We start from the raw sequence: 56,537 nt of genomic DNA, 5'->3' as shown, positions 1-56,537 counted from the left end.
CGCCCACCATCGTCGCGCGCACCGTCTGAATGCCGGAATGGCTCAGCTGGTCGCCGAGGTCCGTAGCGCCCTTTGCCGTTGCAGTGCCTTCGCCTTGGTCATTGAAGCCGCTCGCGCCGACATCACGACGAGCGACCATCGACCGCCCGGTCTGGAGGTCGCTGCCATCTTGGACCCCACCGGGATCCTGCGAAGCTCTCGTCGCGTCATTTGCCGATCCGGATGTTTCGGGGGTCGGACCCGTCGCACCGAACGCCATGATCGGCGATCGGCGCGCTGCATCCGCCATGATCCTTGCCTGTTCCGCGCGGCGCTGAGCGGGCGTCTGTTGGCCACTTGCGGTCGGACCCTGGTTCGCCACGACACCCGCCGCAGGATTCGCATTGCCGCTCGCGTCGACCGTCGGTGTCGCCGGCGTGATGGGACGACCGAAGATATCGGTTGCGGGAGCGCCAGGTTGGCCGAGCTGATTGGCGAGCGCGGCGCGCTGGACATTTGGATTGGCCATCACCTCGTCAACGCTGCGATCGCTAGCTTTCGCAGGCGCGGCAGCGTTGGTCGCGTTCACCGGTCGATGAAAGGCACCGTACCCGATGGCTATGCCGCTAATTGCGCCGACAAGCCCTATCCCAGCGCTCAGAAGGGCAATATTCCCCCAGCCGCCGCTACGCGCCACCATGGTGTCCGGCTGTTGCGATGCGATCGGCTCGGGGCCGATCGACCCGCCACGATCGATGATGGTCTCGGCCATGCTATTGGTCCTTCACCTTGCGCTCGACGACGTTGGACACGGTGCCGGTCCGGTCACCCCGGACGTTGCGGGGAGGGGCCTCGTTGAAGATGCACAGTACGGCGGTGCCGCGACGGAGCCGCAACTCCCGATACACCGCATGGATCACGACGAAATCCTCGCGCACGTCGTAGGGAACGATGGTTTCGGTACCATCGACGTCGACCGCGAAGATCGACGGAACGTCGGCATGACCCGGATATCGCAGAACAGTGAACTCACCGTTGTCCGATACCTCGCTAGGCTGCAGTGCCACGTCGCCCTGCACCGTATAGTTCAGGTTCCGCTGACCCTCGATCACGGCATGGTCGAGCGCCGCTGTGGTAATACCAGACTCGATCGCCTTGGCGGCCTGCGCCTCTGCGACCTGAGCCTGCAAAGCGGCGACCGCGCGCTCCTCGCGCAGATAACGAAAGCGGACGCCGTACATCGTGCCGGCCGTCCCCAACGAGAGATTGAAGTGATAGGTGCGAGCCACGCCTGCCGCATTGGTGACGACAATCAAATTGGTGGGCCCGGCGCGTTCCCGGGGCTTCAGGAACACGATGTTGGCGACCGGCGCGATCTGCCACGATACCGTATCCCCGAGCGCCGCCTGCGTGATCGTCTCACCGGGTCCAAATCGGATCTCGATGGCATGGCGGAAACTGCCGACGATCGAGACAACCTGATCGGGATCGTAATTGACGTCTCGCAACCGGGTGTCCTTCGACCCCGGGCGAGGGACCTCAGAGGCGGTCGCGGGACGAGGGATCATCGTCGACGCGATGAGCCCGACCGCTGAGAAGGCGACTAGCCGATGCCATATCCTTCCAATCCCTCGCCAGAACCGGCTCGTCGCGCCCGCTTTCGTCACGGTCAGCTTGCTCATCGAAGGCGACAGCCGCTCCTCGACCCTCCGACGCAGCGCCGGAAGGAACGGGACGACGACACGATCCGGGTTCACCCGGGAGTTCGATGGCTCGTTCATGTCACGCCTCCGGATCAGAGCGATAGTTGACGACCTGGAAGCCGAGCGGATTGATGTTGCGATCTTTCTCATGCTCGGGGGCTGTCGTGAATTTGAAGGTCAGGATGGCGTTCCAATTCTGTGCGATGGGAGCGCTCTGTCCGTAGGTAATGATCTTGGAATAGCGGACCTGCGCGACGGTCTGGCTGAGGAAGCTGATCGACCGGATCGAAATCGATACGAAGCCTTTGTCACCATAAATATTGGACGGTGCATTCCTGTTGCTTGACTGGACGCTGTTCAGATAACGCTGTGCTTCGTTCTGATCGCTCATCAGCATGACGGCATAGGCATTTTCGCGTGCTGCATCGTTGAGCCAGCCCTCCCGTAGCCGGACGTATTGCGCGATGAAGTAGCGATTGACCGCCTCATCGTAGGTGCGGGGCTGCGGTCCCTTCAGGGCCGTGACGATCTGGGTTTCACCCGAGGATCGGTCGACGCGGATCACGAACGGATCAACCGTCTTGAGCGGGGTCAGCATCGCGACGGCGGCCACCGCGACAATCGCCAATACCACCGCGACTGCCGCGATGATCCAAGCGAGCTTCTCGCGTCCTGCGGCAGCGCGGAAGCGATCGTATTCCCAGGTCCGTGACGTCTGAAAATACTCGTCCTTCTTCTCGGCCTTCACCGCCGGCATGGCGTCGTCCCCCTGATCAGCATGGAAGGTAGGATCGAGCGACGATCCGGTTTGACAGGCGGGGCTTGGCCGCCGGACCTAGGATCTCGCGGCCCGACGATGAGGAAGGCGTGCCCGAGCCTCGTAGCGTCGGGATCTCGGGGGCAGACGCAGGCTGTTGCGGTGGCGCGGAGCCGGATGGCGGGGCGATCATTGATCGTGCCGCCGCTTGCGATACAGGCACGGGGATCGGCAGCGTCGGAAGAACGCTGCCGTAGGCGTTCGCTGGCCGTCGATGCTTGCCGTCGCAGACCGCCGGCTTCTTGAGTTGCGCGCCGGCACATCCGCTAAGCGCGATCGTGCCGATCGCCACCAGGGCTAAGCCTCTCATACGATCTCCAATGCTGGTGATGCTGGATCCAGCGGCCTGGATCCGATCTGGACGATGCTCATCGCTATGGTCATGCCGCGCGATTGATCGAACCGCCGCTCGCCGCCCGATTGGCTGGAGTGGCAGCCTGGGTCGCGCGCCGGAACATCAGGCGATTGGCCATCATGTTCGCACCCGTCATCAGAAAGCCATGGCCGCTGGACGAGGCGCCGCCGGCGATCCCCGAGGCGATGGCGGGGGACTGAAAAAAGAAGATCGAGCCGACGATATAGATCGCTGAGCAGGAGATCGTCGCCACGACCATGACCCCGGCGCTGAGTGTCAGATACGTATTCTCGGTGGTGACAAAGATGGTACCGTCGCCAATTGAACCCAGGATGCCGTCCATCGCGGCCTCCTGCAGGCCGGTGATGAATTTCGTCATGATCGCCATGATGACCATCAGGAGAACGAAGTTGGTGGTCTGCTTCAACCAGCCATCGAACAGCCACCGCGAGGAGTTGAACAGTAAGCAGGCAAGAGCAAGTGGCGCGAGCGCAACGCAGATCGAAACGGACAGCTTGGCGAAGATGACGATGCAGAAACCAATCGACGCCGACAGAAACGCAAAGACGTATAGGATTGCGATGCAGATATAGGTGACCAATGAACACGTCAGCTGAATGAGCGGCGTCCGGAAGTCAGTCAGGCCGCGCGAAGCCTGCGCCTGGACCTTTGTATTCGCGTCGACCATTCGCTGACCGAGTTTGCCGGTGTCGGCAACATAGGTATCGAACGTCGTGCCCGGATTGGTGACTGGCGTCCCCGACCCTGCCGCGATGATCTGGGCTGGCAGGTCGGTCGCGATGTTGACGACAAAGGTCGTATAGCCGACCGCGCTGGCCGCCGCGAGCGCGAAGCCGACCTTTCCAGCTTGGAACACGAGCTCCCGGAGTGGCGCCTGGATAGCACCCCGCAGGACAGCGAAGCCGAGCAACAGGAAGTAGATCGTGGCCGCAAGTGCAAGCGGCGCCGCGACGAAGCTCACAAGGCCCGAACCGAAGGTCGCGACGGCACCGGCAATGGCACTCTCCACGTACCCATACATGGTCGTGAACAACGTCATGATGTTGGGAGCGGCCATGCTAAACCCGTCCTGATATTGCGAACCGACACCGCACGAGCATCACTTCCTCAGCGTGTTCGCCTTGAAGAAATCCGAATCCTTCTTGCCCGCCTGCATCTGTGCGACGGAGATGGTGGCCTCCTGCGTGGTCGCGCAGAACTCGGCCTTTCGCGCCGGCGAAAGCTGGCTGTATTCGCCAGTGTCACATTTGCCCTGCCACTCGGTCAGCAGCGATCGATCGGCGATAAGTTGCTTGGCGGTGGGAATGGAGACTTGCTGTTGGCACGCGCAGACGGTCAGTAGCCCACATAATGAAATGAACCGACGCATGTTACCTCCGGATCGTGTTGGCCTCGAAGAACGCTGACTCGTTGCGGCCTGCGGATACCAGCGCAGCACTTGCGGCCAGATTTGCCGCACCGGCTTGGGCCATCTGGACCGCCTGCATCTTGAGCATATCGTTCTGGAGCTGCGCCTGTTCGACCGCGATGCGCGCCTGCAGGTCCATGACATCCTTCGGATCGCGGGCGCTCGCCAATTGCTGGCGGAGCTGATCGAGGCCCTGGGTCCGTGCTTGGGTCACGTTCAGGGTGTTTTCGCCGAGTGCCGCGGTCGTCGCTGCGGCCCCCGTGGCGTTTCGCAACGCCAGATCATAGGCTGCGTCCGCGTCGGACGATCCGGTTCCTGAAAGACGGTACCTTGCCTGGATATTCGAGGCGAGGTTGCCGAGCGGCCCCAGCCTCGAAAGGTTGCCGGATAGCAACGTTGCTGCGTCGGTATTGGCGTCGGGGAGGAGGTTGCGCACCTGAGGCAGGTTCAGGGTCGAGGCGATCTCGCTCATGTTGGTGAGCTTCTGCAGCGACTGTAACTGGTTGGCGGCCGTCTGGATCTGCTGCCTTCCTTGGTCGACGATGGTCAGGGTTTGACGGGCGGTCTGCAACGCTTGGAGATACGTCGTCGTGTCGAACACCGGGATGCCCTGCGCCGCGACGGGCGCGGCGAGTCCGATCACCCCGACCGATGCTGCGAGGCCGAGCAAGGTCCGTTTGATCCGCATGTCAGCTTTTCCTCTCGTTAACGTAGAATAGTGGCAGCCAGTCGTTTGGATGGTCGCCGGCGACGGCGATCGCTTCATCCATGGCGATCAGGGTCTCTGCCCGTCCGGACAGGACTTTCAGCTCATCTGGCATGCCGCCGAGGTCGAGCTTGGCAACGATGGAGGTGTGGCCCTGCTTGACGAGAAAGCAGCGGCTCTCCGGCGTCAGATCCTCGCGGATCAGCCGGAACTCCGCTTCCGTCAGTCCCAGCCCGTCGCAATAATCGGAACGCTTCGCATCCGAGTTGGGCAGGAGGATCTTGGTCGCCGTCTGCTCAATGATCGAATGGGCGATCGGAGAGCGCAGCGCGTCCGCGGGTGACTGCGTGCCGAAGACCATGAACGCGTTGCGCTTGCGGAAGGTCTTCAGTCCGTCCTGCGCGAACGATCGAAAGGCTTCGTCCTGCAGCGCTTTCCAAAACTCGTCGATATCGACGACGACCCGCTGTCCATCGAGCAGCTCGTTCACCCGGTGAAACAGGTAGAGCATAGTAGGCGTGCGGATCTCCGGGTTCTCGAGGAATTGCGTCATGTCGAAGCCGACGAACCGTGCCGACAACGATACCTCGTCGACCAGGCCGTCAAAGGCCCAGCCTAGCGATCCGCCTTGGCACCACCGCTCGAGCCTGGCGCCGATCCCCTCGGCGTCCGCGTAGCCGAGCATCTCGCGCAGCGCGCCCATTGAGCGAGCGGATGAGGGAAGCCGCATGACGGCGTCGATGCCGTCATCGATGAGACGGTCTTCGGCAACCGTGAGTGGCCGGTTCTCACGACGAACTAGCACGCGGACGAATTGACGGAGGAAGGCGATATTCTCCGCAGTAGGTGGCAACCCCTTTAGCGGCGCAAAGCCGGTTGGCTCGCCATTGCGCAACGTCAGGTAGGTGCCTCCACAGGCTCGGACAAAAATTTCGGCGCCGCGGTCCTTGTCGAAGAATATCTGCCGTGCGCCGGTCTTTTCGAGCTGCGCCTGAAGGAAGTTCTGCAGCACGGTCTTCCCCGCACCGGTCGGGCCGATAATCAGCGTGTGCCCGATGTCGGCGCGATGAAAGTTGAACCAGAAGGACGACCCGGCGCGCGTCTTAAGCAGCGTGACCGCCTCACCCCAATGGTTGCCCGATCGGCGTCCTGCAGGAAACGTGTAGAAAGGGCTCAACGCAGCAAAATTGCGACTGTTGATCACCGCTGGACGTGCCCGCATTCGAAAATTGCCCGGCAGCTGTGCCCAGAACGCCGCCTCGAGCGCGACATCTTCGCGCGCCATGACCATCCCGGTATCCGCCGCGGCCGAGCGCGCGATCGATAGCCGCTCGAGCAGCCGTTTCGGATCGTCGTCGATTACCGAGATCGACAGGTGATGCTCACCCATGACGAACCTGTTCGCCATGAGTTCGTCCTGGCCGTCCAGAAGCTCGATCGCTTGGCTGACGCCGGCATCATCCGACGACGTCATCTGCTTGTATTTCTTGGAAAAGCGCTCGCTAGCGGCCTGTTTTACCAGCGGGGCGAAGCTCTGCGTCAGCACAAAGGGGAAATCGAGCTTGAGCAGGCTGTTGAACTGCCCTGTTCGCGTGCTCGCGACATACTCGCGGACGCCGAACATCCCGAGATAATGCGACTTGTGCGGCAGCCGGATCTCGGCCGCTTCCCGGCCGAACACCACGCGGGATTGGTACAGCGCCTGTCCCAGACGGCCATCCAGCAGGGGCACGCGGATGCGGTCGCCCGTCAGAATGAAGTGCAGCACCTCCATGGGCTTCGAGAACAGGATGCCGTCATGTTCATAGAGTGACAGTGGCTCGGGGGCGGCGTCCGCCAGCAGCGTTTCAAAGTCGCGGCACTTGTCCGCCATGATCGCCAACGCGCGCGTGTCGAGTTCGTCGGGGCTACTCCGTCGTCCAAAGAAGCGCGCTACCTGGTCGCCGGCCATGCTCGATGGCCGCACGATGACCGCAACATAGAACTCGTTGTGGTAGAGGACCTTCTCCCTCAACGCCTCAGAGTAGCGATCTTGCAGCCGCCGGGCGAAATCCGAATGGAAGTCACCGCCGAGGACCGGATCGGTCGCTGTTCGAACGAGATGCGTCCACAATGCGACACGATCGTCACCGATCGATCGCCAGGTGATGTTGAGCTTGGTGTGCCAGGTGTTGAGGTCGGCGATATCGCTCGTCTCGAAGGGCCGTCCGTCGACGCGATATAGTCGCATCAGCGAGCCGTCTTCGAGGGCTACGACTGTGTCGTCGACGTGCCGGGTGTAGGGGATGAACTTGACGTCGTCCGTCTCGCGCACGGCAACGCGCTTGTGCTGCAGCCGGGTGTCAGTCATTGCCGAACTGCTTGCGTCTAACGGCCTTCCCGAGGCGGACGGGAGAATAGCTCCCGCCACCCCAGAACTTCCGGTTCTTCGACAGGAAAACCGTCTGGAACCAAAGGCCCCACAACCGAAAGGCATTGTAGTCGTAGTGGACGACCATCCGCGCCGGGAAGTAGAGCGCGCCGAACAATGCCAGGGGATAGAACGGGTTATGCATGATCCCCCACAGGACCATGCAGACCATGATGATCGGCATGATCGCCTCGAGCGGCAGTCCCATGAAGACCGACGGCCTGGTCAAGGCGAGGAAGACCTTATCTTCCGCCAATTTGTCGGCTTCAGCCACCCGAGCTCATCCAGCCGACGATCGTCGTCGCCGAGAAGATGATGCCAATGCCGATCAGCACGGTGACGGCGCGTCCCCAGTCCATGCGGCCCGTTAGTTTCGCATAACCGACTGCCATGACCGCGATCACACCGACGACGCCGGCAACCGTAACCATCCAGTCCTTGATGGTGTTGAGCCCGCCTTCGATTGCGGTTCCGCTACTCTGGGCAAGTGCCGGCTGCGCGATCGCGGCGAGAGCAATCATGCCGGCGACGCCGATCAGTTGCCGGGCACGACGATCGGACATCAGCCTGCCCATGTTCGACGTAAACTTCATAGGGGTCTCCATCGCTAGCTCTACCGCTCCATGTCGGATCGGATCTGGATCGGCTCGACCTGTCGAACCGGGGTCGGCTCACGCACTGAAACCTCGAACCCCCGCCGCAGCACGTCCGAAATCATCTGTCGGCTTTCGAGGTTAGCGGTTGCCATGCGGCCCGCATCACCGCCGAAGACCTCGCCGATATGGAGCTCCATCGCGGCCTGTGCCTCGCGCGCGCCGGCGAGCCGTGGATCGGCCGAGACGCGATCGATGGTCCCGTTCAGAAAGATCTCCGCCAGTTCTTCGCTCTCGCGCTGTCTCGCACTCGCGTCGCGGTCCTGACGTTCCCCGACAGTCGGCTCTCGGTCGATCAGCGTTCCGCTGCCGGCGGCCGAATGCTTCGTGCGGGCGGCGTCTTCTAGTTCATCGGCAATGGCGCTGGTGGCGCGCTGTGGCTCGCTTGCCTCTAGATGAGGGGTTTCGCGGTGCATCCCCGATCGCACGCGAGCGATCGCGTCGGCGATTTCGCCATGGCTTTCGTCGACCATGTCCAGTGAGCGCAACCGGTCCGGCCCGTATCCCACCTGCTCGAACGCCGCAGCCAGCGTTGGGCTCTCGAGGGCGCGCTCCAGAGACGTGTTTACTGCCTCGCGATTATGATCGAGGCGCTCCGATCGAACGTCGCGATCGAAAGCATCCATGCCTGGACGCAGGGGCGCATCGAGACTTTTGCGGTCCTCGATATGCCGGCTGACCGTGAGGAGGAGCTTTCGGTCGCCGCTCGATAACGCGTTTCCGTCATCGTCGCGCAGCGCGCCGCGGCCATCCGCCTCCGGCGGAGTCATCGCTGCCTTGGGATGTGTTTCGCCGACAATGTCAATGCGCGGCGGGGCAGCGGCTCCCTGCTGAGCGTCGCGCTCGCGGCGCTCCTTCGATGCGCGTCTGGCCTGCTCCACGCGCTCTTGCTCGTTGAAGCTGGGATCGTAGCCACTGACCCTAAGTCCTTCGCGGGTCGCGGCCTCCCAAACGGCCTGCCGAAACTCCGGCGACCCGTCGACCGCGATGCGATCCCAGCCGCTATGCTGCGCGATTGTCACGAGGGCGGCCACCGTCTCGGCGTCCTCACTTCGCGCAACGATGCGATCGTTCGTGATCTCGATCGAGGGTCCATCGCGATCAGTGGGCCGGAAGAGACCGATCCGCTGCTCGCCATCGGCACCGTCAACGACACGAACGTCGTATCGCCCGGCCAGGGCCGGTGGTAGCTCGAAGCCGGCCGGCTCGGCTGGAACCACAGGCATTCGGTCGTCCCGGACGATGCTGTTGGCGCCGCTCATTTGAACACCGTGACTGTGGTCGGCGAAAGCGGGCCGACGACCCATTGGTCTTGGGCTGTCAGCGTTGGGTGTGCCGCCGAAGCCGCGCGTGTCGCCGCAGCAGTGTCAACTCCTGGCAGGGCTGGAGCGGTTTCAATGGACCCCAGGTTCACCGCGGCTGACCAGACGCGGCCTGCATAGCCGTTGCGTAGACCACGGGTGAGGGACCCGGTGTTGTACATCGAGTACGTCGCAGAGATCGCGTCCAACCCCGAATAATGCCGGGCGGCGGTGTCGTAGCTGCGCTGCAGGATCACCGAGGCAAGACGAAGATTATTGCATGGCTCAAACACGCTCTCGATCGTCACGCCGAGACGGGTGAAATTTGCTGAGTTGATCTGGGCGAGGCCGACGTCGACCGTGTAGCCCGCCGCGATATAGCGGCGTACCAGCGCCGCTCCCTCCGGAACTGTTCTTGCGCGAACACGGGGACCCTTGTTCACGTTTATCTGCAACGGCTCGCCGCCGCTCTCGGCGAGGACGAGCGGCACGATCGCTTCGGTCGCGATCTCGGGAGCGCAGGCTTTCGCCAAGGCGATGATGGCCGGTACGTCGTAGCTCATTGGGACGTCACCGTCTGGTAGCGCGTGTCGAGCTGGTAGCGTGCCGTCGTTCCATCTGACTTAGAGACGGTGAGGCTGTAGCCATGTTTCGTTTGACGCGTCCGGATGCCGACGCCGATGCAGCTGGGGAACACGCCACCGATCGCGAGATGCTGCCAGAGCTTCGTAATTGGTGGCACACAGGCGGGATAGGTCGTCGGCGAGCCCGGTGTCGCGAGACACAGAACGACCTGACAACCCCAGTCGGACGCGCGTGCCGGCTGTGGCACCGCGATCGCCAACACGCCGGCAAGGGGGATCACGACGCCCGCTGCGCTCTGCGAGATCGTCTTGAGAGTCCGTGCCAGCATCATCCACCTCCTTGAAGCGAACGAGGACCGGTCGTCGCGAAGACGTCCCACGCCGCAGGTCTCGGCTCGGCAACCGACCCCTCGGGGACCGCGTCCAGCTGCCTGGTTCCGGCGGGTTGCTGCCCGCTACCGTTCCGCGCGACGTCCAAGAACCAGTCTTCGCCGTCCTCGATGTGCTGCGTCCGGTCTATGGTCTGTCCCGGGCGGGCGAACGCGACGTGCCAGTGATTGGAATGCCCTTGATCGCCTGGGCCAAGGAGCTCGATGATCCGGATGCCGTGCTGGGCCATCAGTGCCCGGATCCGGCAACGATCGATCGTCCCGACGCCGCCAGCCGGCACGAAGTCGACGGCTTGTCCGACTTTGTGCCAGCTGTAGCGGGCCCCATATGTCGCATTCGCCGGTCGGATCGTATCGGTGACGCGGGCGCCGAACGCCTTGCGAAGCAGGCTGACCACATCTGATACGCTTTCGGTACCGGCGAGCGGCGATCCGCGGCCGCCATCGCCGACACGCGCGAGACTGCATGGATCAAACACCGTCGATGGAGTGACCCCGAAGGTCGTAAAATGGCGCCCCGCGATCTGGAGCGGACCCGCGGTGAAGTCGGCCCTGAGGGCGAGAAGGTCGCGTACCGTCGCTTCCGCATCCGCGAGGTTCTGCGGCTCTCGCAGCAAGGTAGCGCCGCTGATCACGGCAACCGGAAAGGACCCCGCCGAGATTGGCTGAGCGGGTCCAACCATGGCTGCGCAGAGCTGGATTGCCTTCGCTGTGAGTGCCGCTGGAAGCATGATGCTCCGTCCATCTGGTGCAGTCCAAATAAACTCTAAAACGAAAATGACGCAAGATGGAAATTCGGCAGAGTCGCTTTAACGGCCTTCCTGGGTGCCGGCGGTTGCGTGGTCAGGCCGGTCTTCGACGCGCACCGTGTTGCTCGGAGCCTATGGTTGACCTACAGAATTCGCGCCCGGCACACGGTGGCGCTGGCGCCGTTCATCGAGAGGAGGGCAGGGGTGGGAAAAGTCGTCGCGTTCCTCGCGGAATGCCAAGGATCGGCGACGATCGACGATCAGAAGGCCGCCATGAACTCCGAGGCGCTCATCGTCGTTGCGGGCCGTCAGAGCTTCAACAAGCTGGGCGATCTGCTCGCACGCAGCGGTCTCCAACTTGAGGCCGGCGACAGGGTCGTGGTTTATGATCTGTCGTGTATCACACTTTCCACCCCGACGTTGATCCGCCTTATCGACCGGATGCTCCGCCGCGGCATCGCGTTCGAGATCGTAGCGGCGGGCGTTGTCATCGAACCCGCACCTGACGACAAGCTTCACGCGCTGATCCGCGCCCTTGATGGGCACCATCGTTATTTGCACGGGTTAAAAACACATCCCGAGACAGCGTCGCGGGGGCGCAAACGGCTTCTCGACCCAGATGATCTGCCTGCGATCAAATCGAGGCTGGAGTCACCGGGGGCGACGGCAACCGATGTCGCCCAGGAGCTACGCGTGTCGCGCTCCACCTTGTTCAACTTTCTCGAACGGTACGATCCCGACCGGGTCAGAAGGAGCAAGAAGATCAGCGACGGGGGTGATGAGGATATTAGAAAGCAGCGTCATCTCGCGTAACGTCACGCAGTCTGACGTCGCGCCCATGATATCCTTGATGCGCTGCACGGAAAGTGTCGCCCGCGCCGCCAGGACTTCAACAGAGAGCCCGGATCGATCTGCCAGCGCCGCGATCCTCAGACCGAAGCGACGTCGCATCGCTTTACCATCGCTCACGCCGACACTCCATACGATAGACCAGATACCGCTTTGTCCGGTTGCTCGAAGCAGTCGATTGCTACCCAATTGGATTTAGGAGGCCAGCGTAAAAGGAACAACGCCGTGTTTGGATGCAAGAAGCGATTAATTCGGAGTGATTAGGTTCCTAGTCGTTGTTCGGACGAAGCAAATCCCACACATCGGTGTCGAGAACTTCGGCAATCTTCGCCATGAGATCGAGCGTCGGATTGGCCTGTGCGCGCTCGACCTGCGAAATGTAGGCGGCCGTGCTGCCGGTCCGCTCGGCGAGTTGGGCTTGCGTCATGTTGTGAGCAAGGCGACGCTGTTTGAGCCTTCCGCCGAAAAGCTCGGCGAGAGGCAGCCTGACGTTATCGGCGATGATTACCTTTGGCATGATGCAGCGCTACCAAGTTTTTCGTGTAAGTCCCACAGTCTGCATCGAGGCGCGGCGCTCAACGCAGGATCACGGCAAGGCTGGGCCACGCCCGCAGGACGCCACGCTTCGTCAATGCTCTTGCGGCGCACGTTGGGTCCAGTGGGCCGCTAGACCGATGTCGTTGTCCAGCCCGTCCGGTAGTCAAAAAAGCTCCGGTCGGGCTAGGCGAGTGCCGCTCTCGTGTTCGACATAGCGCGCTGCGATCCGGAGGCCATGTGAGGCGGCGAACGCATCCAGCGCGGCGCGAGCGCGGTTGGCGTCCTGTTCAGCGATCGATGCGCGGAGATAGGCCCGGACGAACGTACCTCAGTGCTTGATGAACGGTCTTGTTATGTCCAGTCCTTTTTGAACGTCGTTTGACGGAAACGAGACTGAGCGCGCTCCAGTCTTTCAGAGGTATGCCCAAAAGACTGGCTGGGTCGATTTGCTAAGTTTGGCTTCTTAGGGAACGCCGCGAGGGACTACGCCGGACGAAAGCGCCGTGACACGGTGGGGTTAGCCGAACCGGTGTTGAGCGCGTAGTCGCTCCGGCGTGCTTTTCGGCTAAGTGTATGTGCCGACGGAGTGATCGCAAGCTCAAAGCCCGCTGGGTCGATCCAAACAACCTCATTATCCCGCAGTACGGGTACCACGGCATAGTGCCCGCGTTGTCCGTTGGTGCCGGTCAGCACGGCGTCAAACTGCGCAGTCGGCTTGTCCTCGGTGGCCTTCCTGGCGAGTGACCTCTGCCACTCGAGGAAGCGCTGCGGATCGATGAACGCGTCCGGTTCGGGGGCTGGTTCAGCAGATGTCAGCCAGCGATTAAAGTCGGCGCGGCGGTTCGCGCCTTCATCCCGTGTCTTCGCCAAACCCTGAGATAGACAGAAGGCGATGAATGGATCGTGCGTACCCCAGCGTAGGAGTTCCCGTGCCCAAAAGCCGAACCACGGAAGACCGGTCGTAGCCTTCCAATCACTCAAGCTAGGGATGGCTAACGGATCGGCTGCCCCCAGCGACCAAGCCTGCGCAACGACGGCTCCCAACGCCATACCAAGACGGTATTCGAGGTTGTCGGCGACGAAACGCTGCCAAGATCGCAGTTGATCGGGGGCAGGGGGTGTTACATCAGGTTCGTTGAGGCACCACCCAAGGACGTCATTCCAGCGGTCAAGCAGACGCTCATCGGTATCGGTCCGGCGGACGCGGAAACCGTAGCCGCGATCGTCCTTGATGAGATCGCCGATCCGCTCGAACACGTCGATCCGTTCTTCTGGACTAGCGGTCCCGTAGTTTACCGCCTTGCTGATTTCCGCAAGTATCGCGGTCGCTACTCCCTCGAACCGGCGACCAATCACCGGTGTGAAGCCAAATTGGTAGAGGCGAGTGCGTTCGGCACGGTCAGGGTAGAGCTGGGTGACTACGCCGGAACCGCGACGAATAAATGCTTGTTCAAGCCATGCTTCTTGGGCGGTTGCTGTTGCGCTGAACGTGCGCTCCCAAACGCTTTTCAGATGTGCCTCGATCTGCGCGCGCGACATTGCAGCAGTATCGCTTTGCTGAAGTTCCTCCACGGCCGCCAACGCCAAGCCATCAAGCTCATCCATGGCATCCGCAAGTCGGGCACGAGGGTCGGTCGCTCCAGTGCCGGCTGCTGCGCTGACGGTCGTGGGCGCCGTCGCCTCGAGCCAGTTGAGGAAGTCGTCTGGCGATACCTGCAGCAGCCGATGCGCGCGATCCCAGATCAGTTCCAGCAGCATCGCCAGGGGGCTGGGCACACTATCGGCATCACGCTCTTCTATTACAAGCGCATCACGCAGCTGGTCGTATTCCGTACTCAAGGTTGCCAGCTGACGACGCTGTATGGGGCGGCTCGCAGTGGCAGTGGTTGAAATTTGGCGGGGCAGAGCGACCAGGGTCAGTCCTTCAATCCCTCGCGATGCACCAGGTCGCCCAGCGCGTCCGGCAAGATTGCGAAACTCCGCCGTACTAAGCGGAGCGATGATCTGCTCCTCCTCGACTGGATCCCACGATGTGCGCTTCAGTGAGGTCAAAAATATGAGATCGAACGGAAGATTCACACCCTCCGTCAATGTCGCCGTCGCGACCGTTATCGGGCAAATACGCTGATCGATCATCTCCACCATCAACCGACGGAGACGCTGCGGCATCTGACCGTGGCTGGTGGCAATTCCCCGTTCCAACAGGAAAAGCTCGAAGCTATCGGCTCCACAATAGTCCTGACAAGCGGCTCGCGCCTCGTCAAAGCGCTCACCACGGCGGCCCCGGGGCGGCGTAAAATTGACGATCGCCTGCCAAGCTGGCAGCTCAAGCGCTTCTTTGTACCAGCGCATCGTTTGTTCGGGCTCTTGCGCGACCGAGATCAGGATGCGCTGATCCTCCTCTACGAGATGCAGGGCGGTCCACAAAACGCTCAACGTGTTGAAGCGATTGAGGCTGTTGCGCCACTGCGAGCGAAGCTGAGGCATCGGTGCAACGCGGAGGGGAAGATACACCGGGTCTTCCTCGCCCCGGAGGTAAAGCGGGCGGCCGTTCATGAGGTCGAGCAGGATACGACCTGATGCGTTCGTTGCGGTCTCCAGCACCCCGATAACCTGGCGGGTGCTGCGATAGCGGACGCCAACGGCCTGAGCATCCCCGCGGCCTTCGATCCAGCGCGCAACGGGCTGTGCGGCCCCCCCCTGCAACGGCGGTGAGCGCGATGCGTACGACCTCCGGCTGTCGCGCGACGATACGCGAAACCAGCGTCTCGAGCCGGATGGCCCGATTGCTATGCTCCGCGAAGCTTACGCGGGTGGACTCGTCAGCGTCGGGTACGACCTGATGGGCTTCGTCAATAATGAGGAGTTTGATGCGCGCTATGAGGATGGGCCCGAGATAGCGCATCAACGCGTCAGCCTTCTCGACCGTAGCGATAAGCACCACCGGACGGTCGGTCGTCAGCCAGGCATCCGTGATGCCCCAGTCGGCGCCACCATACAGACCCGTAATCAGGCACTCTCGACCAAGCTCCGAGGTCAGTTTCGCCTCGACCTCGTTCGCCAGCGCGCGAGAGGGAACGATATAAAGCGCCAACGGTCCGATCGCTGCGGGCTCCGCACGCAGGAGCAATTCTTTGACGATCGCCATGTTGGCCACCAACGTCTTGCCTGATCCGGTCGGCGTGCAAAGCGCGAAGGAGTCGTCGCGTAGTAGCCGTTCCAGTCCCTGCAGCTGCGATGTCCAAAGGATACCGCGCCCGCGACTGAATTGGTCACGCGCGTAATCGGTGAGCTTGGAAAGCCGCTCTGGCCGGAGCACAGCTAATGCGCGCAGGGGTTTGTAGATGGAGGCGGCAACGAAGCGATCGGCCACATCCCGGATCAGGGAAAGAACGAGCGCTGCATCGTCGCTGAAGGTCCGAGCTGCCATCTCGTCGAGCGCGCGCAACTTGGCCATTGCGCGATCCAGGCGTGGATCGTCACCGCGGCGGAGGCAGTCGGCGATGAGGCCGACAGTGCGAACTAATTCGATGGTGAAGTACCAGGTGACGCGATCGCCATCCTCGCCGGCTTCGTCGGATTCGAGGAGCGCGGTTGCGAGCAACGTTCCCTGGTCAGGCTGGGTGAGATGTGGGTGCTCGCTCCAGAAATTAGCGGCGCGCGCGATGACATCGTCGAAGTCGGCGCGCAGGAAGGCAGCGAGCAGGCTGACCCCATCCTGATCGGACGGCACCTGGGCGAGCAAGCCGGCTGCCATCGCCGGCAAACCGCCAAGTTGGTAGGCACCGGCCGCGAGCAATTCGATTGGTACGATCGTGCGCAGGCCGTCATCTGCCCGCGCCAACCACTCAAGCAGTTCGCCCGTGCGGCGATAGCAGTCGATAGCGCCAGGGCACGTCGGCCCATCCACTGTGCGGAAAATGTGCGCCGCATGAAGAAGACGGCGCGCGTCACTCAGCTGACTCTCAGACTCACGCGCCGACCAATGGATCGTGGGAACCTGCCAGGTCGTCTGCAAGCAACGCACGAAGGCGCGAGCCTGTGGGCGGGATAACGCGTTTTCGATGGCCAGCGAAGTGCGAACTTGCTCTGCGACGGCACGCCGCATCTCTTCGGACATGGCGTCAGGGCTTCCACATAGAGGTATACAGCCCGTCGATCAGCGCCTCACCGCCTTCAAGGATCAACTCGACAACCTGCAAGTCATGCGGGGCGGTGTAGTCTGCCGGCGGCTTCTTCCACGGGATCAGCACATTCAGTTTCTTGCGGGTCGCTGCGGCGTTGCCGGCGATCACAACGAGGTTCGTCCGAGCAAGCGTGGGTACGGTCGCGGTGATCGCGGCGTCCATGGACGCAATGGCGGTCGCATGATTCACGGGATCCCGCAGCTCCAGCAGGCGCTGCAGCTGACGCAAGCCCTTCGGAACGACGCTATCCCGATTCACCTCAAACCAAATGCCACGACCGTTGTGGACATTCTTGCCCGTAGTCGGATCTTTCAGGTTCTTCTCGCCATGGAGGAGGGCGGCGACGGCCGAGTTGGTAAGGGAGGCGCGCCACTTTGCTTCCCCGACGATGACCCGGACCACGTTCCCGGCCGCGTCGAGCCGTACCCCGACGAAGTCGGAACCGAAGCGACCGAATACCTGGCGCTTGCGGGATGGATCGTAGCGAAGGTCCCACAGATAGCTCTCCACATCGGCATGGAAGCGGAAAAGGAAGATCGGGACCGACCACTGATGCTCGCCGACGAGTTCCTCTGCATAGGCCTGGGTTACCAAGCCGGCGACTACTTCGCCAAATAGGCCACGCCGGGCGACGGCCGGCAGGCAGTCTGGATAGCAGGCATGGGCTCCCGCCGCCCCAGCGTCCGGGTGAAGGTCGATGCCGACCTGCTTATGAAAATGTTCGCGCGCGTCGAGATGAGCTGACTCAAAATACGGGCGAAGAGCGTCGATCAGACTCTTGTCGATTGGCTTGATCTGTTCGAGCAGGAGGTGACCGTAGCGATCTTCGATCGTCCCGTTGGCATCGAGCCACGCCTCAAGTGCGGCAGATGGGGGCGGTTCGGTGTGCACCTCACAACCTACCGGATAGTCACGATCTTCACGGCCACGTCGCCTGCTATGTCGCGCCACGCTTTGTCGGCGGTGTACGCCGCGACGCCGAGGCGTTTGGCCAAAGCGAGGCAGAAGCGATCGCCCAGCGACAACCCGGCCGATGAGGTGGCAGCGCGCAGGTTACCGGCATCCCAGGCGAGCGCATCATCCGCCGCGACGACGGTATAGGGCAGGGCCGCCAGCATCGCCCGCACGTCGTCAAGCGGCGCGCCTAGATGAACAAAGTGGCTGATGACCTCCGCCTGATTGATCGCGCACACTGAGGCATCCGCAATCACGCTGCCGACCTTGCTGGCACCGCGCTCGCCTTTCAACAGTGCGAGGATCGCCGAGACATCGAGAACGACATGGGTCATTCGCCGCTGTCCTCGCGCCGTACGGCAAGAAAGTCATCGACCGACGCGCCGGGCTGTTGTGCGTAGCGCTTGGCGATTGCTTGCGCCTTTGCCACCGCCTGCTCCACGGTGCGCAGGATAACTCCGTCCGGCGTTTCTTCGACAAGGACCGCACCGCCATCCTCAAGCCCTAGGCGCTTTCGAATGCCCACCGGCAGGCTCATACGACCATTTGGTGTGATGTTAACTTGTAGCGTCATATGGCAAAGCCCGCGTGTGGTGGCATTAGGAGTTATATATGCCACCATGATAGCGAAGAGGCGAGGGGGTAAACGCAAGCCGCCATCGATCCCGACAGCCACAATAGTTACTAGCGATAAGCCTGATTCCTGCTAGCAAGGTGGCAGGCAAAATTATGGGTCGGAACGGAGCCGAAACAGTGATCATCGACGTGCCGACGCCGGATGAATTTCACGATGCCGGCGTCAATCAGCTCTACCTGGCATGGAAGATCACCATGGACGCGCACGACGCGTGGTCCATCGGAGTTGGTGCCAGTGGGGATGCGGAGGCGACCGACGACTATTGGCGAAGTGTGCAGCCTGCACTGTCGAACGCCTACAGCCTTATCCAGCAAGCGATGGAGCTCGGCCTCAAGGGCCGGATCGCGCGCGTGTCGCCATACCTCCTCCTTGGCGATCCAGCCGACTGGAGCCCGAAGGCGGCGAAGGGGGCAACATCGTTTGGCGAGCTGCCGAGCCTCGAGGCGTCAAAGCTCGTAGCCGTGCACAACAGCGTTGCGGACCCGCCGCTGGACCCGGCGTTCAACACCTTCTGGACCGCGGTTCGCAAAGACCGCAACCGCATCATGCATTCGGCGCCGCGCGTAACCTTCACTGCGGGTGAGGTCACCCGTACCATCCTAATGGCGGCAAACGCGCTTTTTGCGGAGACATCATGGGTTGACCGGTTGTTTGCGATGGAGGGGGAGAGCAAGTTCGCCATCTTCGGCCTGGATGACCACGTCTACAGCGCCGTTGTCGGCCAGGTGGCCTGTGCCATCGAATTCCTCACACCCGCGGAGGCGATCGACCTTTTCGGCTTCAATCCCAGGCAGCATGCCTATCTCTGTCCTGCCTGCTTTGAGGCCACGCCGTACGATTATGCGGTGGATCTCCCAAAGCTAGCCCAGTTTGCCGCCAAGGTGCCCGGCGAGACCGAGCTAAGCTGCGTCGTCTGCCAGACGACGACTGACGTTAGCAGAGACGAGTGTGTGTATCCGGAATGTGTCGGTAACGTCATCGCCATGGAGCGGTGCCTGACCTGCTACCAGCTGCAGGACGAGCATCTGAAGATCGACGGCCCACCAAACGATGGCCAGGGGGATACTGTCTATGGCTACGACTTCATCTTTGGCCGGCCCCGCGAACGATCGGGGCGAACTTTTCTGAAGCACTATCAACGCGAAGACAGCGATGACGGTGCCATCGCCTTTGGGAAGCGAGCGCTGACGACACCTCACCTCGCAAGCTGGACCAGCGTCTCGATCTACGAGCACCAGTCCGGTATCTTTCCCTTTGGTGACAAGGCTCGAGTGCGCCCGCTTGGTCATTGGCTACGTCAGGAGGGCACGCTGTCATGGCACAAGGACGTGACTCTCTATGATCCTGTGCATGACGGTCCAGTATGATCGGCGATGATGCCGCGGAGCGCCGCGCGCTTCTCGCGATCGGGCCGATCGATCTGTCGCCAGCGTCAATCGATCTCGCACCGGATCTTAACCAGAGCGACCGCGCCCGGGTCGACCATTTCCTGGCGCGCGCATCGGCGGATGCGACCTTGCGTGCCTATCGGTCCGACTGGCGACTGTTCACGACCTGGTGCGACACACGCGGCTACGCCTCACTCCCGGCTTCACCCATTGTCACGGCTGCGTTCCTAAGCGAGCTTGCCAGAGACGGTAGCACCCATTCGAATGGGCGACCGTTATCCAAGTCGTCCATCGGTCGGCGGCTGGCCGCGATCGTCTTTGCCCACCGCGCCGCTGAGCTCGAACCGCCAACCGTACAAGCCGGCGCGGCCGCGCTGGATCGCGTGATGCGGGGTATCCGTAACGCCAAACGCAGCGATCGCCCGGCGAAGAAGCGGCCGGCCGACAGCGACGTGCTGCGTGACATGGTGCGCCATATCACCGGCTCCGCCCTCATCGACTACCGGGATCGCGCGCTGCTGAGCATCGGCATGATGGGGGCGTTCCGCCGCTCTGAGCTGGTCGCGATTGACATCGCCGATGTGGCCGAAGATCCACGCGGGCTGCTGGTCACGATTCCGTTTTCGAAGGGCGATCAGGAGGGCAAGGGGCAGAGCGTCGCGGTCCTCGATGGTCGTCGCATGGAGCCTGTGCGCCATTACCGCGCCTGGTTGGAGGTCGCGGGCATCACCGAGGGGCCCGTGTTCCGCCGTCTCACACCGCACGGCCGCCTCACCGAAAAGCCAGTTAGTCCGCAAACAGTGGCGCTGGTGGTCAAGGCGCGCGCAGCCGCAGCCGGCTATGATCCGGCACTTTTCTCAGGCCATTCACTGCGCGCCGGCTTCCTGACCGAGGCGGGTCGCCATGGTGCCAATTTGTTTAAGATGAAAGAGCACAGCCGCCATAAGTCGCTCGAGATGCTCAGCGAGTATGTTCGCGATCAGGAGGCGTTCCGCAATCACGCCGGCGAAGGCTTTGCGTAATGAGCAGGCGCGGAAGGGATGGGTTGGCGTTGGCGAGGATGTCGCATAGGCATAAGGGCGAGGGGACGCTGTGAAGACCGACACATCCGATGACTTCCAGTTCAGCCTGGCAGGCCGCGTGCGCAACCTTGGTTTCGCGCCCTCTCCGTTGAACGCGCTGTTCCCGTTGTTCGAGGCAATCGCCAACGCGTTCCATGCCATCGAGGCGCGCTGGGATCGTGAGGCGACGGCGAAGGGCGTCATCACGGTGACGATCCTACGCAGCAGCTCGGACGACGAAAACCCACCGGTCGCTGGCTTCCTGATTGAAGACAACGGGATCGGGTTGAACACCGACAATTGGCGCGCGTTCCGCACCGCAGATACCGCCAGCAAGATCAGCCGCGGCGGTAAGGGGGTGGGTCGCCTTTCCTGGCTGAAGGTGTTTCAGAACACGCACGTCAACAGCAGCTTCAGCGAAGGCGGCTCAACGCTGCACCGGTCGTTCGACTTCGCTGTCGCCCAGAACGACGCCAGTCCGCTGATTGGCCATGAGTTGCGGCTTGCGGGTGCGACCCCGACCATCGGCACGAAAGTGCGGCTGGAGCCTTACGTGCAATCCTACAGTGCGCATTGTCCTCGCAAGGTCGACACGATAGCCGCGCACATCATTGGTCATTTCCTGCGCAACTTCGCCAGCTATGAAGTGCCATCCTTCACGCTTGTTGATCGTGCCGAGCGGATCAGCCTGCTCGATTTTTACAGCAGCAACGTCGAGTCCGACACGCCCGAGACATTGAAAGTCGTCCTCGAGCCCGGGGAAGAACCGATCGACGTTGATATGTACCACATCCTGCTCAACAAGGGATTGCGCCTGCACGACGGCGGCAAGCACTGGAACCTGTATGTGGGCGATGGCCGCGTTGTTCGCGACGAGAAAATCGATAATCAGCTTGGGCTTGGTTACATCGGTGAAAATAGCGACTCCGTCTATATCGGCTTGGTGTCAGGCGACTACCTGAACGGCCACGTTAATCAGGAGCGCACCAACTTCACGTTCCGCGAAGATGACTATCGCAGCCTGCATCAGGCGGCGGTCGACGCTGCCAAGCGACACCTAGCGCCCTATATCGAACAGGTTCGCACCAAACAGGCCGGTATTACCTTGCGCGTCGTACGTGAGAACCCGCAGTTTCTGGCCGTCGCCAGCAATATCCCGGCTTTCGTCGAGGAGCATCTATCGCTCAACGCCAAGTCGGAGGAGGATATTTATATCGAGCTGGCGCGCCAGCGTCGACGCAAGCAACGCGAGACGAAGCGCGAGATAAAGGCACTATCCGCCGGCAATGCCAGTGAGGTCGTCGACCGGGTGCAGAAGGTTGCCAGTGCGATCAACTCGGACAAGAAAGCGTCGCTCGCCGAATATGTCGTTAAGCGGAAGGAGATCCTCGATCTCCTCGACAGTTCGCTGGCGTACGTCGATCCGGAGAAGCGAGACTACTTGCGTGAGGAGATCGTCCATGACCTCATCATACCGATCCGCTCGGATGGCGAAGCGCTCGACTATGAAGACCATAACCTATGGATTCTGGATGATCGACTAGCCTTCTATTCCTATTTGAAGTCCGACAAGCCCTTCACAACGTTTCTCACCGACAGCGACAGTACCCGCGAACCGGACGTCGCCGTTGTTTTCGATCGATCGCTGGCGTTCGACCGTGAAGGTACTGACGAACCGATTATCATTGTCGAATTCAAGCGACCCGGCCGACCCAACTACAGTCATAGCGACAACCCGGTCACGCAGGTGCTTGAATATGTAAACATCATGCGGAACGGCGGAGCGTTCAAGGATCGCACCGGCAGGTTCCGCAAACCTATTCCTCCCAGCACCAGATTTATCTGCTTCGTCGTCGCTGATTTTACGCCAAAGCTGGTCGAGGTTGTATCAATGTCGATTGCTCAGAATAAAAGTGCGGATGGCGAGGGGTACTTTGGCTTTTCGCCCATCCACAATGCCGTCGTTGAGGTTCTGCCTTACAACAAGCTGCTTCATGATGCCCGGCTGAGAAACGAGGCCTTCTTTGCCAAGCTCGGGCTGAACTAGTTACTCGGAATCACGAATTTGCGCGGATGACATAGCTGCGATTCCTATGTCAGCTAGGGAGGGCATCAGGTGGCACTACCGTCTCTGGTGGCGTATAAAGCTGGTCCCTAGTCGCGCGAACCACGTCGTTTACATATTCCGGCCATGGGCCGGCACCTGGTGGCATCGCAGCTTCTTCCTGTCGGTCCCGCAGGCGATTGCGGATCGTGCGGGCGGTGGTGCGGGTCGCCTCGTTGTCATCGTGCCAGGCGCCCCAGCGAACCCGCCAGTTAACGTATCGTGGCGCGAAAACCAGGAAGATCAAGGCCCCCACGCCGACGCCGTGTTCGCCAAGCAGCAGGATGGGAAGCGTGGCAATGGCGAATGCCTGAATCAGCGCCCAACAGGAACGATGACGGCGAAAGCCGTTCTGAACCAGCGTCGTCGGCCACCACGGACCTGCGACTGCCCATGCCGCGAGCGCGACCAACAGGCCGGTCAACACCATGCTGACGACGAAACCGATCCACAGCAGCGCCTTGGGAGCAATGAAGGTCAAGAAATCACCCATGCTGGCGCTGCGTGTCGAGGTCGCGCAGCTCGCGCAACAGATCGGTGGCCGGCGTCGAGACCACGATATCGTGGATGACCTTCTGGTCGAGGCTGATCACGTCTCCGACCGGACGTTCCGCGTAGCGAACCAGCGCAGGCTCGCTGGACGGCGTCCAACGTCGCGACGTGCCGGGCTTGAGTTCGAAAAGAAAGCGAGCAGGGGAGGCCAGGCTGATGCTCTGCGTTTGGCCATCGCTGCTCTGGCGGATGTCGGCGACCACGCCGCGATAGCCGACCCCAAGTCCGTCATGCTGGAGATCGGTCAGCACATAGGCGATCGGGCGATGACCGTGCTGCGTAGGCTTGATGATATGCGTGTAGGCCCAGCCGTGCCCGCCAAAGTCCCACCCTTCCGTAGCGACATCGAGTGCATCGTCGGCCATCAGCATGACGACTGCCAGCGTCGAGAAAATCGGTGCGCAAATGCCCCACACCAGATCACTAGCGCTCAACGCGGCTGCCTTTGGCCCACCCTGCGCGACGATCAGCAACGTGCCGATCGGATTGACCGCGGGCGTCCGGTAATCTGCGGGCAAGAAGCGGCTGACGTCGATCAGAAGCGTTTGCACCAGCCCGATAGCAAGCCCGGTCAGCAGGTGCGCGATCAGGGAAACGGCGACCCCGATCGCCAGCACGCTCAATGCGTTAACCGGCAGATCCGGGCGCGCAACGGCGTACCGGCGGGCGCGGGTATTCCAGAGCAGGATTGCGAAGAAGCCAGGAAGGAGGATTGCAACGCCTGTGACAACGGCCAGCGTCAGTGAGAACAAGGCTCAGGCCTCGACCAATTTCCGCTTACCGGTCGCCTGGTCAATGACCATCTTAGGGCGCTTGCCCGCAGCCTTCATAGCCTTGAGCTCCCGCTCGAGGCGTAACATGTCATCGTAACCGCCAAGCTGCCACGCGATCGAGGCGGTCTCTTGCTGTTCGCGAGGGGTCAGAACAGTGGCCATGTGGACAACATAGGGACGCGATCGCGCCGCGTCTATGGGGCACGGTCCTATACCAGCATCTGACGGCCTGAAGGCTTAGTCAGCCAGCGTTCGAAAGTGCGTCGATGATCCGACAATCGGCGATCGTTGTCGCGTCGCAGGTCGCTCCCCATTGCACGATCTCGGTTCTCAGCGCGGCGAGATCGGCGAGCTTGCGATCGATCTCATGGATGTGAACCGCGGCGATCGCATCGACCTCCGCGCAGGAGCCGCGCGGATCGTCTGCTAACCGCAGAAGGTCACGCACCTGGTCGAGGGTGAAGCCAAGATCGCGCGAGCGCTTGATGAACGACAGGCGATCCAGGTGGGAGCCGTTGTAAACGCGGTAGTTCCCTCCGCTGCGGATCGGCGCCCCGATCAATCCTTCCGCTTCGTAGAAGCGTACCGTCTCGACCTTCAACCCGGTCAATCTTGCTATTTCACCGATCTTCATCACAGACCCTTGACCCTCAGTGGGATGAGGGTTCATATAGGGGGTCCGACCCAACGAATCGAGCACGATGATGGCGGACGCCTGTTGTTCAGCAAAGCGCGACACGATCGCGGAACTTGGCCGTAAGGCCGAGCAGCGACGCGCGCTGATCGTCGTCATGGTCATCAACCTATCGATGTTCGCCATCGAGTTCGGTGGTGGGCTGCTGGCCCGCTCGTCGGCGCTGATGGCGGACTCTGTCGACATGTTCGGCGATGCCGTGGTCTATGGGCTGAGCCTCTATGCACTCAATCGTGGCGCACGTTGGGAGGCGGGAGCGGCGATCGCCAAGGGCGGCCTCATCCTGGTATTCGGCATCGCCGTCCTCGTCGAAATCGCCGGTAAGATCGCCAACGGCGTGCCGCCGTCTTCGACGCTGATGCTCGGCTTCGGCGGGGCGGCGCTGGCAGCGAACCTCACGTGTCTGGCGCTGTTGTGGCGTTTCCGCGCTGCGAACGTGAACATGGCGAGCACCTTCGAGTGTTCGCGCAACGATGTCGCATCAAACATCGGAGTGCTCATCGCAGCGAGCCTCGTCCACCTCACAGGTGCCGCATGGCCCGACATCGTGGTCGGAGGCGTCATTGCGATTATCTTCCTCCGCTCCGCGTGGCGGGTGTTCGCGGATGCTATCCCCGCATGGCGTTTTGCTGACAGGTCCAGTGCCTACAATCGCCCTCATCGCGGAGAGAACGCATGACATCGGGTCGTCATGGTGATAGGCGCGTTCCCATGCTGGCCCGCGCCTGGTCCTTGCTGCTCCTCCTGCTGGCGTCGTCGCTCGTGATGACGGCGACCGTCCACGCGCGCGAAGTGCCGGGGCAGGCGACGACGATCGAATGCACAGGCGTCGTCCATGTAGATGGTGATGCCGATCAGTCGCAGGGTGATGCCGACAAGGCGATCCCGCATCATCATGGAACCTGTCACGGACAGGCTCTGAGCATTCCGCAGGCTGACGCCATCCCGGTCACCTTCAATATCGAGGGCGCTCGTCCCAAACCCGGTTTCGACGCCGTGCGGGCGCTGAGTTCCGTCGATCCGGCGTTGCGGCCGCCAAACGCCTGACGGATGCTGCCGGCCGGGATGACCCGGCCTGACGACATTCGTTAGGATTCCTCGACAATGCAGAAATTGTGCGCAGCCTTGCTGGCTGCGGCGTCGTGCGCCTCGGTGGCCCACGCGCAAGCCGGGCCGCCTGCGCCTATCACGCAGGCTGGACCGATCTATTCGCTCGACCAGGCGGTCGTCGCTGCCGGCGGCTCGGCGCCTTCGACCTCGGCCGCTACCGCTGCCATCGAAGCCGCACGTGCGGGCCGGACCGTTGCGGGATTGCGCCCCAACCCGGTCTTCCAAGGACAGATTGAGAATATAACGGGCTCCGGACCCTATCGGGGCGTGCGCGCCGCAGAGACTACGGTCGGGTTCGCCATTCCGATCGAACTGGGTGGCAAGCGCAGCGCCCGGGTCGGAGTTGCCAACGCCCAACTCTCACGCGCCGAGATCCAGGCGGCCATCATAGCCGCGGACGTGCGGTTGCAGGTGACGCAGCTCTACGTCGAAGCGGTCGCAGCCGAGCGGCGGGTGACGACGGCGCGGGATCAGGCGCGGATAGCGGGCGACGCACTCCGCGCGGCAAGTGTTCGCGTGCAGGCCGGACGGGCGTCGCCGCTCGAACAACAGCGCGCCGACGTCGCGCGGATCAACGCCGAGGCCAACGTCGAGCGTCAGCTCCGACTTTCCGACGCGGCCCGGGCGAATCTGGCGCGACGCATTGGTCAGCCGATCGATGGCCGTCTCGACGAGACGTTGCTCGATCGATTGCCCGACGCGGCGGCCTATGGGCCGGCGGCACCGGTACGAACGGTCGGAACGCTGGCGCTGGCCGCAGCCGATGCCGACTTCAGCATCGCGGATGCGGGCGTAAGGCTCGCGCGCGCCAATCGGGTGCCGGACATCAACGTCGGTCCGGCGCTGCGCAGGCTGGAAGCGACGAACGACACCGCGGCCGTCTTCACGGTCTCGATACCGATCCCGGTGTTCAACAACGGCCGCGCGGCGATCGCACAGGCGACTGCACAGCGTACCCAGGCGGACGCTCTTCGCCGGGTGACGGCGCTCGACATCGAGCAAGCCATCACTGACGCGCAGGCTCAGGCGGCGAACGCGGCGACGACTGCGCGTGCGGCGTCCGGACCGGCTTTGGCGGCCGCGCAGGAAGCGGCTCGGATCGCGCGCATCGGATATCGCGAAGGCAAGTTCGGGCAACTCGAACTGCTCGACGCCGAACGCACCCTCGCCGAGACGCGCGTCGCCGCGATCGACGCGCTCGCCAACTACCAGAATGCACGCGCGCAAGTGGAGCGGCTGACCGCCCCTGCGCCCGTTGGGGGAAACCAGTGATGAAAAGCTATTATCTCGTGGGCGCAGCGACGGCCGCCCTCCTGCTGTCGGCATGCGGCGGTGGAAGCGACGCCGGAAACGAAGCCGCTGCGAACGAGGCATCGAACAGCGCGTCGGCGAACGCCGGGGCGGAAGCACCGGCGCAGAAGGATGCCGTGACGCTCACGCGGGAGCAGATCGCCGCAGCCGGAGTCCAGATCGGCCGTCCGATCGTCGGAGGTGCGGGAACGATCGAGCTTCCTGCAATCATCGAAGGCGATCCGCAGGGCACACAGGTCGTGTCAGCTGCCATCGCCGGTCGGGTGGTCGCGCTCACGCGCAATCTCGGGCAGACCGTCGGCCGAGGTCAAACGATCGCCGTGATCGAAAGCCGGGAGGCCGCACAGATCAAGGGCGAGGTGCAGGCCGCACGTGCACGGCTGCAGCTCGCGAACTCCAATCTCGCGCGCGAACAGCGCTTGTTCTCGCAGAAGGTCTCGCCCGAGCAGGACCTGATCGCGGCGCGCACCGCAGCGACGGAGGCGCGCATCGCGCTGACCCAGGCGCAGAGCACCGTTTCGGCAGCCGGCGTCGGCGGGGCGGGACTGAACCGGCTGGGAATCGCCGCACCGATCTCGGGCCAGGTGATCGCACGGCCCGTGACCCTCGGTCAGACCGTGACGGCCGATGCCGAGCTCTATCGCATCGCCAATCTCGGCCAGGTGTCGCTGGCTTTGAACCTCAAGCCGGAGGATGCCGGCCGCGTCCGTCCCGGCAACGTCGTGACGGTCAAGGCCGCGGGCCGGCAGGCGACGGCGCGGATCACCTTCGTGTCGCCAGCGCTCGATCCCCAGACCCGCCTCGTGCCGTCGATCGCGACGCTCGACAATCGTGGTGGCACTTGGCGCGTCGGCGAACCCGTGACCGCTTCGGTCGAACTGACGGGCAGCGGCGGCAGCGGTGCGATCCGTGTGCCGACCACGGCGGTGCAGACCGACGAGGGCAAATCGGTCGTCTTCGTACGAACTCCGAACGGCTTCCAGGCGACCCAGGTGCAGCTCGGCGACGCATCCGGTGACACGGTGATCGTCCGCTCCGGCCTGACCGGCCGTGAGCAGATCGCCACCACCGGCAGCTTCACGCTCAAGGCCGAACTCGGCAAGAGCGAAGCGGTAGAGGATTGAGATCATGATCGCCCGCATCGTCACATGGGCGGTCGAGAAGCGTTGGCTCGTCCTGCTGCTCGCCGTCATCGCCGCAACCATCGGCGCCTTCTCCCTCTACCGGCTGCCGATCGACGCGGTGCCGGACATCACCAACAATCAGGTGCAGATCAACGTTCGCGCGCCAGCGCTGTCGCCCGAGCTGGTCGAGAAGCAGGTGTCGTTCCCGATCGAGACGGCGCTCGCCGGCACCCCGGGCCTCGAATACACCCGCTCGCTGAGCCGCAACGGCTTCGCCCAGATCACGGCCGTCTTCTCCGACGCGACCGACATCTACTTCGCCCGCCAGCAGGTCGGCGAACGGCTGCAGGGCGTGGCCGAGAACCTGCCCGACGGCGTGAACCCCGAAATGGGACCGATCGCGACCGGTCTGGGCGAGGTGTACATGTACACCGTCCGCCTGCAGCACCGCGCCGACGACAAGCACAAGCCCGGCGAGCCGGGCCAGCAGCCCGACGGCAGCTACATCACCCCCGAGGGCGATCGGCTGACGAGCGAGGAGGACAAGGCGACCTATCTGCGTACCGCGCAGGACTGGATCGTCACCCCGCTACTGAAGAACACGCCCGGCCTGGCTGGTGTCGACTCGATCGGAGGCTATGCCAAGCAGTTCCTGGTCGTCCCCGATGTCCAGAAGCTCGCTTCACTCGGCATCACGCTGACCGAACTGGGTAACGCTCTCGAGCGGAACAATACCAGTGTCGGAGGCGGCTTCGTCAACCGCAACGGTGAGGGACTGGCGGTAAGGTCGGACGCTCTGGTCCGCAACACCGGCGAGTTGGCCCGGACCGTCGTGGCGACCCGCAACGGTGTGCCCGTGACGCTCGATCAGGTCGCGACCGTTCGCACCGGACAGGCGATCCGGATGGGTTCCGCGTCCGAGAACGGCACCGAGGTCGTGGTGGGCACCGCGATCATGCGGATCGGTGAGAACAGCCGCTCGGTCGCGACCGCGGTCGCGGACAAGCTGAAGACGATCAACGCCTCGCTTCCGCCGGACGTGGTGGTGCAGCCGGTGCTCAACCGCACCGAGCTGGTTAACTCCACCATCCGGACGGTGGCGCGCAACCTCGGCGAAGGCGCGGTCCTCGTCATCGTCGTCCTGTTTCTCCTGCTCGGAAACTTCCGCGCGGCGCTCATCGCAGCGCTCGTCATTCCGATCACGATGACGCTAACCGGATTCGGGATGCTCAAGGCAGGCGTCTCTGCCAACCTCATGAGCCTCGGCGCGCTTGACTTCGGCCTGATCGTCGATGGTGCGGTCATCATCGTCGAGAATGCGTTGCGCAGGCTCGCGGAGCGCCAACATCACGAAGGCCGACGGCTCACCGTCAAGGAGCGGCTCGCGAGCGTGGCGGCTGCCGCGCGCGAGATGATCCGGCCTTCGGTATACGGACAGGCGATCATTATACTCGTCTACGTACCGCTGCTCACGCTCACCGGCGTCGAGGGCAAGACGTTCGTGCCGATGGCGCTCACCGTCATCATCGCGCTCGCCTTCGCGTTCGTGCTGTCGCTCACCTTCGTGCCTGCGATGATTGCCATCTGGCTGTCGAAGAAGGTCGATGAGGAGGACGGCCGCATCGTCACCTGGCTCAAGAAGCGCTATGAGCCGGGGCTCAATCGGGCCATGAGGCGTCCCACGATCACGATCGGGGCGGCCGTCGGCAGCCTCGTCCTGGCGGTCTTAGCGTTCGGAACGCTGGGGCAGGTGTTCCTGCCGCAGCTCGACGAGGGTGACCTGCTCATCCAGTCGCTGCGCATCCCGGCGACGTCGGTCCAGCAGAGCCAGGCGATGCAGGTGCCGATCGAACGCATGATGTCGAAGCAGCCCGAGGTGCAGTTCGTCTATTCGAAGACGGGCACCGCCGAGCTCGCATCGGACCCGATGCCGCCCAATGCCACGGACATGTTCGTCATCCTGAAACCGCGCGACGCCTGGCCCGACCCCAAGTTGGCGAAGGAGGATCTGGTCAAGCGCATCGAGGGCAATCTCGCGAAGTTCCCGGGCAACGCCTACGAGATCACCCAGCCGATCCAGATGCGCTTCAACGAGCTGATCGCAGGCGTTCGCGGCGACATCGCCGTCAAGGTCTTCGGCGACGATTTCTCCGCCATGAACCGGACGGCGGAGCAGGTCGCGTCAATCCTGCGCAAGACGCAAGGCGCGGCCGACGTGAAGGTCGAGCAGACGACGGGTCTCCCGATGCTCGACATCCGCGTCAACCGCGATGCGATGGCACGCCTCGGCGTCACCGCTCAGGATGTGCAGGACACCGTCACCGCCACCCTCGGTGGCCGCACCTCCGGGCAGATCTTCGAGGGAGACCGCCGCTTCCCGGTTGTCATCCGCCTCTCGGAGGCGCAGCGTTCGGATCTGGGGCTGCTGCAGCAGGTCCAGGTTCCGGTCGCCGGCGGGTCCTTCGTTCCCCTTTCCAGCGTCGCCGACATCGGAGTCGTGGACGGGCCGAACCAGATCAGCCGCGAAAACGGCAAGCGCCGGGTGGTCGTGCAGGCCAACGTGCGTGGTCGCGACGTCGGAAGCGTTGTGGCCGACGCACAGGCTGCCATCGGCAGCCAGGTGCGCCTGCCACCGGGCAGCTATCTCGAATGGGGTGGACAGTTCGAGAACCTCCAGTCGGCCAGCGCAAGGCTGAAGCTGGTCATCCCGGCCTGCTTCGTCCTGATCCTGTTCCTCCTCTATGGCGCCCTGGGATCGGTGCGTGATGCCGCGATCGTGTTCACCGGCGTGCCCTTCGCGCTGGTGGGCGGCGTGCTGCTTCTCTTCGTGCGCGGCATGGACTTCTCGATCTCCGCCGCGGTGGGCTTCATCGCGCTGTCCGGCATCGCGGTCCTCAACGGCCTCGTCATGGTCAGCTCCATCCAGGACCTGATCCGTTCGGGCATGGACCGCGCCGAGGCGGCGCATGTTGGTGCGATGCAGCGCCTGCGTCCGGTCGCCATGACGGCGCTGGTGGCATCGCTCGGCTTCGTACCGATGGCGCTCGGACATGGTGCCGGTGCCGAGGTGCAGAAGCCGTTGGCGACGGTCGTCATCGGCGGGCTGATCTCGGCGACGCTGCTGACGCTCTTCGTGCTTCCCACCCTCTACGCGCGGTTCGGGCAGAAGGCGATCGAGCTGCCGGAGCACTACAACGAAGAGCACGAAGGCGATGATCACGGTCAGACCTTCGGGAAGACCATGGCCTGACGAACGAGGAGGGCGGCACCGTCGTGCCGCCCTCCCATATCGATGATGGGGATACCCATGCCGGAGATCACGATTTCCCGAGTTTTCCATGGCCCGCCGCTGCGGATCTGGTCCGCGCTGATAGAGCCCGAGCACCGTCAAGCCTGGAGGCCGATGATCCAGCTCGACGATGCCAGCCAGGTTGGCGAAACCCAGTGCACGTTCGCCTTTCCGGGCTGGTCACGCTCCGTCCGTTCACCCGCCGAGGTCGACCACCTGGACAAGCCCCGGGCTTTCGCCTGGTCGTGCGGCATTCCTCACGTGTTCATGATCGAGGAGCGCTTCGAACTCCAGGGCGACGACGGCGGCACCACGGTGTCGCACAGCTGCGCCCTCCGGGGCCTGCTCTCGCTCCCGATCGCCGCGATGGTTCTGCGTCGTCTGCGCGTACTGATGATCGAGGCCGACGACCGACTTGCGGCCTACCTTCACTGGCGCGCCGGACAGGCGGTCCGCGGAGCCGACCGGCGCCGCATAGCGCAGCACTATCGGAGGAAGGTACGATGATTGGCATCAAGATCGTCGCGATGGTCGGCTTCGTGGTCCTGACCGGCTGCTCGAAGCCCGCGCCCAGCGACCCGCCCACCCAGCAGGAGGTTCATTCCGCCGACAGCGGGGTGTCGAGCGGGCAACTCGGCCGTCACCGCTATCGCTGCGACGACGGAAGCAGGCTGCTGATCGACTACAAGGACGATGGACTGCGGCTCGACCTGCGCGACGGGAACGATGCTCCTCCCCGGATCCTCAGCGCGCCCACGCAGAGGCTGCAATATGTCGGCGACGGCATCACGGCGACATTCTCCGGAACGCAGCTGACGATCGTCGAGGGCACGAGCCGAACCCGGACCTGCGTCCAGGAGGGCAGCAAGTGACCCGATCGTATCAACGGTGCGGTTCGGCCGGAACACGTCCGCGCAGACGTCAGCGGAGGGCGTGACGATGTCCGATCCGACCATCTCGAACGTCATGGCGATCCGCGCAGACGTGATCGCGCGCAGTCGAGCGCTTCGCGAAGCGCAGCCGAACGTCGCGCCCGGCGCGGCGCCGGGCACCCCCTCGTCCAGTTTCGCACAGACGCTCGATGGCGTCGTAGCGAAGGTCAACGAGACGCAGCAGCGGGAAGACGTCGCTACCGAGGCCTACGAGCGCGGCGAGACGAACGACATCGCGACCGTCGCGCTGATCCAGAACCGTGCAAGTGTCGCGTTCGAAGCGACGCTTCAGGTCCGCAACAAGCTTCTGTCCGCATACAAAGACATCATGAACATGCCGCTCGGCTGATGCCGAAGCATGCTGGAGCAATGAACATTTATGATTGTGGGCGCCACGCCACGATTTCGGCAGATCATGTTTGAGGTATGGAAGCCGCTGACGATCCTCTTCGTATGGGACGTTGCGGTCACCGCCTTCCACTTCATGACGCCGATCAAGGAGCCGCCGCTTCCGACTGCGTTGTTCGGCACCGCGATCGCGCTGTTCATGGGCTTTCGGACCAACGCCGCATATGCGCGCTGGTGGGAGGCGCGGACTTTATGGGGCGCGCTCATCAACGCGTCGCGATCTTTGTCGCGCGTCGCGCGGAGCCTTTCGGAAGGGAAGGACGATGCGGAGGGTCTCCACCAGGATGTGGTCCGTCGGCAGATCGCCTTCGCCCATGCGATACGATGCCAACTCCGCCGCGAACCCGCCTACGACGAGATCAGGCGGATCGCGGGCGAAACGCTTGCCGAAATGGTCGTTAAGAAGACGAACCCGGCCAATGCGATCCTGAACAGCATCTCTCTGCTGTTCGCCAGTGCCCTCGCGAACCGCAGGATCGACACCATTCAGCAGGCGATGGTCGAGCGCGTGCTGGTCGACATCGCCAACGCCCAAGGCGGTATGGAGCGGATCAAGAACACCCCGCTGCCGAATGGCTTCCGTTTCTTCCCGAACCTGTTCACCCGCCTGTTCTGCCTACTCTTGCCCATCGCGCTGGTCGAATCGCTCGGGCTCTGGACGCCGATAGGCTCGACGTTGATCGGCCTCGTCTTCCTCGCCGTGCTGAGCATCGGCGAAGATCTCACCGATCCCTTCGCCAACACCGTCCACGATGTGCCGCTCACCGCCATGTGCCGCACGATCGAGATCGATCTGCTCGAGTCCGCCGGCCTCGAGGCGCCAGCACCGCTCAAACCGGTGCATGGAGTCCTGTGGTGAGCAGCGAGCGAGCTAAACGGACGGCTGTGCCTCGTGGCAGGCTCTCCCTGCTCGCGCTCGCCGCACTGGGCCTCACGGCTTGCGGGCCAGCGCCAGACGACACGGAAGGCGTTCTTCACAACGCGGAGACGATGCCGGACTTGGTTGGGCAACGTGTCGTCTACTGCGACGACGGATCGCGCGCCGACGTCGACTACCTCCGCGATGGTCTGCGTATGGCGGTCACCTGGCTGCCGCGCGGCAGGACGGAGATCCTGCGCGCGCGGGGCACCGGTGACGAGTTCCGCAACGGCAGCACGAGGGCGGTGATCGCGGGTGGATCGATCGCCTTCACCCGCTCCGACGGCAAGGTGCGCGTCTGCCACCGCACCAAGGGGGAGAACTGAGCGATGCGCCCTCTTGCACGCACTTCGTTGTCGGCGTCCGCGGTGATCCTCGGCACGATCATCATCACCAGAAGCGGGCTGAAGCTGCGGCTGGTTTCGTGTTCTCGGCACCTCGCCGCGAGCGTCGTCTTCCTCGCCGCCGCACGCGAGATGCGACGCGATGCCCCGCATACGATCGAAGATCACAGTTGGGAGGCCGTCATGAACGACAAGCTCGAACTCGACATTCCGGTGCTGCTGCCCGACCTGCCCGATGCCGCCGACGCCTGCCTGGAGCGCCTCGTCTCCACCCTGGCGACGCGCGACGGCGTCGAGAAGGCCCACGTCATCGCTGTCGACGGTGACGCCCCTGCGGCACTGTGCATCCATTTCGACGCCGCCAAGCTGCCGCTGCCGCGGCTGCGCGAGATGGTACGTGCGGCAGGCGCCGAAATCACCGAACGCTACGGCCATTCCGTTTGGGAGGTTACGGGGATCACGCACGAACGTCGGGCACGCACGATCGGCGACACGCTCTGCGCGATGCCCGGCGTTGTCCAGGCGAGCGCGACCACCAGCGGAACGATCCGCGTCGAATACGATCGGCAGCGGACCGGCGAGGACGAGATCCGTGCGACGCTTCGCAAGCTCAAGGTGGGTCTCGGCGAACGGATCGCAGCCGACGATCATGCCGGACACGATCATGGGAAGGGCGCCCGGACGAAGGAGGAGCAGCATGGCCCAGGCGACGGCCACGACCATTCGCACGCCGAGTTCCTAGGGCCCAACACCGAGTTGATCTTCGCTCTCGCCTGCGGTGCGCTGCTGGGGATAGGGTACGGCGTCGAGAAGCTGATGCCTGACGCGGCGCAATGGCTGCCGACCGCCTGCTTCGTCGCGGCCTATCTCTTCGGCGGCTTCTTCACGCTGCGCGAGGCGATCGACAACCTGCGACTCCGCAGGTTCGAGATCGACACTCTGATGCTGGTCGCCGCAGCCGGTGCCGCAGCCCTTGGCGCCTGGGCGGAAGGCGCGCTGCTGCTCTTCCTCTTCAGTCTCGGTCACGCGCTCGAGCATTATGCGATGGGTCGCGCCAAGAAGGCCATCGAGGCGCTGGCCAAGCTCGCGCCGGAGATCGCGACCGTTCGGCGGGACGGCCAGAAAAGCGAGATACCCGTCGAACAGCTGGTGATCGGCGATGTCGCGATCGTTAGGCCGAACGAACGCCTGCCTGCAGACGGCTTCATCATCAAGGGCTCCAGCGCGATCGACCAGGCTCCCGTCACCGGCGAGAGCATCCCGGTCGACAAGATCCCCGTCGCCGATGCCGCGATCGCTCGTGCCAAGCCGGACGCGGTGGGTCCGGAAAGCCGGGTGTTCGCCGGTACGATCAACGGCGGGAGCGCGATCGAGATCGAGGTGACGCGTCGCTCAAACGAGAGCGCACTCGCCAAGGTCGTGAAGATGGTCAGCGAGGCGGAAACGCAGAAATCGCCGACGCAGCGGTTCACCGATCGCTTCGAGCGGGTGTTCGTGCCTGCCGTCCTCGTGCTCGCCCTTCTACTCCTGTTCGCCTGGGTCGTCGTCGACGAGCCCTTCCGCGACAGCTTCTACCGGGCGATGGCTGTGCTGGTGGCGGCAAGCCCCTGCGCGCTGGCGATCGCGACGCCGAGTGCAGTGCTTTCCGGCGTCGCGCGAGCGGCGCGAGGCGGTGTCCTGGTCAAGGGCGGCGCGCCGCTGGAAAATCTCGGATCTTTAAAGGCGATCGCCTTCGACAAGACTGGCACGCTGACCGAAGGACGGCCACGCATCACCGATGTCGTGGTGGTCGATGCTGCCGACGAGAACGAGCTGCTGGCACTCGCCGTCGCGGTCGAGGCGCTCAGCGACCACCCGCTTGCGCAGGCGATCGTCAAGGACGGCCGTGAACGACTCGGCGCACGCGGACTACCCGAAGCCGGAGACCTCAAGAGCCTCACCGGCCGCGGCGTCACCGCAACCGTCGGAGACGAGACGGTATGGATCGGGAAGGCCGAGATGTTCGGCAAGGAAGGCATTCCGGTATTGGGTCAAGGGGCAACGAGTGCCGTCGCCGCGCTGCGCGAGAGCGGCCGGACCACGATGGTCGTGCGCAAGGGCGACCGGGATCTCGGCGCCATCGGTCTCATGGACACGCCGCGCGAGGCCGCGAGGACCGCGTTGCGCCGTCTGCACGACATGGGTGTGTCACGGATGATCATGATCTCCGGCGACCATCAGAAGGTCGCCGAGGCGATCGCCCGGGACGTCGGGATCGATGAAGCCTGGGGCGATCTGATGCCCGAGGACAAGGTGGCCGCAATCAAGAAGCTGGCAGGCGAGGACAAGGTCGCGATGGTCGGCGATGGAGTCAACGATGCACCTGCCATGGCGAGTGCGACCGTCGGGATCGCGATGGGCGCGGCCGGGTCGGACGTGGCTCTGGAAACCGCGGACGTGGCGCTGATGGCCGACGATCTGGCCCATTTGCCGTTCGCGGTGGGTCTCAGCCGTCACACCCGTGGGATCATTCGCCAGAACGTCTTCGTCAGCCTCGGCGTCGTCGGCTTCCTCGTACCGGCGACCATCCTGGGGCTCGGGATCGGACCCGCGGTAGCGGTGCACGAGGGATCGACCTTGCTGGTCGTCGTCAACGCCTTGAGGCTGCTAGCCTACCGCGATCCGACCGGTAGGGCAGGATGACGGTGGAAGCCGTGAGAACGCCCACGTCTGAAAAGGCAGTTGCGTGCAGCAGCCTGGGGATGTTGCTCGAGCATCGTCTTCGGCTGCGCCCGCGACGCTCGGGGATCTGAAATCACAATGTTCGACATCATACTGGATGTACTTTCCTCCTTCAAAGGTTTCGGCGTTTTTCTGCTGATGCTTTTGGAGAACGTCTTTCCGCCGATCCCGTCGGAGGTGATCCTGCCGCTCTGCGGCTATGTCGCCACGCGAGGTGAAATCGGCGTGCCAGCCGTCATCGTCGCCGGCACGCTCGGATCGGGTGTCGGTGCGCTCCTGTGGTACTATGCCGGTCGCTGGGTCGGCGTCGATCGCCTGAAGCGCTTCGCCGCCTCGCACGGCCGCTGGCTGACACTGACCCCAAGCGAGATCGATCGGGTCGACCGCTGGTTCGATCGGCGCGGGCGCTGGGCGGTGCTGTTCGGACGCATGATCCCGGGCATCCGCACGCTGATATCCGTGCCGGCCGGCGTCAGCGGAATGCCGCTCGTACCGTTTCTCGTTGCGACGTTCGCAGGATCCGCAATCTGGACGAGCGTCCTGGTGGTGGCCGGCTTCCGATTGGGCACCCGGTATCGGCAGGTGGCCGACCTCATCGAGCCCACCAGCAACGCCGTGATCGTTGCCGCCTTCATCTGGTACGCCTGGAGGGTCGCAACGTTCGATCCATCGAGGGGGGGCACTGATGGCCCTCAGTAATCTTCGCGCGCGTCGATCCATTCGGGTCCAGGCCTGCTCGGATCGCACCCGGATCCGTTCTTCGGCGGGCGCCTTGCGTGGCCGTGCGATCGCCCTGCCTGTCCTGCGGACCATCACAGGGCAGAAGCGTTGCCTGACCACCCGATGAAGACGCTTCAGCTTTTCGCCGCTCTTCTTCCGGCCGGCCTGTGGCTCCTGGCCGCCAACCTGCTTGTACGCACGACGCGCCTTGGCAGAACCTACAGTCTGATCTCCACCCCGCATGTGCTCGTGCTGATCCGATGGATCGGAATGTTCCATCGCATCGGATTCGCGACATGGAGGCGCCGCGGAGGGAAGTGGCACTGGTCCTCACAACCAGGGCCGATCGCATGATCGTGAGGATCCGAAGGTCGGCATACCGACCGGCATCGACCGCATCGAGGGAGCGACGATACGCTGCGAAGACGCCGAAGCGCCGCGGCGGTCGGAGCACGATCCGACTTCGGACGATTGGTGATGGAAGGCTGTCCCGACCGACCGGGCGAAGCCGATCGCGCGGACATTCGCGTTTGGGAGTACTGCCATGCTGGCACTGAGCTACACCATCATCCCGACCATCGCGGTCATTCTGGGCGCAATTGCCGCGGTCGTGCGACGTCCCGGTGCCGCCTTTACCAGCGCCATGCAGCATCTCGCGGCCGGCGTCGTGTTCGCCGCGGCGGCGACAGAGATCCTTCCGCAGGTCAAGCACGAGGCGAGCCCGACCGCGACGTTGATCGGCGGGGCCGCCGGTGTGGCGGTCATGCTCGCGCTCAAGGGCTTCGAGGAACGCTTCGAAGGTCCCGCCGCGCTGCTGGGCGCGATCGGGATCGACCTGCTCATCGATGGCCTCGTGTTGGGACTGGCATTCGTCGCCGGCGCCAAGGCGGGCATCCTGCTGACGGTCGCGCTGACGCTCGAGGTGCTGTTCCTCGGCGTGACGCTCACGACGGAACTCGGTGAGACCATGCGCTCCAGGCTGCGGGTCGTCCTGACGGTCGCAGGCCTCGCCCTTCTGCTTCCGATCGGATCGCTGGCCGCGCTGCCGGTGGCCACACTGTCACCCGTGGTGATCGCCGGCTTTCTGAGCTTCGGCCTCATGGCGCTCCTCTATCTGGTTACCGAGGAGCTGCTGGTCGAGGCGCACGAGAAGCCGGACAGCCCACTCATCAGCGCCTTCTTCTTCATCGGCTTCCTCGCGCTGCTCGCGCTCGAGGAGATCGCCGGATGAACCGCCTCGATCCCAATCGGCGCCCTGCGCCCACCCATCCGAAAGGAGAGACGACATGCCCACGATGAAGAAAATGCTGGCGGTCGCGGCCGTCGCCGCGACCGCGTCGGTGAGCGCGCAACCGGTCGCACAGACCATGCCGCACGGACGGCACCTGCGACCGGCCGCACCGACAGGTTCTCCCGCGACGCGGGCGTATCGCGCAGCCAACGCCAAGATGCACGGCGTCATGGACATCCGGTTCACCGGGGATGCCGATGTCGACTTCATGCGTGCGATGATCCCGCACCACGAGGGCGCGATCGCGATGGCGGAGGTCGAGCTGAGATACGGCCGCGATCCCGAAGTGCGGAAGCTCGCACGGGAGGTGGTCATGGCGCAGCGGGCTGAGATCTCGCGGATGCGCATCTGGCTCGCGAAGCGGGAGGCCGGCAAGTGAGCGCCGGTCACGACCACGGCGCCGGAGCGCACGATGCTGGCGCAGGGCACGATCACAGCCATGGCGCGGGCGGTCACAACCATGCGGCCGGCGCCAACGCCAAGATGCTGAGCTGGGCGCTCGCGCTGACCTTCACCTACTTCATCGCGGAGGTGATCGGCGGCTTCGTCTTCAACAGCCTGGCGCTCCTCTCGGACGCCGCTCACATGATGACCGACGTGATGGCGCTGGTGATCGCGCTGCTGGCTATCAAGCTGGGCCAGAAGCCGGCCGACGACAAGCGGACGTTCGGGTATCGTCGTTTCGAAATCCTCGCTGCGGCCTTCAATGCCGTGCTGCTGTTCGGCGTAGCGATCTACGTCTTCGTCGAGGCGATCAAGCGCTTCAGCACCCCACAGGAGGTTCAATCCTGGGGCATGCTGATCGTCGCGACGATCGGCCTCGTCGTGAACATCGTGTCGATGCGGTTGCTGATGGCGGGTAAGGAAGGCAGCTTCAACGTCAAGGGCGCCTATCTGGAGGTCTGGGCCGACATGATTGGCTCCGTCGGCGTCATCGCCGGCGCTCTCACCATCCGCTTCACGGGTTGGACCTGGGTCGACCCAATCGTAGCGGTCGGCATCGGCCTGTGGGTCCTGCCGCGTACGTGGATCCTGCTGCGCGACACCAGCAACGTCCTACTAGAAGGCGTTCCGGGCGGCCTCAAGCTCAGCGAGGTTCGCACCGCCATCGCCGGCGTGCGCGGCGTCGCCGACCTTCATGACCTGCATGTCTGGTCGATGAGCAACGACGAGGTGAACTGTACGGTCCACCTCGTACTCGATCGCGGTGCCGACGTCGATGGGACGCGCTCGGCCGTTCAAGCGCTTCTGCGAGACCGATACGAGATCGGACACAGCACGATCCAGACTGAGGTCTCGGGACGCGATTGCGCCGAACAGGGCATCCATCCTTGAGCCTCTCGGGCGAACCTCAAGGGCAGGCCATGAACGACATCCCATCGTCATCGCAGCGCCGTGACGGCGTTATGCTGGCTCCCGGATGTCAGCTCGGACTGCTGATCGCCGACCGCCGAGGGGGCGAGCTCTACTATCGCCCCCGATGCCGAGGCGTCTGGTTTGACCCGAGCAGACTCGACAAGGTCATCGCGCGAAATCCGCCTACGCTGGCATTGATGGTCCGCGGGACAGCCCGCATCCCAGCAGCGCCCGCTTCCCTGCCCGGGGGCCTGAAACCAGACCGAAGAGCACGCCCGGCATTCGCGGCGCTGGCCGCCATGAGCGAAGTCGACGAGGGGGCGTGATCGACGGCCTCTTCAACCACTGAAAAGCAAGGCGACGAAGAGCCGTCGCTTGCAAGCAGCATTCAAGCCGACGTGATCAATGGCGCCGCCAATCCAGGCGGTGTCCTGGGCATGATCAGAGCGATGTCTGCGCAGGCGTCACGCATGGATGCTCACCATCGATAAAGCCGAGCAACGGCTGCATACCGGAGTAAATTCGTGAAACTCATCAACATCGCCATCGTCGGCATCGGCAACTGCGCGAGCTCGCTCGTCCAGGGGCTGGAGCATTATCGCGGAGGCACCAACGACGCGGCCGGCCTGATGCACTGGGAAGTCGGCGGCTATGAACCCTCCGACATCAAGGTCGTCGCCGCCTGGGACGTGGATACGCGCAAGGTCGGCAAGGACGTCGCCGAGGCGATCTTCGCCAAGCCCAATTGCACCGCGGTGTTCGCCGCCACCATCCCGTCGACCGGCACGGTGGTGAAGATGGGCGCGGTGCTGGACGGCGTCGCCGACCATATGAGCCAATATAAGGACGATCGCACCTTCGTGGTCGCCAACGACACGCAGCCGACCAAGGAAGAGGTCGTCGCCGAACTGAAGCGTTCGGGCACCGACGTGCTGATGAACTACCTGCCGGTCGGCAGCCAGGAGGCGACCGAATTCTACGCCGAATGCGCGCTGGAAGCCGGCGTCGCCTTCGTCAACAACATTCCGGTCTTCATCGCCTCCAACCCCGAATGGGCGAAGCGCTTCGAGGATGCCGGCGTCGCGATCATCGGCGACGACATCAAGGCACAGCTGGGTGCGACGATCGTCCACCGCGTGCTCACCGACCTGTTCGCCAAGCGCGGCGTCAAGCTCGACCGGACGTATCAGCTCAACACCGGCGGCAACACCGACTTCCTCAACATGTCGAACCACCGCCGCCTCGAATCCAAGAAGATCTCGAAGACCGAGGCGGTCCAGTCGGTCGCGGCCGAGCGGCTCGACGACGACAACGTCCATATCGGGCCGTCGGACTACGTGCCGTGGCAGAACGACAACAAGGTATGCTTCCTGCGCATGGAAGGCCAGCTGTTCGGCGGCGTGCCGATGAACCTGGAACTGCGCCTGTCGGTCGAGGATTCGCCCAACAGCGCCGGTGTCGCGATCGACATGATCCGTTGCGCCGCGATCGCCAAGGACCGCGGCATCGCCGGCGTGATCGACCCCGCATCCGCCTATTTCTGCAAGCATCCGCGCACCCAGATGACTGACGACCTCGCCCAGATCGCGGTCGAGAACTTCATCGCAGGCGCATGAGGCCATCGATGCTTCGTACATCACGCCTACACTTGATCGGCATGGTGCTCCTCGCGGGCGCCGTGCCGGGTCGGGCACAGTCGCAGGCCGCCCCGAAAGCCGGCGCGTCCGCGTCGTCCACAAAGCCCCCGACCGACATCTATGGCCGCGACACGCCGCGAGGCACCGTCTCGGGTCTTCTTTCCGCAATGGCCGAGCGCGATTACAGCCGGGCCGGCCGCTACTTCGAAGCCAAGGCGGACGTTCGCCGTCTGACGGAGGAGCTTCAGTCCGTATTGGATCAGAGCGGTGCGATCGATCCGTTCGTTTCGCTGTCCAACGACCCGCAGGGAAATCTGGAGGACGGTCTCGGGTCCAACATCGAACGGGTAGGAAGCCTCTCGAGAACGGGTGACGTACCCATACTCCTTACCCGTGGCGGAACGGCAACGGCCGGCAACGTCTGGCGTGTGGCGCTGAAGACCAGCATCGCCGCACGGCGGCTGCACGAGCATAGGAACACCGGCAAAGGCGGGCAACCGATCGAAATCGGGGGCGCGGCGGTCGGGGACTGGTCGACCCTGCTCGGCCTCGCGTCGCTCGTCTTCCTTGGCTTCTACGTGGTCAGCGCCGGGATCCTCTTCGTGATGAGGCGCACGATCCACGATCACGAAAGGAGCAGGACCTATCGTGTGGCTCAGGCGGCGATGCCGCCGGTAAGCCTGTTCGGGGCGACCCTGCTGTTCCAGCTATGGGCGGGATCGCTGCCGGTCTCCATCATCGCACGTCAAATCCTGCTGCGGTACCTGGGTGTTTTCGCCTGGATCGCGCTGGCGTGGTTCTTCGCCCGCATGATCGATGCGGTGGCACAGCTCAGCATCAATCGGCTCAAGGGACTGGAACGACGGCAAGCGGTGTCCGTGATCAGTCTCGTCCGTCGCGCTGCGAAGCTCGTCCTGCTGTTCATCGCGGTCGTGGCCGTCCTCGACACGTTCGGGATCGACGTCACGACGGGGGTCGCCGCATTGGGCATCGGCGGCATCGCCTTGGCTCTCGGGGCGCAGAAGACGGTCGAGAACCTGGTCGGAAGCGTGACGTTGATCGCAGACAAACCCGTGCAGGTCGGCGACTTCTGCAAGGTCGGTGACGTGGTAGGCACGGTGGAGGACGTCGGCATACGTTCCACTCGCATCCGCACCTTGGAGCGGACCGTGGTGACCATTCCAAACGGAGATTTCTCGGCGCGACAGATTGAAAACTTCGCTCGACGGGACTCCTTCCTATTCAATCCGATCATCAGGTTGGAGCACGGGATCAGGTCCGACAAGCTGCCCGCGACCCTCCACATGATGACGGAAATCCTGGAGGCGAACGAACATATCATCAAGCCGGGCGCGCGGGCGCGCCTGAAGGACATCAATCTGAGCTCCGTAGACATAGAAATCTTCTCCTACATCAGGGCGCAGGACTTCGACGAGAGCTTGATCATCCGACAGGATTTGCTCTTGAAGATCCATGCCAGCTTGGAGAAGGCTAAGGTTCCGATAGCCTACGCCACGCAGACCGTTCACCTGAAGCATGTGGATACCGACTCGGACGACGTGCCTGCGGAAGTCTCGCCGATTATAACCTGAACCTGGGACTTGCGCAGGGTGCGGGAGCGTGTTCGTCGAAGAAAGGTGCATCTAATGCGATGATGCAGGTCTTACCTGCGCTGCATCATCAGAAGCCACAGGTCCTCTCATACATGCGATGGCGTTCGATCCGGCTCATGCCAGTGGAACTATTCTTTAGCGGATTTGCATATTTCCCCTGCCGATCCGCAATTGAGGTTTGGACATGGCGGATCCTCATCAATAGCTCGTCAATCGACGGAGGCGCTGCGCGCTTCGGTTTCCCACGCGCAGCGCCTTGGCTCACGGCAACCTGACGGTCGCCAGTCCCGAGTTGCCCGTTCGGCCGTTCACGGCGTTGACGTAGATCTTCGCCTTCCCGGCTCGCGGTAGGGCGATGCGCCCACTGAACGTCCCAGGCGCCGCGGTGAACGCAAGCGGCGCGCTCGCCAGTTCGTGGCGCCCGCTCCAGATGCTCGCAGTGACGGCGTAATCGGCGGATGGCCAAGGTCCATCGGGAGTTATCGGGCAGCCGCACATCAGCTCGACCTTGGCCGTGATCAAAACCGATCGGCCCTGCGTCGATATGGTGGGCGTGATCGCGAGCCCCGGAAGCTCGACAAGCCAGCCATTGCCTGCCGTCACCGGCACGCCTGGGACGATCCAGCGCTGCGATCTCACGCTGATCCTGGATCGAGGACGACCTATGGGGCCCTCCACCTCAAGGTCAACGAGCGTCGGCTCGCCGAGATCGAGAGTGACCTTGTAGGATGCGGCATCGGCAAGCGCGATCGAAGGGCTGCGTCGAGACGCCTCCATGATCCGCTCCGTGTCGCCCGTCCCGCCCCTTGTGACGCCGCGTGCGAGCACCCTGCCCGATTTCACCTCGCGCAGCGTGATGGATGCTCCTCCCGTGTGATCGCCGACGAACTTCCCGTCCTGGCTGATTACCCGCACGACGATCTGCGTCGGCTCGGCCGCCGCGGGCGCGACCATCAAGAGCCATGCGATGCATGCCACCGTCGACTTCAGCATGATCAGGCCCTCTCCGTCCGAAGCGTCTGCCTCGCCGAGACCTCGAAGATGATCCCGAGCTGAAAGGACATGATCACGATGGCGCACGACGAGAGGATCGTCGAGTCGAACCAGATCGGATCATGAAGCTTGAACGTCCCTTTGAACATCGCGAGCCAGCCGCCATTGAAGTTCTGCATCATGCCGACGCCCAACCCGAGCGTGGCAACAGCGACTGCGGCATACCGGAGGAAGAACCGATTGCCGTACGGGAGAAGCAGAATCAGTATCCCCAGGATACCGATCGCCGAACGTTGGACTCGACAGAACGGACAGGCGTAGGTCGCCTGTGTGAGATCCAACGTCCAAGTGGCGACGCTGATCAGGATCGATACAAGCCCTGCCAGGAGCAGGAAGCGTTTGGTGCTGATGGCTGCGAGCGTTGTCTCGCTGTGACGTTGGCTGAGCATGAAGGTATGTTCCTCGCTTAGGTCGAGTCTGGTCGCGCGCCATCCGCGGACCGGAGGCGTCATGCGACCTTTCGAATCTTCCATCGGTCATGGAATTATGGTTGGAGGCGGCGGACGCAGAGGATGCCGCCTGACCGATGCCTAGCGGGTCGAGGGTGGTCCCCGTAGTGGAGGACGAAGACGTGGAGGAGCCGGCACAGTGCTTCGTACGGCGTGGAAGATCGACGTCTTGATGATGAAAGCGAGGGCGGCAGTCAGTAGGACCGGATCGACCGCCGAGCAGATCGAGGTGTCCGTGGCGGAGACCGAGCACGGTGACGCAGGGCGGATGGATTCGGAGCCGTCGCGCGTGTCCGTCGACGCACCCGGAACCTGAACGAGGGTCACCAGCGGACCAGAGCTCGTGCAAACCGCCATGACCACGTGGTTGCCCGCCCTCTGCGGCATGAAGCCGCTCGGGACGACGAGTCTTGCTGCGATCGCGAGCACCGCGAACCATATCGCCAGATGGCGCGAACATGGTTGTTGGAGCATACCCATGATGACGGGGTACATGACGTTCAACGCCGTGTCATGCAGGTTGTGGGCTTTCGACCGGAGAGTTGGTGCTTGATGCCGCGAGCGTGTTCACACCGACGACCAGCGGCGCGACACGTACGTCTCGCCCCATCCATCCGGGGAGCGGCCAAACTTTCAAATGTCCGGGATCCACAGGTAGTCCGATGGTGTGCCCTTCGCGAGGAACACGGGCCCGCCGGCACCGTGGCCGTTCGGTGCGGTAGCCCCAGCGCCCGCCTTGAAACGCATCGACGCCGCTACCGCGTGGATCGCGGCGCGAGGTTCGGCTTCCGCGACCAACGGTGTGCCACGTGACACACCGCGGGCTACTGGCGAGAAAGAAATCGATCCCGTCTTACGGGTCGACGATGATCGGGCGCTTCGGATCTATGGATCGGTGCGTATGGTCTTTTATAGCTAGCTCATCGCATGCAAAACGCACCAAAATTGAGAGTGGTACCTTTGAACCTGTAGCACACGGAAAGTGTACTGAGACCCGGTAGTGCTATACGGGTATACCCAAAACGCACCTCCTAAAAAGCGCATCTGGCAGGATCGTAGCGGTGTGACACGTAAGGACAAGCATGACATTGGAGTGGAAGATAGGCGCAAGAGCGACATTGTTGTCGTAGGCGGACGTTTTAGCTATATTGCATCGAAGTGGTGCATCGGGGCTGACGTGCTAACATGACCTTGCAAATTAATATTACCCCTAACGGGCGCATGAGTCTGCCAGCGGACGTCCGGAAGCGCCTCGGTCTGAGTGGCGGTGGTGCGGTCTACCTCGACGAAACCGAAGATGGTGTGGTCTTGCGAACAGCAAGTCAGGCAGTGGCACGTGCCCAAGCCCTGGCCAAGCAGTACACCGGCGGTAACCCTGACGCTTCTGTTGACGCTTTTCTCGCCCGACGTCGGGAAGAGAGCGGCGAATGAGCGTGGTGCTTGACGCGTCTGCGATCATCGCGATGCTCAAGGGCGAGCGCGGCGCGGCAAAAGTTGCGGCGGAAATCGGTGGCGCGCGAGTGAGCAGCGTCAACTATGCCGAGGTCGTCAGCCACTTCGTCCATGCCGGCATGCCCGAGCGCGAAGTCGATGCGATGCTTGATCCATTGCCGCTGACGGTCGTGCCGGCCGACAAGGCGCTCGCGCAGATCGCTGGGCGGTTGCGGGCGGCCACAGCCGAGGCGGGGCTCAGTCTCGGTGACCGTTTCTGCCTGGCACTCGCACGGCGCGACGGTCTGCCCGCATGGACCAGCGACCAGAATTGGAAGAAGGTCGCCGACGCCGTCGAGGTCAAGGTTGTCGCGATCCGCTGACTTCGTACGGTCAAGGGTTAGGGGAGCGGGTAGGGGGCTCGGCTCGACTGCCATGGCCCACACCGCCAGAAGGTTTCGATGCTACGCCTGATCCACACAGCAGACTGGCAACTCGGCAAGCCATACGGCCGCTTCGACAGCGATGTGCGCGCTGCCCTCAGCGAAGCCCGATTCGATGCGATTGACGCGATCGGCAAGGCGGCAGCGGAGCATGAGGTCAGGCACGTACTGGTCGCCGGCGATGTGTTCGATACCGAAGGACCAGAAGACCGTGTGATCGTGCAGGCGGTATCGCGAATGCAGCGCTATGCCTGTACCTGGTGGCTGCTGCCCGGCAACCACGACTTCGCCCGCAATAGCGGCTTGTGGGACCGTGTCCGCGCCAAGGGCGCCGCCAATGTCCGCGTCCTCGCCGAGCCGGTGCCATGCGAGTTGGAGCCCGGGCAGTGGCTGCTGCCGGCACCGCTAACCCACCGGCACAATCTCGACGATCCAACCGCGCTGTTCGACACGATGGAGACGCCAGGCGCGCGCTCGCGCATCGGTCTCGCTCACGGCTCGATCCGCGACTTCTCGTCGCGCGGCGAGGCGCAGAACCAGATCGCACCTGATCGCGCGCAGCGCTCCAACCTCGACTATCTTGCGCTCGGCGACTGGCACGGGAGCCTCAGGGTCGATGCGCGCACCTGGTACTCAGGAACGCCAGAAACCGACCGCTTCCAGCGGGATGAGCCGGGCTACGCTCTGCTCGTGACGCTTGAGGCAGGGGCGGAGCCGTCGGTATCGCCAATCCGTACTGGCAGGTTCCAGTGGCTGATGCGCTCGTGGACGGTGGCCGACGCGGAGGGCTTTGCCGCCGAGTGCGACCGGCTGCTTGCGCAGGTCGAACCATCGGCAACCCTCCTGCAGCTCTCGCTCTCGGGTATCGTCAGTTTGTCCGATCGTATCGCGATCCTTGCGCGTCTCGACAATGACCTGCGCCATCGCCTGCGCCATCTGGTGGTTACCGCCGACGATCTCGTCGGTCGGCCGAGCGAACAGGATTTGGCAGACCTGCGGGTCGAGGGAATGATAGGTACGGCCGCGGGCAAGCTGATGAGCATGATAGAGGCCGGTGGCAGCGACGGCGCCATTGCCAGGCGCGCGCTTGAGCGCCTGTTTGTGGAACATCAGCGTGGGCAGGACGCGGCATGAGCCTTCGAATCCGGCGCGTTGCGCTTTCAAACTTCCGCAAATACCGCGACCCCTTCGTGCTCGACGGGCTGACCAACGGGCTCAACGTCATCATCGAGCCCAACGAAACTGGTAAGTCGACGCTGCTGGAAGCGATGCGCGCCGCCTTCTTCATCCGGCACAACACCGCCAACCGGCTTGCGCGTAGCTATGCGCCTTACGGTGAGGCCGTCGCTCCGCAGATCGAGATCGGCTTCGAGGCGAAAGGTGAGGCGTGGGAAGTCAGCAAGCGCTTCCTGAAAAGTGCTTCGGTTGAGGTTCGGGGACCGAACGGGCGTGCGCAGGGCGAGGATGCCGAGGCGCAGCTGCAAGCACTGCTCGGTGCGCGTCGCGACACCAGCCAGGGCGGCGACGCGGCCGCCCACGGCGCACTCGGCCTGCTGTGGGTCGGGCAGGCACAGGCGCTTGAAGTGACGGCGCCGGGTGAGATCGTGCGCGACAGCGTTCGCGCTACGCTGGAAGCTGAGGTCGGCACGATCATGGGCGGTGCCGCCTACCAGCGTGTTCGTCCCCGCATCGACAGCCAGTTCGCGGAATACTGGACCAACAGCGGTCGGCCGACCGGTCGCCAGACCGCGGCACGCGACGAGCATGAGGCAGCACAACGCGCCGCGAGCGAGGCGGCCACTCGGCTTGCCGCCTTGGAACAAGGCTTCTCCGATCTCGAGGCTGCGCGAGCGCGGCTAAAGGTGCTAGACCGCGATCTTGCCGATACCACCGATGCTGAGCAGCGTCGGACGCTGGTAGGCCAGCTCGATGTGGCGCGCTCTGCCGCTCAGCTGCTCGACACACGCCGCGCAGAGCACGGCCGCCTTGTCGAACGCGTCAGGGCCCTTGAGGATCTCGCATCGCGCCTCGCAACCGCCCGCAAAGCTGTCAGCGACACGGCTACGGCGCTCAGCAAGGCACGGGATAGTCGATCCGGCTTGGTCGGGGAGCTGGCGGCCGCACAGGAAAGAGCGAGGATAGCCCGTGAGCTGCTAACCCGTGCTCGTGACACTCGGCGGACCGCTCACGCGGCACTTGATGCTGCTCGGATTCGGGCTGCGGAGCGCGAGCGCCGGGGGGCAATCGGCGAGGCACGACGGCGTTATACCGAGTTGGTTGGGCTGGAGGCCGAATACGAAGCGACGCGACAGCTCGCGACTGCGACGATCCCTGCCACCGTCATCAAGGCCCTCGAAGAACGTGAACGTGCCGTGGACAAGGCGCGGGCGGCTATGGATGCCGGTGCGACGCGGATAGAGTTCGCCGGTGATGTCAGCGGTCTGACGATCGACGGAGCTGCGGCGGAGCGTGGAGACCGCATGCTGTCTCGCGAGACGCGCATCAGACTGGGCGATGCCGAACTGATCATCCGTCCGCCGGTCGGGCTGCAAGGCGCCGAGACGGCACTCGCCAATGCGACCGATGATCTGAACTCAGCCTTGGCTGAGCACGGGGTGGAGAGTGTCGCTGCGGCTCGTGATCGTAACGAGGCGGCACGAGACGCGGTCGCCAACCTTCGCACGCTTGAAGCGCGGATCGCCGGGATCACGCCTGCCGTGACGCTGCTCGACGTCGAGGCGGGTGCTTCGGCCCTGAAACTTTTCATCGCCGGATTGCGGGAAGGCGCGGAAGGGGAGGGGAGTGGCGAAGAACCAGACGTCGAGGCGCTGACGATCGCGTCACGTGAGGCGGATATAGCGCTGGCAAAGGCTGAAGGTGTCGATGCGGTGGCATCCGAGCAGTTGCGCGAGGTGGAGGCGCGCAATGCTCCATTGATGGTTCAGGAAGCTGGCGCCGAGCGGGATGCGCTGAATGTCGCGGCCCAGCTTGCCACCCTGGAAGCCAAGTCCGAGGTGGCCTCGCTTGACGACGCTTTGCGCGATGCGCGCCAGCAGGAGGCGGCAGCGCTCGTCAACCTGCAGGATGCCGAACGCGCGGCGACTGCGCATGACGTTGTGACGATCGAACGGCAGATCGGACTGCTGGACAAGCGGGTCGAGGTGGCCCGGGCCCAGCGTACCGACCTGGAAAAGGTGATTGCCGGGCTCGAGGCGCGGATCGAGGCGGAAGGCGGCAAGGGGCTGGCCGACCGCGCCGCAGTTGCGCGTGAGGAGGCTGATGCCGCAGCTGCCAATCTGGCACGTGTGACGCAGGAAGCCGAAACGCTGAAGTTGCTTCGCGACACTTTGGAGAGCGCACGCGCCGAGACGTCACGGACGTTCGTCGGGCCTGTGGCGCGGCGTGCGCGCCGGCACATCGAACGGCTGCTGCCGGGCGCGGACCCCGGCTTTGGCGACGACCTTGGCCTGGCGTCGATTGCGCGGGGCGGATTAGCCGAGGGTTGCGGCGATCTCTCCAGGGGCACGCAGGAACAGCTGGCAGTCCTCACGCGGCTTGCCTTTGCCGACATGCTCCTCGAGCAGGGCATGCCGGTCTCGCTGATCCTGGACGACCCGCTGGTCTATTCGGACGATACCCGCCTCGATCTTATGACCGAGATTCTGACGGAGGCAGCAACGCGAATGCAGGTCATCCTGCTTACCTGTCGTGATCGCGCCTTTCGCCATCTTGGTAACCGGATTAGCCTGGCGGGAGGTCGGTAACGGAACCTAGAAATTCTGGTGGTTAGCGGACCGGCCGCTTTTGGGTAAAGCAAGGCGCATAGCTGACGTTGGCTACCGCGGCCCCCGTTCCGATTGGGATCCCATGCGAGACGGGATCCCGAAACCTTGGGGTGTCATCTCGCCCTCAACCGGACCGGCCACCAGCGGCGCATTTTTCAACAGCCCCGGTCGATTTTCTGGCGGTCTGGCTTTCCGTTTCGCCACGCTCGACAAGCAGTTCGGGAAACGGCACCCGCCTTGCCGTATGTCGTGCAACTCGCGCATTGGTAGTGCTGGCCGCCCTTCCCAATCGGGATAGGACAAACTGAAAGTCAGGCGATCGTATCCACCACACCGCCGTCAACGCGTAGCGCCGCACCGGTGGTCGCGGACGCTTGTGGAGAGGCGATGTACACGCACAGGTTGGCGACTTCCTCGACCGTGGCAGCGCGCTGGATGATCGAGGACGATCGGTGTGCCTTGACGAAATCGGCGCCGGCCTCTTCCAACGATTTGCCCGAGGCGACCGCATCCGCCAGCATCTCGGATACGCCCTCCGAGAGCGTCGGACCGGGAAGGATAGCATTCACCGTTACACCCGTACCCGCCATGCGCTTGGCGAGGCCACGCGACAGGGCGAGGTCGGCGGTCTTGGTCACGCCGTAGTGGATCATGTCCGCCGGGATGTTCAGGCCCGACTCCGAGGACAGGAACAGCACGCGACCCCAGCCCTTGTCGCGCATCCGCGGCAGATAGGCCCGGGACAGGCGTACGCCCGACAGCACATTGACCTTGAAGAAGCGTTCCCATTCCGCGTCAGGCGTCTCGAAAAAGTCCTGCGGGCCGAAGATGCCGGCATTGTTGACCAGGATGTCGACCGCCGGAAGCGCGGATACGATGGCATCGCATCCGGCTTCCGTTCCAACGTCTCCGGCTACACCGCGCACATCGGCATCCCCGACCTCACGCTTCAGCCTGGCCACCGCCTCCTGGGTGCGGCTCTCGTCGCGCCCGTTCAGGACGACGATCGCCCCGGCTGCCGCCAGCCCCTTCGCGATTGCGAAGCCGATACCGGCGGTCGAACCGGTCACGAGCGCTGTTTTGCCGGAAAGGTCGATGTTCATGCGCTATCTCCAGGGATGGCTTTTTAACCGTCGGAGGATTGCGTAACGTCAGCCCTGCGCGGCGAGTTGCGCCCGCACGGCGTCGGCCAGCGGCGTCGTCGGACGTCCGATCAGCTTCGAGAGCTGATGGCCGTCATCGAACAGCGCGCCGTTCGAGGCATCGACGTCCCACGCCGCGAGCCCTTCGGCGAAGCCCTCGGGCAGGCCGACCTGCTTCAGGATCGCAGCGTAGTCGGCCTGCGGCAGGTCGCGGTACGGGATGTCGCGACCCGTCTGGCGCGAGATCTCGGCGGCAAGGTCGGCAAGCGTCACCGCGTCGTCACCAGCCAGCTCATAGGTCTTGCCCTCATGGCCCTCGCTGGTCAGCACGACGGCTGCGGCCTCGGCATAATCGGCACGGGTCGCGAGCGACAGGCGTCCCTCGCCAGCGCTGCCGACGAACGCGCCATTCTCCAGAGCCGCCGGGATCGAGCCCGTGTAGTTCTCGGTGTACCAGCCATTACGCAGGAGGGTCGTCGGGATGCCGGAGGATGCCAGCATCGCTTCGGTCGCACGGTGCTCCTCGCCTAGGCTGATCGGCGAGCGGTCGGTGTGGAGCAGGCTGGTGTAGACGATACGCTTGATGCCCGCCTGCTTGGCGGCCTCAATGACGTTGCGGTGCTGCGGCTCGCGCTGCCCGACTTCGCTCGACGAGATCAGGAGCAGCGTGTCGACCCCGGCCAGTGCCGGAGCAAGCGTCTCGGGCTGCGCGTAATCGAACGCGCGTGCCTCGACGCCCAGATCGCTGGCCTTCTCGGGCGAGCGCACCAGCGCCACGATCGGCTCGCCGGTCGACTTGCGCTTCAGGCTTTCGATGACGAGGCGGCCAAGCTGGCCGGTCGCGCCGGTGACGGCGATGGTCATGACAATTCTCCTTCGATGACGCGTTGAGAGTTGAGATCAGTTGAAACGGAAGCCGGAGATGGCGGTCGACAGCACTTCCTCGGCATAGACCCGGGCGCCTTCGCCTTCGGCCGCGCCGGCCGCGACCATCAGGGGCAGCAGATGCTCCTCCTTGGCCGGGGGATGGGCGAACCGCGCCGAGGGCGCATCGGCCCATTGCGTAAGACGCTCGGCCCGCTGTGGGCCGTCCAGCTCCATGCTTTCGGCCAGCCACTGGTCGAACGCCTGCGAGCCGGGCGTCGAGCGCGGATCGCCATAGGCGCGCATGTTATGGAAGCTCATGCCCGAACCTAGGATCAGCACACCTTCCTCACGCAGCGGCGCAAGGGCGCGGCCCGCAGCGACATGGAGGGCCGGGTCCAGCCCGCGCTCGACGGACATCTCGATCAGCGGAATGTCCGCATCCGGAAAGGCGACCTTGAGGGGCACGAACACGCCGTGATCCAGGCCCCGCTTCGGGTCGACAGACGAGGGGATGCCCGCATCCTTGAGCAGAGCCGCGGCACGGGCGGCGAGCGCTGGTGCGCCCGGCACGTCGTAGCGCAGCTGATAGGTATGGGGCGGGAAGTTGTAATAGTCGTAGATCAGCTCGGGCCGTTCGGCGCCGGTGAAGGCGAAGCCGTCCGTCTCCCAGTGTCCCGAGACGACGAGGATGGCCTTGGGCTTCTCGGCAAGCGAGTTCGGCAGGCTGCGCAGGAACGCTTCCATACCGCTCCACACGCCGCGCGGATCGTCCATGAAGAAGCAGGGGCCGCCGCCATGCGGGATGAAGTAGGTAGGCTGGACGCTCATGGTCATACACTCCGGTGCAGGCGCCACGGAAGCCGCCTGGATCATTGTTCGATCTGTTGACCGGAATATGTGCCCGATATCGCGCAATGATAATCGTTCGCGTAGAAGGATCAGCTTCAACCACGGGTAGGAAATCATGGCTGATCGATTGACGGGTATGGACGTGTTCGTCCGGGCGATCAGGCTCGGTGGCATCTCTGCTGCCGCACGCGATCTGCACATGTCGCCGGCGATGGCGGCCAAGCACCTAGACGCCCTCGAAGCGCGGCTCGGCACCACGCTGATCCAGCGCTCGACGCGTCGGCTGTCGCTGACCGAGGCAGGCACCGACTATTTCGAAAAGGCCGAACGTATCCTGATGGAGATCGGAGAAGCCGAGGCGGAGGCATCGTCGCGGTCGATCACCGCGCAGGGACTGCTGCGCGTCAGTGCGCCCGCCACCTTCGGCGTTCTGCACCTTGCCTCACTCATCCCTGCTTTCTCCGCACGTCATCCCGAAGTGACGATCGAACTGGGCTTCAACGATCGTTACGTCGACCTGCTGGAAGAACGTTGGGATGTCGCCGTACGGATCGGGCGCCTCGCCAACAGTGCGCTTGTTGCCCGCAAGCTCGTGGCGATGCGCGTCGTGTTGTGTGCCGCACCCTCTTATTTGGCGAGGCGGGGAACGCCAACCCGCCTGGCCGATCTCGGCGATCACGATTGCCTGGGCCACACCAACGCGTCGCTTGCAGGAACGACATCGTGGGCGTTCGGCAAAGACGGGACGATCAAGGTGCCGATCTCAGGATCGATGTGTTCCGACAATGGCGAGGCCTTGGTTCGCGCTGCCATCGCGGGCCAAGGGCTGGTCTATGGGCCACGCTTTATTGCGGCAGAGGCGCTTCGCGCCGGCCAATTGAGCGAGCTTGAGCTGGACGAGCCGCCTATGATGCTGGGAGCGGCATATGCCATCACACACCCGACGCGGCGCCCCGCCGCCAAGACGCGGGCGTGGATTGACTTCTTAGCCGAAGCACTCCCCGCTCTTGGCACCGATTGGTGAGAGGCCGAGCTAGCAGACGTCCCGAGTTTTCACCCGAGGACCGCGTCTGCTATCTCAAAACATCACGGTCTTTTATGATTGTAGATATCAGTGACCCAGCGAAAGCGACGCCCACAACCGCACATGGCTGGCATCGATAACGCCGAGGCTTGGTCCTTTTCAGTTGGTGCGGCGGGGGCCGCGGGCACGGCGGACGTTGCGGGTGAGCGTGAACCGCATCACTGCCAACCCTCGATGACGATCTTGCCGCGTGCGGTAGTGCTCTCAAGCGCCTGGTGCGCACGCTTGAGGTTCGCGGCGTTGATGGGGGAGAACCGTTCGGTGAGGGTGGTGCGCACGTCGCCGGCGTCCACGAGGCTGGCGATGGTCGACAGGATCTGACCCTGCGTTTCCATATCAGCGGTCTCGAACATGGACCGGGTGAACATGAACTCCCAGTGGGTCGACACCGACTTGCGTTTGAATGGTACGACATCGAGCGTCTTGGGGTCGTCGATGAGCGCAAAACGTCCCTGCGGGGCGATCATCTCGGCGATCTGCTCGATATGCTCGTCGGTGTGCGTGGTCGAGAAGACGAAAGCCGGCGCGCCAATGCCCAAATTCGCCACTTGCCGAGCCAGCGGCTGGCGATGATCGATGACATGGTGCGCACCGAGCTCGGCCACCCAGGCCTGCGTTTCAGGGCGCGAGGCTGTCGCAATGACGATCAGCTCGGGTACCTGGCGAGCAAGCTGGATTGCCATCGAGCCTACCCCGCCGGCACCCCCGACAATCAACAGCGCATGTGCTGCACCGGCTACAGGAGTACGCACGGACAATCGCTCGAAGAGGGCCTCCCACGCAGTGATCGCCGTCAGCGGCAACGCCGCTGCCTCTGCCCAATCGAGGCTAGCCGGCTTCTTCCCGACAATGCGCTCGTCGACCAAGTGCAACTCGGCGTTGGTCCCATCGCGGCCGATGCTACCCGCGTAGAACACCTCGTCGCCCGGTTCGAAGCCGCGCACTTCAGGGCCAACCGCGCGAACGACACCGGCGGCATCCCAACCCAGGACGCGCCAATCACCGTGGATCGAACCCGAGCCAGCGCGCACCTTCGTGTCAACCGGGTTTACCGAGACAGCCTTGACCTCGACGAGGAGATCACGGCCGGTAGCGTTGGGATCGGGAAGTTCGATATCGACGAGAGCTTCTGTGCGATCGATCGTTCCGGGCTGCTGGTAGCCGATTGCGCGCATGATAAATCCTATCGTCAGAGGCTATATAGCGAATTTTGTTACCTACGGGATACGCACAAGCGACGTCGCGGTTCGACATCGTCCTCAGGCTGGCGACGGCGTGGCTGCCGCTGCCGTCTTCCCCGTGAGGTCAGTGATGACCGCGCCGATCAGCGCCCGTAGCCAGCGGTGTGCGGGATCATGCCGATAGCGGACGTGCCAAGCCATTTCCACGGGAAAGCTGCCAAGGTCGACCGGAGCCGGCAGGATCTTCAGCCGGGGGTCGTGCATCAGCCGCCTGCAGATGAGCGAGGGCAAGGTGGCGCAATAGTCGGTCACCGCCACCATCTCGGCTACCGCGAAGAAGTTTGTCACGGAGATTGCGACGTCGCGCTTCAGCTGCTGTTGCGCCAGCGCCTGGAACAGCCCGGCGCGCATCCGTCCGGGCGGCACGATGTTGACGTGCTTCATCGCCTCGAACTGCTCGCGCGTCATGGCATCGCCGACGCCCGGATGGTCGGCGCGGACGGCGCAGGCGAGCCCTTCGTCCATCAGGTGCTGGACGACGAGGTTGTCGGGCGGATCGACGATGCGGCCCAGCACGAGCGCCGTCGTGCCCGACACGACGCCTGTTTCCACAAGATCGTTGCCGTAGGGCGTCAGGCGGAGCTTGATGCCGGGCGCGACCTTCTCC

The 56,537-nt window shown here is 63.6% G+C and carries 56 protein-coding genes and 1 pseudogene (1 of these 57 running past the window's edge); 27 read left to right on the top strand and 30 right to left on the bottom strand.

Going from position 1 to position 56,537, the window contains the following annotated elements:
- The 13 genes from virB10 to GGR45_RS13545 form a co-directional block, all read right to left on the bottom strand.
- Positions 1-751 carry the 5' portion of a type IV secretion system protein VirB10 gene (gene virB10 / locus GGR45_RS13605; RefSeq protein ID WP_061780303.1) on the bottom strand. The gene continues 560 nt to the left of window position 1, outside the view, so 751 of the gene's 1,311 nt are visible here — the first part of the coding sequence; the start codon lies at positions 749-751; its stop codon lies beyond the left edge, outside the window.
- A 1-nt stretch (position 752) separates the two neighbouring features.
- Entirely contained in the window at positions 753-1,760 is a 1,008-nt protein-coding gene (locus GGR45_RS13600; protein WP_052814292.1) for a TrbG/VirB9 family P-type conjugative transfer protein, read from the bottom strand.
- Between the two features lies 1 nt (position 1,761).
- Positions 1,762-2,439: a VirB8 family type IV secretion system protein gene (locus GGR45_RS13595; RefSeq protein WP_043061486.1), complete on the bottom strand. Its 678-nt coding sequence runs from the start codon at positions 2,437-2,439 to the stop codon at positions 1,762-1,764.
- Positions 2,440-2,879: 440 nt separating this feature from the next.
- Positions 2,880-3,932: a TrbL/VirB6 family protein gene (locus GGR45_RS13590; protein ID WP_241769379.1), complete on the bottom strand. Its 1,053-nt coding sequence runs from the start codon at positions 3,930-3,932 to the stop codon at positions 2,880-2,882.
- A gap of 42 nt (positions 3,933-3,974) precedes the next feature.
- Positions 3,975-4,244, bottom strand: a complete 270-nt coding sequence (locus GGR45_RS13585) for a hypothetical protein (protein ID WP_043061485.1) — start codon at positions 4,242-4,244, stop codon at positions 3,975-3,977.
- 1 nt (position 4,245) lies between these two features.
- Positions 4,246-4,971, bottom strand: coding sequence for a TrbJ/VirB5 family protein (locus tag GGR45_RS13580; RefSeq protein WP_043061484.1), 726 nt, complete (start codon positions 4,969-4,971; stop codon positions 4,246-4,248).
- A 1-nt stretch (position 4,972) separates the two neighbouring features.
- Positions 4,973-7,339, bottom strand: a complete 2,367-nt coding sequence (locus GGR45_RS13575; protein ID WP_043061483.1) for a VirB4 family type IV secretion/conjugal transfer ATPase — start codon at positions 7,337-7,339, stop codon at positions 4,973-4,975.
- Positions 7,332-7,673 (bottom strand): VirB3 family type IV secretion system protein, encoded by a 342-nt coding sequence (locus tag GGR45_RS13570; RefSeq protein ID WP_082049400.1) that lies wholly within the window; start codon positions 7,671-7,673, stop codon positions 7,332-7,334. The genes GGR45_RS13575 and GGR45_RS13570 overlap by 8 nt, the downstream gene beginning before the upstream one ends.
- On the bottom strand, positions 7,666-7,992 hold the full coding sequence (locus GGR45_RS13565; protein WP_052814291.1) for a TrbC/VirB2 family protein: 327 nt from the start codon (positions 7,990-7,992) through the stop codon (positions 7,666-7,668). Before GGR45_RS13565 ends, GGR45_RS13570 begins: the two co-directional genes overlap by 8 nt.
- A gap of 20 nt (positions 7,993-8,012) precedes the next feature.
- Complete coding sequence (locus GGR45_RS13560) at positions 8,013-9,314, bottom strand: LPD7 domain-containing protein (protein WP_061780302.1); 1,302 nt, start codon at positions 9,312-9,314, stop codon at positions 8,013-8,015.
- The gene (locus GGR45_RS13555) at positions 9,311-9,916 is read right to left on the bottom strand and encodes a lytic transglycosylase domain-containing protein (protein WP_175312628.1); all 606 of its coding nucleotides are present in this window, start codon (positions 9,914-9,916) and stop codon (positions 9,311-9,313) included. Before GGR45_RS13555 ends, GGR45_RS13560 begins: the two co-directional genes overlap by 4 nt.
- The gene (locus tag GGR45_RS13550) at positions 9,913-10,266 is read right to left on the bottom strand and encodes a hypothetical protein (protein WP_043061496.1); all 354 of its coding nucleotides are present in this window, start codon (positions 10,264-10,266) and stop codon (positions 9,913-9,915) included. The genes GGR45_RS13555 and GGR45_RS13550 overlap by 4 nt, the downstream gene beginning before the upstream one ends.
- Positions 10,266-10,943 carry a muramidase gene (locus tag GGR45_RS13545; protein WP_246358229.1) on the bottom strand — a complete coding sequence of 226 codons (678 nt, stop codon included), beginning with the start codon at positions 10,941-10,943 and terminating at the stop codon, positions 10,266-10,268. Before GGR45_RS13545 ends, GGR45_RS13550 begins: the two co-directional genes overlap by 1 nt.
- A 270-nt stretch (positions 10,944-11,213) precedes the next feature.
- Here GGR45_RS13545 and GGR45_RS13540 point away from each other — a divergent pair, with 270 nt between their 5' ends.
- On the top strand, positions 11,214-11,888 hold the full coding sequence (locus GGR45_RS13540) for a Hin recombinase (protein WP_240456340.1): 675 nt from the start codon (positions 11,214-11,216) through the stop codon (positions 11,886-11,888).
- Between the two features lie 304 nt (positions 11,889-12,192).
- Here GGR45_RS13540 and GGR45_RS13535 read toward each other — a convergent pair whose 3' ends face one another.
- The 6 genes and pseudogenes from GGR45_RS13535 to GGR45_RS13510 form a co-directional block, all read right to left on the bottom strand.
- Positions 12,193-12,441: a helix-turn-helix domain-containing protein gene (locus tag GGR45_RS13535; RefSeq protein ID WP_043061479.1), complete on the bottom strand. Its 249-nt coding sequence runs from the start codon at positions 12,439-12,441 to the stop codon at positions 12,193-12,195.
- Positions 12,442-12,624: 183 nt separating this feature from the next.
- A pseudogene (locus GGR45_RS19685) lies at positions 12,625-12,762 on the bottom strand (recombinase family protein); the annotation flags it as partial.
- A gap of 2,025 nt (positions 12,763-14,787) precedes the next feature.
- Positions 14,788-16,581 carry a DEAD/DEAH box helicase gene (locus GGR45_RS19680; RefSeq protein WP_232479914.1) on the bottom strand — a complete coding sequence of 598 codons (1,794 nt, stop codon included), beginning with the start codon at positions 16,579-16,581 and terminating at the stop codon, positions 14,788-14,790.
- A gap of 4 nt (positions 16,582-16,585) precedes the next feature.
- Entirely contained in the window at positions 16,586-17,539 is a 954-nt protein-coding gene (locus GGR45_RS13520; protein WP_043061473.1) for a hypothetical protein, read from the bottom strand.
- Between the two features lie 8 nt (positions 17,540-17,547).
- A complete protein-coding gene (locus GGR45_RS13515; protein WP_043061472.1) occupies positions 17,548-17,937 on the bottom strand; it encodes a type II toxin-antitoxin system VapC family toxin in 390 nt (129 codons plus the stop codon).
- Entirely contained in the window at positions 17,934-18,176 is a 243-nt protein-coding gene (locus GGR45_RS13510) for an AbrB/MazE/SpoVT family DNA-binding domain-containing protein (RefSeq protein WP_043061471.1), read from the bottom strand. The genes GGR45_RS13515 and GGR45_RS13510 overlap by 4 nt, the downstream gene beginning before the upstream one ends.
- A gap of 179 nt (positions 18,177-18,355) precedes the next feature.
- Here GGR45_RS13510 and GGR45_RS13505 point away from each other — a divergent pair, with 179 nt between their 5' ends.
- The 3 genes from GGR45_RS13505 (at position 18,356) to GGR45_RS13495 (ending at position 22,735) form a co-directional block, all read left to right on the top strand.
- The gene (locus GGR45_RS13505) at positions 18,356-19,606 is read left to right on the top strand and encodes a hypothetical protein (protein WP_133178092.1); all 1,251 of its coding nucleotides are present in this window, start codon (positions 18,356-18,358) and stop codon (positions 19,604-19,606) included.
- Positions 19,603-20,649, top strand: a complete 1,047-nt coding sequence (locus GGR45_RS13500; RefSeq protein ID WP_043061468.1) for a site-specific integrase — start codon at positions 19,603-19,605, stop codon at positions 20,647-20,649. The genes GGR45_RS13505 and GGR45_RS13500 overlap by 4 nt, the downstream gene beginning before the upstream one ends.
- A gap of 70 nt (positions 20,650-20,719) precedes the next feature.
- The gene (locus tag GGR45_RS13495; RefSeq protein ID WP_043061467.1) at positions 20,720-22,735 is read left to right on the top strand and encodes an ATP-binding protein; all 2,016 of its coding nucleotides are present in this window, start codon (positions 20,720-20,722) and stop codon (positions 22,733-22,735) included.
- A 49-nt stretch (positions 22,736-22,784) separates the two neighbouring features.
- On the opposite strand, the gene GGR45_RS13490 is transcribed toward GGR45_RS13495, so the two are convergent.
- From GGR45_RS13490 to GGR45_RS13475, 4 genes are all read right to left on the bottom strand, one after another.
- Positions 22,785-23,285: a hypothetical protein gene (locus tag GGR45_RS13490; protein WP_061780449.1), complete on the bottom strand. Its 501-nt coding sequence runs from the start codon at positions 23,283-23,285 to the stop codon at positions 22,785-22,787.
- A complete protein-coding gene (locus GGR45_RS13485) occupies positions 23,278-24,096 on the bottom strand; it encodes a hypothetical protein (RefSeq protein WP_064312603.1) in 819 nt (272 codons plus the stop codon). Before GGR45_RS13485 ends, GGR45_RS13490 begins: the two co-directional genes overlap by 8 nt.
- Before the next feature lie 3 nt (positions 24,097-24,099).
- Positions 24,100-24,279: a hypothetical protein gene (locus GGR45_RS13480; protein ID WP_043061464.1), complete on the bottom strand. Its 180-nt coding sequence runs from the start codon at positions 24,277-24,279 to the stop codon at positions 24,100-24,102.
- 79 nt (positions 24,280-24,358) lie between these two features.
- On the bottom strand, positions 24,359-24,751 hold the full coding sequence (locus GGR45_RS13475; protein WP_043061463.1) for a MerR family transcriptional regulator: 393 nt from the start codon (positions 24,749-24,751) through the stop codon (positions 24,359-24,361).
- Between the two features lie 70 nt (positions 24,752-24,821).
- Between GGR45_RS13475 and GGR45_RS13470 the strand changes: the two genes are divergently transcribed.
- The 18 genes from GGR45_RS13470 to GGR45_RS13385 all read left to right on the top strand — a co-directional run bounded on the left by GGR45_RS13470 (position 24,822) and on the right by GGR45_RS13385 (position 43,565).
- Positions 24,822-25,490, top strand: coding sequence for a cation efflux transmembrane domain-containing protein (locus GGR45_RS13470; RefSeq protein ID WP_043061493.1), 669 nt, complete (start codon positions 24,822-24,824; stop codon positions 25,488-25,490).
- Between the two features lie 32 nt (positions 25,491-25,522).
- Complete coding sequence (locus tag GGR45_RS13465) at positions 25,523-25,858, top strand: hypothetical protein (RefSeq protein WP_061780451.1); 336 nt, start codon at positions 25,523-25,525, stop codon at positions 25,856-25,858.
- Positions 25,859-25,915: 57 nt separating this feature from the next.
- Positions 25,916-27,193, top strand: a complete 1,278-nt coding sequence (locus GGR45_RS13460; protein WP_043061461.1) for a TolC family protein — start codon at positions 25,916-25,918, stop codon at positions 27,191-27,193.
- On the top strand, positions 27,193-28,356 hold the full coding sequence (locus GGR45_RS13455) for an efflux RND transporter periplasmic adaptor subunit (protein WP_043061460.1): 1,164 nt from the start codon (positions 27,193-27,195) through the stop codon (positions 28,354-28,356). Before GGR45_RS13460 ends, GGR45_RS13455 begins: the two co-directional genes overlap by 1 nt.
- A gap of 4 nt (positions 28,357-28,360) precedes the next feature.
- Positions 28,361-31,606: an efflux RND transporter permease subunit gene (locus tag GGR45_RS13450; protein WP_043061459.1), complete on the top strand. Its 3,246-nt coding sequence runs from the start codon at positions 28,361-28,363 to the stop codon at positions 31,604-31,606.
- A 57-nt stretch (positions 31,607-31,663) separates the two neighbouring features.
- Positions 31,664-32,152, top strand: a complete 489-nt coding sequence (locus tag GGR45_RS13445; RefSeq protein WP_043061492.1) for an SRPBCC family protein — start codon at positions 31,664-31,666, stop codon at positions 32,150-32,152.
- Positions 32,149-32,517 carry a hypothetical protein gene (locus tag GGR45_RS13440; protein WP_043061458.1) on the top strand — a complete coding sequence of 123 codons (369 nt, stop codon included), beginning with the start codon at positions 32,149-32,151 and terminating at the stop codon, positions 32,515-32,517. Before GGR45_RS13445 ends, GGR45_RS13440 begins: the two co-directional genes overlap by 4 nt.
- Positions 32,518-32,584: 67 nt before the next feature.
- Positions 32,585-32,926, top strand: coding sequence for a flagellar hook-basal body complex protein FliE (fliE, locus tag GGR45_RS13435; RefSeq protein ID WP_043061491.1), 342 nt, complete (start codon positions 32,585-32,587; stop codon positions 32,924-32,926).
- A gap of 30 nt (positions 32,927-32,956) precedes the next feature.
- Entirely contained in the window at positions 32,957-33,844 is an 888-nt protein-coding gene (locus GGR45_RS13430) for a bestrophin family protein (protein ID WP_043061457.1), read from the top strand.
- Positions 33,845-33,975: 131 nt separating this feature from the next.
- On the top strand, positions 33,976-34,230 hold the full coding sequence (locus GGR45_RS13425) for a hypothetical protein (RefSeq protein ID WP_232318554.1): 255 nt from the start codon (positions 33,976-33,978) through the stop codon (positions 34,228-34,230).
- A gap of 201 nt (positions 34,231-34,431) precedes the next feature.
- Positions 34,432-36,930, top strand: coding sequence for a heavy metal translocating P-type ATPase (locus GGR45_RS13420; protein WP_061780452.1), 2,499 nt, complete (start codon positions 34,432-34,434; stop codon positions 36,928-36,930).
- A gap of 117 nt (positions 36,931-37,047) precedes the next feature.
- A complete protein-coding gene (locus GGR45_RS13415; RefSeq protein WP_043061455.1) occupies positions 37,048-37,668 on the top strand; it encodes a DedA family protein in 621 nt (206 codons plus the stop codon).
- Positions 37,669-38,233: 565 nt separating this feature from the next.
- Positions 38,234-38,920 (top strand): ZIP family metal transporter, encoded by a 687-nt coding sequence (locus tag GGR45_RS13410; RefSeq protein WP_043061453.1) that lies wholly within the window; start codon positions 38,234-38,236, stop codon positions 38,918-38,920.
- Between the two features lie 55 nt (positions 38,921-38,975).
- Positions 38,976-39,359 carry a CopM family metallochaperone gene (copM, locus tag GGR45_RS13405; protein WP_052814285.1) on the top strand — a complete coding sequence of 128 codons (384 nt, stop codon included), beginning with the start codon at positions 38,976-38,978 and terminating at the stop codon, positions 39,357-39,359.
- Positions 39,356-40,315, top strand: coding sequence for a cation diffusion facilitator family transporter (locus GGR45_RS13400; protein ID WP_043061452.1), 960 nt, complete (start codon positions 39,356-39,358; stop codon positions 40,313-40,315). The genes copM and GGR45_RS13400 overlap by 4 nt, the downstream gene beginning before the upstream one ends.
- Before the next feature lie 29 nt (positions 40,316-40,344).
- A complete protein-coding gene (locus GGR45_RS20025; protein WP_082049398.1) occupies positions 40,345-40,662 on the top strand; it encodes a TFIIB-type zinc ribbon-containing protein in 318 nt (105 codons plus the stop codon).
- 198 nt (positions 40,663-40,860) lie between these two features.
- On the top strand, positions 40,861-41,952 hold the full coding sequence (locus tag GGR45_RS13390) for an inositol-3-phosphate synthase (RefSeq protein WP_043061451.1): 1,092 nt from the start codon (positions 40,861-40,863) through the stop codon (positions 41,950-41,952).
- 41 nt (positions 41,953-41,993) lie between these two features.
- Positions 41,994-43,565 carry a mechanosensitive ion channel family protein gene (locus GGR45_RS13385; RefSeq protein WP_052814284.1) on the top strand — a complete coding sequence of 524 codons (1,572 nt, stop codon included), beginning with the start codon at positions 41,994-41,996 and terminating at the stop codon, positions 43,563-43,565.
- A 282-nt stretch (positions 43,566-43,847) separates the two neighbouring features.
- Here the strand turns inward: GGR45_RS13385 and GGR45_RS13380 are convergent, their stop codons facing one another.
- Both GGR45_RS13380 and GGR45_RS13375 read right to left on the bottom strand, forming a co-directional pair.
- The gene (locus GGR45_RS13380) at positions 43,848-44,579 is read right to left on the bottom strand and encodes a hypothetical protein (protein WP_043061449.1); all 732 of its coding nucleotides are present in this window, start codon (positions 44,577-44,579) and stop codon (positions 43,848-43,850) included.
- A 2-nt stretch (positions 44,580-44,581) separates the two neighbouring features.
- Entirely contained in the window at positions 44,582-45,028 is a 447-nt protein-coding gene (locus GGR45_RS13375; protein ID WP_156477765.1) for a disulfide bond formation protein B, read from the bottom strand.
- A gap of 1,245 nt (positions 45,029-46,273) precedes the next feature.
- On the opposite strand from GGR45_RS13375, the gene GGR45_RS13370 reads away from it, so the two are divergent.
- The 4 genes from GGR45_RS13370 to GGR45_RS13355 all read left to right on the top strand — a co-directional run bounded on the left by GGR45_RS13370 (position 46,274) and on the right by GGR45_RS13355 (position 50,726).
- Positions 46,274-46,519 carry an AbrB/MazE/SpoVT family DNA-binding domain-containing protein gene (locus GGR45_RS13370; RefSeq protein WP_022676113.1) on the top strand — a complete coding sequence of 82 codons (246 nt, stop codon included), beginning with the start codon at positions 46,274-46,276 and terminating at the stop codon, positions 46,517-46,519.
- Positions 46,516-46,902 carry a type II toxin-antitoxin system VapC family toxin gene (locus GGR45_RS13365; RefSeq protein WP_043061448.1) on the top strand — a complete coding sequence of 129 codons (387 nt, stop codon included), beginning with the start codon at positions 46,516-46,518 and terminating at the stop codon, positions 46,900-46,902. Before GGR45_RS13370 ends, GGR45_RS13365 begins: the two co-directional genes overlap by 4 nt.
- Before the next feature lie 78 nt (positions 46,903-46,980).
- A complete protein-coding gene (locus GGR45_RS13360; RefSeq protein ID WP_043061447.1) occupies positions 46,981-48,096 on the top strand; it encodes a metallophosphoesterase family protein in 1,116 nt (371 codons plus the stop codon).
- Complete coding sequence (locus GGR45_RS13355) at positions 48,093-50,726, top strand: AAA family ATPase (protein ID WP_061780453.1); 2,634 nt, start codon at positions 48,093-48,095, stop codon at positions 50,724-50,726. The genes GGR45_RS13360 and GGR45_RS13355 overlap by 4 nt, the downstream gene beginning before the upstream one ends.
- Positions 50,727-51,058: 332 nt before the next feature.
- On the opposite strand, the gene GGR45_RS13350 is transcribed toward GGR45_RS13355, so the two are convergent.
- The 3 genes from GGR45_RS13350 to GGR45_RS13340 are packed head-to-tail and all read right to left on the bottom strand — an operon-like array spanning position 51,059 to position 53,590.
- Positions 51,059-51,850, bottom strand: a complete 792-nt coding sequence (locus GGR45_RS13350) for an SDR family NAD(P)-dependent oxidoreductase (RefSeq protein WP_061780454.1) — start codon at positions 51,848-51,850, stop codon at positions 51,059-51,061.
- A gap of 48 nt (positions 51,851-51,898) precedes the next feature.
- Positions 51,899-52,753 carry an SDR family oxidoreductase gene (locus GGR45_RS13345; protein WP_043061431.1) on the bottom strand — a complete coding sequence of 285 codons (855 nt, stop codon included), beginning with the start codon at positions 52,751-52,753 and terminating at the stop codon, positions 51,899-51,901.
- A 36-nt stretch (positions 52,754-52,789) separates the two neighbouring features.
- Positions 52,790-53,590, bottom strand: coding sequence for a DODA-type extradiol aromatic ring-opening family dioxygenase (locus GGR45_RS13340; protein ID WP_174521625.1), 801 nt, complete (start codon positions 53,588-53,590; stop codon positions 52,790-52,792).
- A gap of 151 nt (positions 53,591-53,741) precedes the next feature.
- Here GGR45_RS13340 and GGR45_RS13335 point away from each other — a divergent pair, with 151 nt between their 5' ends.
- On the top strand, positions 53,742-54,629 hold the full coding sequence (locus GGR45_RS13335; RefSeq protein WP_243403486.1) for a LysR family transcriptional regulator: 888 nt from the start codon (positions 53,742-53,744) through the stop codon (positions 54,627-54,629).
- 218 nt (positions 54,630-54,847) lie between these two features.
- On the opposite strand, the gene GGR45_RS13330 is transcribed toward GGR45_RS13335, so the two are convergent.
- Both GGR45_RS13330 and GGR45_RS13325 read right to left on the bottom strand, forming a co-directional pair.
- Positions 54,848-55,864 (bottom strand): zinc-binding alcohol dehydrogenase family protein, encoded by a 1,017-nt coding sequence (locus GGR45_RS13330; RefSeq protein ID WP_043061433.1) that lies wholly within the window; start codon positions 55,862-55,864, stop codon positions 54,848-54,850.
- An 84-nt stretch (positions 55,865-55,948) separates the two neighbouring features.
- Positions 55,949-56,537, bottom strand: a 589-nt coding sequence (locus tag GGR45_RS13325) for a LysR substrate-binding domain-containing protein (protein WP_246358228.1), incomplete at its 5' end; no start/stop codon positions are given.

It is taken from the genome of Sphingomonas zeae (assembly GCF_014197135.1).
In the GTDB taxonomy this organism is placed as follows: Bacteria; Pseudomonadota; Alphaproteobacteria; order Sphingomonadales; family Sphingomonadaceae; genus Sphingomonas; species Sphingomonas zeae.
This window is presented reverse-complemented; position numbering and strand designations above follow the sequence as displayed.

Excerpts from the sequence above, each read along its gene's own strand:
- GGR45_RS13455 (WP_043061460.1), top strand. The coding sequence starts at position 27,193 with ATGAAAAGCTATTATCTCGTGGGCGCAGCGACGGCCGCCCTCCTGCTG.
- GGR45_RS13440 (WP_043061458.1), top strand. The coding sequence starts at position 32,149 with ATGATTGGCATCAAGATCGTCGCGATGGTCGGCTTCGTGGTCCTGACC.
- GGR45_RS19680 (WP_232479914.1), bottom strand. The coding sequence starts at position 16,581 with ATGTCCGAAGAGATGCGGCGTGCCGTCGCAGAGCAAGTTCGCACTTCG.
- GGR45_RS13585 (WP_043061485.1), bottom strand. The coding sequence starts at position 4,244 with ATGCGTCGGTTCATTTCATTATGTGGGCTACTGACCGTCTGCGCGTGC.
- GGR45_RS13360 (WP_043061447.1), top strand. The coding sequence starts at position 46,981 with ATGCTACGCCTGATCCACACAGCAGACTGGCAACTCGGCAAGCCATAC.
- GGR45_RS13500 (WP_043061468.1), top strand. The coding sequence starts at position 19,603 with ATGATCGGCGATGATGCCGCGGAGCGCCGCGCGCTTCTCGCGATCGGG.
- GGR45_RS13575 (WP_043061483.1), bottom strand. The coding sequence starts at position 7,339 with ATGACTGACACCCGGCTGCAGCACAAGCGCGTTGCCGTGCGCGAGACG.
- GGR45_RS13560 (WP_061780302.1), bottom strand. The coding sequence starts at position 9,314 with ATGAGCGGCGCCAACAGCATCGTCCGGGACGACCGAATGCCTGTGGTT.
- GGR45_RS13600 (WP_052814292.1), bottom strand. The coding sequence starts at position 1,760 with ATGAACGAGCCATCGAACTCCCGGGTGAACCCGGATCGTGTCGTCGTC.
- GGR45_RS13595 (WP_043061486.1), bottom strand. The coding sequence starts at position 2,439 with ATGCCGGCGGTGAAGGCCGAGAAGAAGGACGAGTATTTTCAGACGTCA.
- GGR45_RS13465 (WP_061780451.1), top strand. The coding sequence starts at position 25,523 with ATGCTGGCCCGCGCCTGGTCCTTGCTGCTCCTCCTGCTGGCGTCGTCG.
- GGR45_RS13385 (WP_052814284.1), top strand. The coding sequence starts at position 41,994 with ATGGTGCTCCTCGCGGGCGCCGTGCCGGGTCGGGCACAGTCGCAGGCC.
- GGR45_RS13565 (WP_052814291.1), bottom strand. The coding sequence starts at position 7,992 with ATGAAGTTTACGTCGAACATGGGCAGGCTGATGTCCGATCGTCGTGCC.
- GGR45_RS13355 (WP_061780453.1), top strand. The coding sequence starts at position 48,093 with ATGAGCCTTCGAATCCGGCGCGTTGCGCTTTCAAACTTCCGCAAATAC.
- GGR45_RS13335 (WP_243403486.1), top strand. The coding sequence starts at position 53,742 with ATGGACGTGTTCGTCCGGGCGATCAGGCTCGGTGGCATCTCTGCTGCC.
- GGR45_RS13330 (WP_043061433.1), bottom strand. The coding sequence starts at position 55,864 with ATGCGCGCAATCGGCTACCAGCAGCCCGGAACGATCGATCGCACAGAA.
- GGR45_RS13430 (WP_043061457.1), top strand. The coding sequence starts at position 32,957 with ATGATTGTGGGCGCCACGCCACGATTTCGGCAGATCATGTTTGAGGTA.
- GGR45_RS13410 (WP_043061453.1), top strand. The coding sequence starts at position 38,234 with ATGCTGGCACTGAGCTACACCATCATCCCGACCATCGCGGTCATTCTG.
- GGR45_RS13425 (WP_232318554.1), top strand. The coding sequence starts at position 33,976 with ATGCCGGACTTGGTTGGGCAACGTGTCGTCTACTGCGACGACGGATCG.
- fliE (WP_043061491.1), top strand. The coding sequence starts at position 32,585 with ATGTCCGATCCGACCATCTCGAACGTCATGGCGATCCGCGCAGACGTG.
- GGR45_RS20025 (WP_082049398.1), top strand. The coding sequence starts at position 40,345 with ATGAACGACATCCCATCGTCATCGCAGCGCCGTGACGGCGTTATGCTG.
- GGR45_RS13415 (WP_043061455.1), top strand. The coding sequence starts at position 37,048 with ATGTTCGACATCATACTGGATGTACTTTCCTCCTTCAAAGGTTTCGGC.
- GGR45_RS13475 (WP_043061463.1), bottom strand. The coding sequence starts at position 24,751 with ATGAAGATCGGTGAAATAGCAAGATTGACCGGGTTGAAGGTCGAGACG.
- GGR45_RS13365 (WP_043061448.1), top strand. The coding sequence starts at position 46,516 with ATGAGCGTGGTGCTTGACGCGTCTGCGATCATCGCGATGCTCAAGGGC.
- GGR45_RS13350 (WP_061780454.1), bottom strand. The coding sequence starts at position 51,850 with ATGAACATCGACCTTTCCGGCAAAACAGCGCTCGTGACCGGTTCGACC.
- GGR45_RS13460 (WP_043061461.1), top strand. The coding sequence starts at position 25,916 with ATGCAGAAATTGTGCGCAGCCTTGCTGGCTGCGGCGTCGTGCGCCTCG.
- GGR45_RS13370 (WP_022676113.1), top strand. The coding sequence starts at position 46,274 with ATGACCTTGCAAATTAATATTACCCCTAACGGGCGCATGAGTCTGCCA.
- GGR45_RS13590 (WP_241769379.1), bottom strand. The coding sequence starts at position 3,932 with ATGGCCGCTCCCAACATCATGACGTTGTTCACGACCATGTATGGGTAC.
- GGR45_RS13555 (WP_175312628.1), bottom strand. The coding sequence starts at position 9,916 with ATGAGCTACGACGTACCGGCCATCATCGCCTTGGCGAAAGCCTGCGCT.
- GGR45_RS13470 (WP_043061493.1), top strand. The coding sequence starts at position 24,822 with ATGGCGGACGCCTGTTGTTCAGCAAAGCGCGACACGATCGCGGAACTT.
- GGR45_RS13380 (WP_043061449.1), bottom strand. The coding sequence starts at position 44,579 with ATGCTGAAGTCGACGGTGGCATGCATCGCATGGCTCTTGATGGTCGCG.
- GGR45_RS13445 (WP_043061492.1), top strand. The coding sequence starts at position 31,664 with ATGCCGGAGATCACGATTTCCCGAGTTTTCCATGGCCCGCCGCTGCGG.
- GGR45_RS13535 (WP_043061479.1), bottom strand. The coding sequence starts at position 12,441 with ATGCCAAAGGTAATCATCGCCGATAACGTCAGGCTGCCTCTCGCCGAG.
- GGR45_RS13340 (WP_174521625.1), bottom strand. The coding sequence starts at position 53,590 with ATGACCATGAGCGTCCAGCCTACCTACTTCATCCCGCATGGCGGCGGC.
- GGR45_RS13375 (WP_156477765.1), bottom strand. The coding sequence starts at position 45,028 with ATGCTCAGCCAACGTCACAGCGAGACAACGCTCGCAGCCATCAGCACC.
- GGR45_RS13515 (WP_043061472.1), bottom strand. The coding sequence starts at position 17,937 with ATGACCCATGTCGTTCTCGATGTCTCGGCGATCCTCGCACTGTTGAAA.
- GGR45_RS13490 (WP_061780449.1), bottom strand. The coding sequence starts at position 23,285 with ATGGGTGATTTCTTGACCTTCATTGCTCCCAAGGCGCTGCTGTGGATC.
- GGR45_RS13420 (WP_061780452.1), top strand. The coding sequence starts at position 34,432 with ATGAACGACAAGCTCGAACTCGACATTCCGGTGCTGCTGCCCGACCTG.
- GGR45_RS13345 (WP_043061431.1), bottom strand. The coding sequence starts at position 52,753 with ATGACCATCGCCGTCACCGGCGCGACCGGCCAGCTTGGCCGCCTCGTC.
- GGR45_RS13580 (WP_043061484.1), bottom strand. The coding sequence starts at position 4,971 with ATGCGGATCAAACGGACCTTGCTCGGCCTCGCAGCATCGGTCGGGGTG.
- GGR45_RS13550 (WP_043061496.1), bottom strand. The coding sequence starts at position 10,266 with ATGCTGGCACGGACTCTCAAGACGATCTCGCAGAGCGCAGCGGGCGTC.
- copM (WP_052814285.1), top strand. The coding sequence starts at position 38,976 with ATGCCCACGATGAAGAAAATGCTGGCGGTCGCGGCCGTCGCCGCGACC.
- GGR45_RS13450 (WP_043061459.1), top strand. The coding sequence starts at position 28,361 with ATGATCGCCCGCATCGTCACATGGGCGGTCGAGAAGCGTTGGCTCGTC.
- GGR45_RS13480 (WP_043061464.1), bottom strand. The coding sequence starts at position 24,279 with ATGGCCACTGTTCTGACCCCTCGCGAACAGCAAGAGACCGCCTCGATC.
- GGR45_RS13510 (WP_043061471.1), bottom strand. The coding sequence starts at position 18,176 with ATGACGCTACAAGTTAACATCACACCAAATGGTCGTATGAGCCTGCCG.